Raw genomic sequence first — 56,786 nt, 5'->3', positions numbered from 1 at the left:
CCTTGGCAAAGGCTTCGTCCACCTTGGCAGCGTCGCCATAAGCCATCGCGCCGACGATGTTGTCGGGCGCCTCCGGCCACACCACGGGCGCGCCGGGCTTCACGGCCTCGACCGGATCGACCACCGCGGGCTGCACGTCGTATTCGACAACGATTGCCTCGGCCGCGCTCTGCGCCTCCACGCGCGAGGCAGCCACGACAGCCGCCACGGCCTCGCCAGCATAGCGCACGACCTCATGGGCAAGCAGCCGTCGCGGCGGCACGGTCATCGGCTTGCCGTCGGGGCGCTTGAAGATGCTCAGCGTCGGGATGCTGCCGATGTCGTCCTTGACGAGGTCGGCCCCGGTGTAGATCGCGACGACACCAGGCATCGCAGCCGCGGCGCTGGTGTCGATCGAGCTGATCCTGGCATGCGCATGCGGCGAGCGCAGCACGTGCAACCACAGCGCGCCGTCGGCCGGCTTGTCGTCGATGAATTGCCCCTTCCCGGTCAGCAGCCGCTGGTCTTCCAAACGCTTGACGGGCTGCCCCGCTCCGAAACGCAAATTGCCGGGAAGAATGTTCATTCCGTGGGATCCTCAGGGTCTTTTCGAAACTGCGGGCAGCCTTTTAGCGGATCGACCGGAGGCATGCCAGCTGCGGTTTTGGGCGGGATATGCACGGATTCGTCATGCCATATTGAGGCCGTCATTCCGGGGCGTCCGAAGGACGAACCCGGAATCTCGAGATTCCGGGTTCGATGCTGCGCATCGCCCCGGAATGACGGCTACCGAGAGAGCTCCCTTAGCGCCGCTTCCACGACCTTGCGCGCATCGGCCGTCAGCGAGGCCTGCGGCGGGATGGGGTCGCCGACATCGTAGCCCTGGATCGACAGCCCCGCCTTGATGCAGGCGGCGAGGTTGAAGCGGGCGAAGGCTTCGTTGATGCGCCACAGCCTGCGCTGCAGCGCCATGGCCTCGTCCCAGCGGCCGGCCTTGCAGAGGTCGTAGAGCGCGACGCTCTGGCGCGGGATGATGCAGGCCGGGCCCGCCATCCAGCCGAGGCCGCCGATCAGCATCACCGCGGCCGGGATGTGGGCGGAGGCGGAGAATACGCGCAAGGAATCCCCGCAGCGATTCATGATCGAGAGCAGACGGCCGGTATTGGTCGAGGCGTCCTTGATGTAGCCGATGCGCGGATGCTCGGCGAGGCGCGCGATGACGTCGAGGGTGAGATCGGAGCGCTGGAATTGCGGGTTGGTGTAGATGACGACGGGAATGTCGACGGCATCCGCAATGGCGCGGAAGTAGGATTCGACCTGCGCGTCGGCGAGCGGAAAATACGCTTCAAGGATCGCCAGGATGCCGTTGGCACCGAGCGTCTGATACGCCCTCGCCTGTGCCACCGCATCCGCCGTCGAGGTCGAGGCGACGCCCGCGATCACGGGCACGCGGCCACTTGCGGCCTCGATCGTGGTCTGTACGACAGCTGCCCGTTGCGCAGCATTGAGATAGGCGAATTCGCCGGTCGAGCCGAGCGGCGTCAGCCCATGCACGCCGGCTCCGATCAGATCGTCGCAGAGTTTGCCGAGGATTTTGGTGCGCACGGTGCCGTCGGCATCGACGGGTGACACCAGATAGGGAAACACACCGTGAAATTCGGCCATGTCGGAGTCCAATGAGGAAGGCCGGGAGCACACCGACAAGCCGGCGTCGCCCACCCGGCATTGCTGCTAACACGCAACAAAATTGCCAGCAAGCGCGTGCATTGACCACTTCTTAAGGACGTTGCACGCCGGCCATCATGTCACGCCCCTCTCCTACCCAATCTTAGGGAGTGGCGGCGATGGTGCCGGCATGCCTCTCACATTGCTGTCCAGGTATCTGCATCCCGATCCGCGCATCCGGCGCGAGCTCGTCGATCTCCTGTACACGTCGCTGCCGCAGGTTTCCGCCATCGGCGTCACCTCGGTGACGGGTGCCGTGGCGCTCGCCGTCATGAGCGGCGATATCGGCTATGTCGTGATCTCGGTCCTCATCTTCATCACGGCCGCGGCCCGCATCTATTCCCTGTTCCGCTACCGGTCGCGCGCGGCGCAATTCTCCGATGCTGACGTGATCCGCTGGGAGCGGCTCTACGGGGCCGGCGCATCCGCCTTTGGGCTTGCGCTCGGCATGCTCTCCTATCGCGCGCTCGAGATCGACGACGATCCTGGCGCCTGGATCGCGTTCGGGCTCTCGATGTCGTTCTGCGTCGGCATGGTTTCGCGCGCGGCGATCCGTCCGTGGATCATCCTCAACACGGCCGCCGTGCTGCTGATGCCGACCATCGTCGGCGGCCTGCTGCGGCCGGAATTCGCCTACAAGATCGGCGCGATCATGCTGGTGTTCTTCTGGCTGACCCTGCGCGAGGCCTCTAGGCATCTCAGCGCCGCCTTCGTGGAACGCCTCGAAGCCAAGCACCGGCTGGCGCGGCAGGCCACCCACGACTTCCTCACGGGACTGCCGAATCGCGCCGCGTTCTTCCAGGCGCTGGCGGAGACACAGGACGACTTCGCCATCGTCGCAATCGATCTCGACGGCTTCAAGCCGGTCAACGACCGTCACGGCCATCAAGCCGGCGACGACCTGCTGCGTCAGGTCGCGGAGCGGCTGTCGTTCTGCGTCGGCAGCGCCGGCATCGCCGCACGCTTCGGCGGCGACGAGTTCCTGATGCTCAAGCCGGTTGCGGCAGGTGACGACGGCCGCGAGGAAGCGCTCGCGCTGGCGCGTCGGGCCATTCGCGATCTCTCGATGCCGTTCCTGCTGGCGGACATTCCGGTCCGCATCGCGGCGAGCGCCGGCATTCTCGTCAGCACCGGCCCGGTAACCGCAGCCAAGGCCTCGCAGCTGCTGGATCGCGTCGACCGCGCCCTCTACGTCGCAAAGCGCAGTGGAGGCGGACGCTGGACCTGGTCGGACCAGGACGTCGTCGTCGAACGTGCTGCAGGCTGAAACAGGCCGCTCGTTCAGGCTTTGAGCAGCCGCACCCGCGTCCCCCAGGGATCGATCGCCTCCAGCCCATCCGCCAGCGCCGAGACTTTCGCGCCGCCCTTGCGCAGGCGCTGCTCCTGGGCGGCGAGAATGTCCGGCTTCTCCGTCACCAGCGAGAACCAGGCAAGGCCGGTCGTCTGATCGTCGCGCAGGCCCGCGCCCTCGCTCTGCCAGACGTTCATGCCGAGGTGATGGTGATAGCGGCCCGACGACAGGAACGCCGCGCCGTTACGGCTGCGGGTGGGATCGAGACCGATCGCGCCATGATAGAAATTTCCGGCCTGCGCGAGATCGCCGACCCGCAGATGCATGTGGCCGATGCGCAGGCCCTCCGGCGCCCTGGCATAATCGGGCACGCGCGTATTGGTCAGCGACAGCAGGTCGGGGATGTCGAGCTCGTCGGTCGCCATCTTCACGCTGCCCTCGCTCCATTGCCATTGCGCGGGATCGCGGTCGGCATAGACCTCGATGCCGTTGCCTTCGGGGTCATCGAGATAGACGGACTCGCTGACGAGGTGATCGGCAAAGCCCGACAGCTTGACGCGATGCGAGGCGGCGTGAACCAGCCAGCGCGCCAGATCCTTGCGGGTCGGCATCAGGAAGGCGGTGTGGTAGAGACCGGCGGCGCTGCGCGGCTCGATGGCCGCATCGGGCCGCGCCTCCAGCACCAGCAGCGTGACGCCTGACGTGCCGAGCTTCGCCGCGATGCCCGAGCGTTCCATCACGGTGAGCCCGATCACGTCGCGGTAATAGTCGACGACCCTGTCGAGGTTCTTCACCCGCAGCGTCACCATGCCGATCCGCATCGGGGTACGGCTGGCATAGGTCGGCCCGCTACCCTGCGGCGCACCCTCGGCCCGCGCCGCAGCTGCGGCCGCCATCGCGAGCGAGGTGGCGCCGGCGAGCTGGAGCAGGGTGCGGCGGGTGAGGTCGATGGTCATGAGAACTCGCAATTCTTGGGGCCATGGGGTGGAATTTCGGAACTGCTACACGTTCCCGTGAGGCGCTCCCAATCACATGTTCGTCGGCCGTGGTCTGAACGAGCGGCCTTGTCCTGGCCACCCGGCCAGTTTCGCAATCGCCCGCGACATCCCAGATTGGGGACGATCTACAGGAGCTTGCCATGACCGACCTTACCGCCCTGTCCTCACTCTCGTCCGCCCTCGCGGACCTCGCGGCGCGCGCCGCGCCCTCCGTCGTCTCCGTGCACTCGCACCGCTCCCGCGCGACCGGCTTTGCCTGGAAAAGCGGCCTGATCGTCACCGCCGACGAGGCGCTGGCCGACGAGGGCGAAGTCGAGATCGGCCTCGCCGACGGCAGCAGGGTCGCCGCCACGATCGTGGGCCGCGACCACACCACCGATATCGCGCTGCTGCGCGCCGACGTCGCGACGGCTCCGGTCAAGCTCGCCGCAACCATCCCGCCGCTGGGTGCATTGTCGATCGTGGTCGCCACCAACCGCGAGACGCCGAGCGCGGCGCTGGGAATGGTGTCGGCCTCCGGCAATGGCTGGCGCTCCTTGCGCGGCGGCGAGATCGATGCGCGGATCGAGCTCGACGTGCGCCTGCGTCCCGCCCAGCAGGGCGGCCTCGCGCTCGATGCATCGGGGCAAGCGTTCGGCATGGCCGTGCTCGGCCCGCGGCGCGTGCTGGTGATCCCGACGGCGACGATCGAGCGCGTCACAGCCCAGCTCGAGACGCGCGGCCGCATCGCGCGCGGCTATCTCGGCCTCGGGCTGCAGCCGGTTCGGCTCGACGACGGCATCGGCGCGATGGTGATGAACGTCGACAAGGCCGGCCCCTCGGCCGCGGCCGGCATCCGCCAGGGCGACGTGATCGTCGCGGTCAACGACCAGAAGCTCTCCGGCGTACGCGCGCTGTCGCGAACGCTGGGTCCGACAAGCGTCGGCGCGGTGGTCGATGTCGCGGCGCGACGCGGCGGCGAGCCCGTCAGCTTCAAGGTCACGGTCGGCGAGAGGCCGGAGGCGTGAGCGAGGACAAGACGCACGAGATCGTGCTGGCTCTGGAGATCGACGATCCCGCCCTCGCCGATCGCCTGGCGATGCTGCTCGGCGGTGTCGCCGGGCTTCGCCTGGCCGCGCCCGGCGAGCAGGCTTCGGCGGTGATCGTTGGCCGAGACCCGCGTGTCATGCCCGACGACATCGCGCTGACGCAGCGCGAACTCGACGTGCTGGCGCTGATGGCCGAGGGTGCCTCCAACAAGATGATCGCGCGCCGCCTCGGCATCTCCGTGCACACCGTCAAATTCCATGTCGGCTCGCTGCTCGACAAGCTCGATGCCACCGGCCGCACCGATGCGGTGGCGCATGCGGCGCGGCGCGGCGTGATCGAGCTGTAGGATCAGCGCGCGCTCACATGATCACGGCGCGGTCGGGATGCGCGCTTTCAGGGCTGCGGCGCCGACCGCGCCGGGGATCACGCTGTCGCCGACGACGTAACCGGGCGTGCCGTTGATGCCGAGCGCTGAAGCGAGGCGCATATTCAGCTGCAGGGCCTCGCTCACCTCGGCGCTGGCCGCATCCTTCTCGATCTCGCCGGCGTTGAAGCCGAGATCGGCAGCGACCGCGAGCGCCGCGGCTCGATCGACCCGTCCCTGCGTCGCCAGCAGGCGGCGATGAAACTCGAGCGATTCGGCGGCGCTGGGATGATGCATCTGCAAAGCGATCGCGACTTTCGCGGCTTCGACGGAGTCAGGGCCCAGGATCGGGAGCTCCTTGAGCACGATGCGTACGTTCGGCTCGTCGGCGATCAGCGCCAGCGTGTCGCCCAGGGCCTTGCGGCAGTAGCCGCAGTTGAAGTCGTAGAACTCGACCACCGTGCGGGCGCCGTCGGCGGCGCCGAGGGTCGTCTGCAGCGGCGCGGCGTACAGCGCCTTGGCGTTGTCGCTGATCACCTGCTTGGCGTTGCTCGCTGCAGGCATCGGTGCGGTCTGCGCGGTAGCGTTGCGCTTGGCAATGAGCGCCATCAGCGCAGTGCGGACCGCCTCCGGGTGATCGGCCAGGTATTTTTCGATCGCCGGCCCCAGGGCTTCCGGGTGCGCAGCGAGATATTGCTGGATGGCGTTGTCGACGTCCGCGCGTTGCATCTGCGCGTGCGCGGTGCCCGGCACTGCGATTGCCGCGGCGACGAATATGCCCAGCGCGCCTCCGCGGAGCCTGGCTAACGCAAACCTTGGCCTGTCGATCATTGCAAGCATTGTCGAGTTCCTCCACTTGCCTCTCAAAAAATATCCTAGCGCCCTCGCTCCCGCACAAGCGGCGCCACACGGCCAGGCTGGAGCGGCGCAACCCGGCTAGGTCCGACCGGCAGGCAGCGCCTGCCCAGCGGCCCCGGGACGGTTCCGGGCGGACAGCTGATCATCGGGCGAACCATAGAAGGCACACGTTCTCCAGGAGCCTTCGGCTTCGAAGGACGCGGCACGGGAACGGGAGCGGGCGTGCCCGGTACAGGCGTCGGCTTGCGCGCCACGCAGGTGCCCTTGTCGTCGCGCGTTTCGCCCGCCGCGCAGGGTTGCTGCGGGGTGGATTTCTTCCCGCTCTGAGCGACACATTGCGAGCGATCATTCGGATTGACCGGGGCAGGACAGCACTCGCCGCTCGTCGTCAGGTTTCCGGCCGCGCAGCACTTGCCCGCTGTCGTCGGAACGTAGCCGCCGGCGCAGCAAACCGAGATCTTCGGAATCTTGAACGTCGACTGGCATTGCGTTCCGTCGGCACTCGGGGTCTGGCCGACCGGGCAGCAAACCCCTTTCGAGGTCGCCTGGCTCTTCAAGCAACATTTGCCGGCGATCTTCACATAGCCCGGCGAACAGCAGTCGAGACATATCCCGCCCGGAATCTTGGGAATGAACGGCTGGCACACACCGTTGACCAGGGCGTTCGCACAGCAGAGCTGCTCACCATTCGAACCGGAATAGATCTGGCTGTTCTCGCAGCATTCGTTCTTCGGTCCGATCGCCGTCTGGGTCGTCCCGCACATCGGCTTGCTGATGTCGGTCGAAGGCTTGCCGTTCGAGCAGGCACCGCCGGGCTGCATGTCTTTGGGCGAGCAGCACTTGCCGTTAATCAGGATTTCGAGTGGCGCGCAGCCCGACGCGCAGGCACCATTGCTCCAGACCTCATTGACCGGACAGACCGGTCCGCGCGGCGTTCCGCACACGTGCGTCTGACAGGCGCGAAAACCCGGCGCGGGGAGCGGCGCGCCGATGCGGAGCATGCCCGGCGGGAGCTGCGCGGGCTGCTCCGAGCACGTACGCAGGATGGCGATATCTCCCAGATGTCCGCGCGCGGACGGATCGGGCGGCGCGTCGGCGTAATCGATGAAATAGCTGATCCGCGGCGGCTCGTCGTCGCGGCGGATGCGCCAGGCCGGATTTCCCTGCAGCCCGTCGATCGCAACCATATCGCTCTGACCGAGCTGGGCGGCGAGCTTGGAGTCGGTGGAGTGGCGCAACTGTTCTCCGGTCGTCCAGACGAAGCCTCCGCAGGAGCGGGGATTGATGTCGCCGCGCCCGTCGTAGCCGTAACCGATCGCGACGCCGCCATTGTCGTTGCGAAATTTTTCGGGGAAGCCGACCGCATATTCATCTGGCAAGGTCTGCCAGATCGGCAGCTTCGCCGCCGTGACGCCGATCGTCGCGTAGCGCAGCACGCGTCCGATCGACGGCACGGACAACGCCTCGAAATCCTGGGCGCCGATTGGCGCCGGCCGCTCGGCCAGATACATCCGTCCCGAGTCGTCGAAGGTGATCCGGGAAATCTCGGTGGGGCCGGCCGCAGGCGGCACCGCAACCTCGATCCTGACATCCGCGCCGAACGAGCCATCCGCCTTGAGATCGACCGACCAGACGCGCAATTCCTCGGCGATGGCGTAATAGAGGCGGTGGTCACGCACTGCGAGGCCGAACACCCGGCGCGCCGGCGCCGCGTAGCCCCAGGTCTCGGGCCGTGCGCTGTCGAATTGCGGGCTCGCAAGATCGACGCCGGGCCCGGCTTTCGTCGGCACCGGCGCAAGCCCGACGGCGGCGGTGCCGGCTGTGCCGTGATCGAAGACGCCGAGGTGGATGCCGTTCAGGCTGAAACGATGAATGAGTCCGCTCTCGCGGTCGGCGACGAACAGCGATTTCGTGGCGGGATCGTAGGTCAATCCGCCGAGCGCCGCCCCCGAATTGACCTGCTTGCCGGTCGCAACGTTCGCGAACAGCGTCACTTCGCCAGTGAGGCCATTGATCTTCCAGATCGATCCCGGACCGCCTTTCGGGCCCCATTGCGCCGGCATGAAGGTCGCCCCTTTGGTGCCGGTCCTGACGCGCTTCGGCTTGCCGTCGGGCCCCGGCGCGACGATCGAAAGACCGTAGGCCGACGTCGCGGCGACATAGACGTTGGTCGGCGAATGGTCGTCCAGCGCGACGCCGAACACCTGCCCGATCCACTTCGCGCTCACCGTGAGGGGTTTTGGCGCGCCGACGAGCTGCGCCTCCGGCGGGCCACCCATGCGGCTGAGATCGACGACACGCAGCGAAGGGCCTTCCGGATCGATGAAGGACAGGGCGTCAGCGTCCTGGCCGGGCTCCATCTCGAACGGGCGGACGGCGCCGGAAAATCCGGTGACTGCCGCCTCGCCAGGCGCGTACACCCCGCGGGGCGCCTGAGCCGACGCTGGATCGCCAAGTGCGAGAGCCAGGCTCAGTGCGACGGCGATGTGCCGCATCGCGCGGGCGGCGGCTGCGAATGACTGGTTTCGACAAGGATCCATGATGTTGAGCCGCCTCATTTCGGTTGCTGAGGTCGCGGCACACAGCTGCCGCTCTTCGGGTCCGGCACGGTGCTCGGCGGGCAACATTGCCCACAGGAGCTCATCTGGGCGGGACTGCAGCAGCTGCCGTCGAACGCCATGCCCTGACTAGGATCGGAGCACGGGGTCACGCAGGCGCCGTTCAGGCCGAGACGCGTCTGTCCGGCGGGACACGCAGCTGGCGGACACATGCCAAACGGCGCAAAGCCGAAATTTGCGGGCTGGTTCGTGTTGTTGCACAGGCACGACGAGATCCCGTTCGCCATCAGGGCGCCGGGATGCGTTTGATGATCAGGGTCGTTCGGATCGTACGGGCAGTCGCACGTGAACATGAACCGGGGAAGATCGCCACCCGGATTTGGCACTTGGTGCCAGGTAGGGTTCATCGGCACCGGACAGAAGCAATAGGAGGCCCCGTAGCAACCAGTGCCCTCGGCGGTTGCGGGCAATGCCTCGGCAAGAGTTCCCTCGGGGGTCTGCAGCTTAGCAACCGACGGGCTGTATCCCTCGTATCCGCATTGCTGCCAGTTCGGGTTGCAGTTGACGATCCCGGCGGAGGGAATGCATGCCGGGTTCCAGACTCCCGAGTAGTCGTGGTCTTCCAGGCACTTCTTGACGTCGATCGACGGGCAACTGACGATGGCAGGCGGCGGCCGCTCGCAGTCACAGGAATCACCGAGTACGCCCTGAAGCCAGCACAGCACATCCTCCATGCATTGCCCGAGATCGGAGCCCAACGAGCCGACTCCCTGCTCGGTCTGGCAGGCGCATTGCACGACCGTCGCGGGCGAACCGACAGCCGTCAGCGCATCGGCAAATTTGTCGAGCAAGTTCTGTCCGATCGACGACCCGCCCGCCGACTGCAACGAACCGAGGATCTGGGTAGCGTTGCCCTGCACCTGGCTGCAGAACGAATTGACCACGCCTTGTCCTGCCGAGGCGGCGATCTCGGTGAGGATGCCGGTCGCCGCGGCCGCCGCGGCGCAACCGGCGCCCGTCGCGCAGGCCGAGGCGCAATCCGACAGTCCGCTCACCGACTGTTTGGTGGCATTGAATATGTCGCTGGGGTTACACCCCGCCCGCGCCGGCGACGCCAGCAGGATCATTGCGGCGATAGCGAACACCACAGACGAGGCTCTCAAGCCGACTTTGCGAAACGCGGGCGCGGACGCCCGCCGCATCGCGCGGACAACGGTTGAGATCGACTTGTGTCGGCGAGACGGCATGATTGCAACCTCACTTCACGATTTGCTTCGGCACGCAGGTGCCGCTGTTCGGATCGGGTATCGTCCCCACCAGGCAGCATTGCCCGCAGGTCGTCATCTGCGCCGGATTGCAGCAGCTGCCGTCGAACGCCATGCCCTGCTTCGGGTCGGAGCACGGCGTCACGCAGTCGCCGGTCAGGCCCATGCGGGTCTGTCCTGCGGGACATGCCGGCGGCGGGCACATGCCGAACGGCGCGAAGCCGAGATTTGCCGGTTGGTTGGTGTTGTCGCAGATGCACTGCGAGATGCCGCTCGGCAGCAAGGCTCCGGGATGGGTCTGATGATCGGGATTGTCCGCTTCGTACGGACAATCGCAGGCGAACAGCCAGCGATGCACATCGGTCCCTGGATTTGCCACCTCATGCCAGGCCGGGACCATCGGCTTGGGGCAGAAGCAGGATTGGACCGGATCGCAGCCGGTGTCCTCCTGCGTCGGCGGCAGCCAGATCGCCAGTGTTCCCTCCGGCGTGTCCACTTTCGCGACCGTCGGGATGTTGTCCCCGTATCCGCACTTCTGCCAGTTCGCGTTACAATTGGCGATCGAGCTGTACGGGGTGCAGGCCGGATCCTTCATCTGGTCGAAGTGACCCATGGGTTGGCAATGCTTGACGTCGACCGACCCGCAATAAGCCATCTGCGGCGGCGGCCGCGTGCAGTTGCAGCCAATTCCCAGCCCGCCGCACAGCGCATCCTGAATGCACTCGCCGAGGTCGAAACCGATGGAATTGGTGCTCTGCTCCGTCTCGCAGGAGCATTTCGCGATCTTCTGAGCCGAGCTGTTGTCTTTCAGCTTCTTGTAGATGTCCGCCGGAATCGAGCTGCCGAACAGCGCCTGCAGCTTGTCCGCAATCACGTCGCCGGAGCCCGTCGCCTGTGCGCAAAACTGATTGACCAGGTCTTGTCCCTTGCCCGTGTCCGAGCTCTGAATGGCCACCCCGGCAAGGGCCAGATCCAGCGCGATCGCGATGTCGCAGTTGGTCTCGCTGTCTTTGCAGAGCGACTCGCAATCGTAGGTCGCCTTCAACGTGCCGTAGAAAGAGCCGGCAACATCTCCGAGGTCGCACCCCGCCCGCGCCGGCGATGCGAGCAGCAGCATCGCGGCGATGATGGACACGGCTCGAGCTCGCCAGCTCGCAAATTGCATGATCGTCGTCCCGACCGCGGCCTGACGGATGAGGATAGCGGTCGAAGCTTAGGCGAGCCGGCAATCGCCCAACTTGAGGTGGCTCAATAGTCGCGCGATATGGGGACGCGGATCGGCATCTGCGCACCTCTAGATGGCGGGCGGCGGAAATCGCAGTTGCACCGTCAGTCCCGGCGCGTTGTCGCCGAACGCGATCTCCGCGCCATGGAGCTGCGCGACCGCTGCAACAAGGCTGAGGCCGAGGCCATTGCCCGGCGTGTAGCGGCTCTGCTGAGAAGCCTGTTGTTCATCGAAGCATCCTCCTCGCGCGGCAGTCGTCCCGCCGCGCGATGCGGATCGGATGAGAGGACCGCCCCTTCAACTGACAAACGCGCCAGATTCTGACGCCGGTGTCAGGGAGGCGGGAGCCCGCATTCTCTCCCCGTCATTGCGGAGCTCGCGACAAAATTGCGAAGCAATTTTGAGCCGATGCGACGAAGCAATCCAGACTGTCTCCGCGGAAGCATCTCTGGATGGCTTCGCTACGCTCGCAATGACGTGGAGTTTGATCAGGCCCCCCGCTCTTCTGCTGGAAGAGGTGAAGGACTACACCCGCTTGCCGCCGCTCTTCTCGGCCGCGCGGCGCAGGGCTTCGGCGAGCGCGCCGCCGCCACCGGACGACGAGTCCTGCTTGCGCGGCGCCGACGAGGTCATGCGTGACGGGTTGCGCTGGTTGTTGTCGCGCTGCATGCCGGGGGCGTCCTTCTTAGGCCCGACCTCGTCATCGAGGCGCAGGGTCAGCGAGATGCGCTTGCGGGCAACCTCGAAGTCCAGCACCTTCACCTTGACGATGTCGCCGGGCTTCACCACCTCGCGCGGGTCCTTGATGTAGTTCCTGGACATCGCCGAGATGTGCACGAGGCCGTCCTGGTGCACGCCGATGTCGACGAAGGCACCGAAGGCGGCGACGTTGGTCACGGTGCCCTCGAGGATCATGCCCTTCTGGAGATGCTTGATCTCCTCGACGCCTTCCTTGAACACCGCGGCCTTGAACGCCGGACGCGGGTCGCGGCCGGGCTTTTCCAATTCCTTCAGGATGTCGGTGACGGTCGGCAGACCGAAGGTCTCGTCGACGAAATCCTTCGGCTTCAAGGTGCGCACGATCTCGCTGGAGCCGATCAGCGCCTTGATGTCGCTCTTGGTCGCCGCGAGGATGCGGCGCACCACCGGATAGGCTTCCGGATGCACGCCGGAGGCGTCGAGCGGATCCTCGCCGCCGAGAATGCGCAGGAAGCCCGCGCACTGCTCGAACGCCTTCGGCCCCAAGCGCGGCACATCCTTCAGCGCCTTGCGCGACTTGAACGGGCCGTTGGCGTCGCGATGCGCCACGATGCTCTGCGCCAGACCCGAGCCGACGCCCGACACGCGCGCCAGCAGCGGCGCGGAGGCGGTGTTGACGTCGACGCCGACCGCGTTCACGCAGTCTTCGACCACGGCATCCAGCGATTTGGCGAGCTTGGCCTGGCCGAGATCGTGCTGATACTGGCCGACGCCGATCGCCTTGGGCTCGATCTTGACGAGCTCGGCAAGCGGATCCTGCAGCCGCCGCGCGATCGAGACCGCGCCGCGCAGGGTGACGTCGAGGCCCGGCAATTCTTCCGAGGCGAAGGCGGAGGCCGAATAAACCGACGCGCCGGCTTCGGACACCACGATCTTCGACATCTTCAGGTCAGGCAGGCCCTTGACCAGCTCGGTCGCGAGCTTGTCGGTCTCGCGCGATGCGGTGCCGTTGCCGATCGCGATCAGCTCGACCTTGTGCTTCATCGCGAGCCGGCCGAGCGTTGCGAGCGACTCGTTCCACTGCCGCTGCGGCTCGTGCGGATAGATCGCGGTGGTGTCGACCACCTTGCCGGTGGCGTCGATCACCGCGACCTTGACGCCGGTGCGGTAGCCGGGATCGAGCCCCATGGTGACGCGGGTGCCGGCCGGCGCCGCCAGCAGGAGGTCGCGCAAATTGGAGGCGAACACGCGCACGGCCTCGGTCTCGGCCGCATTCCACAGCCGCATGCGCAGATCGATGTTGAGATGCACCTGGATCTTGGTGCGCCAGGCCCAGCGCACGGTGTCGACCAGCCAGCGGTCGCCGGGACGCTTGAGGTCGGCGATGCCGAAGCGCTTCATGATCTTCAATTCATAAGCGCCGGGCACGCCGGCGGGCGGCGCTTCCTCCGCCTGGATCTGGAGATCGAGGATTTCCTCCTTCTCGCCGCGGAACATCGCGAGGATGCGGTGCGAGGGCAGCTTGGTCAGCGGCTCGGAGAAGTCGAAATAGTCGGCGAATTTTTCGCCCTCGGTCTTCTTGCCGTCGCGCACCTTGGAGGCCATGCGCGCATTGGTCCACACGTCCTCACGCAGCGCGCCGATCAAATCGGCGTCCTCGTCGAAGCGCTCGACCAGGATGGCGCGGGCGCCGTCGAGCGCAGCAGCGGCATCGGCGACGCCCTTCTCGGCGTTGATGAAGCTTTCCGCCACCACTTTCGGATCGTTGCCGGGCTCGGCCAACAGCTGGTTGGCGAGCGGCTCGAGGCCGGCTTCCTTGGCGACCTCCGCCTTGGTGCGGCGTTTCGGCTTGAACGGCAGATAGATGTCTTCCAGGCGCGCCTTGCTGTCGGCGGCCATGATCGAGGCCTCGAGCGCGGCATCGAGCTTGCCCTGCTCGCGGACTGATTCGAGGATGGCCTTGCGGCGGTCCTCGAGCTCGCGCAGATAGACCAGGCGCTCCTCCAGGGTGCGCAATTGCGCGTCGTCGAGCGCACCGGTCGCTTCCTTGCGGTAGCGGGCGATGAAGGGAACCGTGGCGCCGCCGTCGAGCAGCGTCACCGCCGCCTCGACCTGCTCCGCCCGAACCCCAAGCTCCTGCGCAATTTTCTGGTTGATATTTGCCACGCGAGAATCCCTCTATCCAAGCACGCAATACGGGGGCGAACCACCGACCACGGGACGCCGCTTATGGACCAACCCGGGTTGATTCATCAAGGTACGAAGCAGCATCGTCGACAGGGGATTTTTTGTCGAACCGATGCGATCTCGCCACATTCGTGGGGGACGTCGCTGCTCTCGTGTCCCGGACGCGCTGCAGCGTTCTTACGCTGCTGCGCAGAGCCGGGACCCAAAAGCGGCGCGGCATGCGGCGACATGGGCCCCGGCTCTGCAGCGCACCAGCCCGAACGATGCTTCGCATCGCCGGGGCCGCTGCGCTGCGTCCGGGGCACGAGAGCGTGGGCACGCTGCGCTTTGCCCACTCTACGAAGTCGGAGGTTGTGACTCGCAGACATGCGTTCTCCTCCTCGCGGCGCCTTTCGCCCGAGTTTTGCTCTCTTCGTCACGCCCTCTTCAAAAAAGGGCGCAGGGAAGGCCGGGCGCCGGCTGGCACCCGCAATCCGCCGTGCGATGAAAAATGCACACGCCAGCACAACGGATCAACAGGTACAGCCGAAACGTCCGGCCTTCCCTGCGCGATGTTTGACGGCGTATGGCGCGCTCTCCCCGGAGACGAGTTCCTGCTTGCCTCCGTCACCCCGCGAATTGACGGCGCGCTCTGCCCGGTCGGGCTCGGCGTACCTCCGCAGGGCTTGGCTGTAGCAACGACAGCCAGGACCACGCGATTTGGCCGTACGCTTCAAGCGCCGCTCGTCCGCACGCCGCCGGGACCTCACGGGGTTCATCCCGCCCTGCTCCCGCCTCTCGTGCACGACGCCGTCTGCGTCCACCGCTCCCCGATCCGCGGCTCGTTGCGACGTACGACCGCCCCTTTCGCCGGATCAGGATGGCCGACACATACGCCGAAACCGAATTTCGGTAAAGCGGAATATTTTTGCGCGTATGGATTGACACAGGCGCGACACAGGCCGCGATCGCGTAGCCCGGATGGAGCGCCAGCGTAATCCGGGACGGTACGAGTTGCCGGGCGAGCGGCCCCGGATTGCGCTGCGCTCCATCGGGGCTACGCAGGCATAATTGGTGAAGCCGGACCGCGCGCCAGCTCGCCTCCGTCAAGCGATGGCTACCGGGCCGCGGCGTTTTCGTCTACGGTCGGGCCGGACTCAACGAGGACATTGGAATGCAGACCATCGGCCTGATCGGGGGCATGAGCTGGGAGAGCACCGCGCTGTACTACAAGCTCATCAATGAGCGGGTCCGCGATCGCATGGGCGAGCTGCATTCGGCGCCTCTGCTGCTGTATTCCTACGATTTCGAGCAGATCAAGCAGATGCAGTATGCGGGCCGCTGGGCAGAGGCGGCGGCCAGCCTGACGGAGGTCGCGCGACGTCTCGAAAGCGGCGGCGCGCGGGCGATCGTGCTGTGCACGAATACGATGCACAAATTGGCGCCCGACATCATCTCCGGCGTGAGCGTTCCGTTCATCCACATCGGCGATGCGACGGCGCAGCGGATCGGGGCGAAGGGATACCGGCGGGTCGGGCTGCTCGGCACCAAATTCACGATGGAGGAGGATTTTTACATCGACCGGCTGCGCGCGCATGATCTCGACGTGCTGGTACCTCCCACCGGGGCGCGCGCCGATGTGAACCGCATCATTTACGAGGAGCTGTGCCTTGGCATCGTCACCGATCCCTCGCGCCGCTGCTATCAGGACGTGATGGCCGCGCTGGTCGCCGCCGGCGCGGAGTGCATCATCCTCGGCTGCACCGAGATCACGATGCTGGTCGGCCCTGACGACACCTCGGTCGAGACGTTCGACACCACGGCCATTCACGCGGAGACGGCGGCCGACTTCGCGATCGGGTGAGCTCGAGGCGCACCGGATTGCGCCAGCAGCTCCGTCCACAACAGCGGCCGCGCGCCGTCTCTGAGAGAGACGACGTGAAACGGCTGACCGAATATCCCGAGCGGCTCCCTGTCGGTCGTGAACCGCGGCCAGGCGTCCGCGACATCAGGCCTGCCGGTCGTGACGAAGCGCAGCACGTCGGCCTGAAAACGCGCAGCGACCTCGACGTCGCCTGAAGTCATCGGACCGCCCTTGCGCTTCAGGATCGGGCGATCGATGAAATCAGGCAGGTGGGCCCAGAGACAGGCGTTGTCGGCGCCGTGGGTCGGGCCTTGCGACAGGAACGGCTCGAGCGAGGGGCGGTGATCGAACCGGCTCAGCCACGCCGAGCCGCCCGCCGCAGCATGCAGACGCGCGAGATCAGCCATCGGGCGATGCCAGAACGCATCCGACAGCAGCGCCTCGTACGGATCCTCGTCGGGACGCGCGCTGGCGCGATAACAGGACAACAGGCGCTCCCAGCCGGCATCGCCGAACGAGGCGCGCAGCTGCCGCTCGGTGGTGCGGATCATCGCGGCCGGCGGCGTGCTCTTCAGGAACATCACCATCTCGTCGCGACAGGAGCCGAGCCAGAGCGGAATGTCACGCAGCGTTCCGTCGGCGAAGACGTCGCGGGGCTCGCGCGGGATCACCGTGCCGTCGAGCACGGGGCCGAACACGGTGCCCTGCTCCGTCTCGTCCGCGAGCCTGCGGCCGACGCGCTCCACCGCCGCGAACAGGTCTTGCAGCGGCACGGAAGCAATCATGCCTGGATCACGCGACAGTCCGAGCTCGTCGATCACGCGCCGCGCGACGTCGTCGGCATGATCGGCGCTCATGATGGTCCGCCCGGGTGCGCTGAGCGCGAGAGCACGGATGAACTTGCCTTTGGCCTGCGGCAGGGTCGTCAGCGCAATCACCATGGAGGCGCCGGCAGATTGGCCTGCGAGCGTGATCGCGTCCGGGTCGCCGCCGAACTTCGCAATGTTGGCGCGCACCCAATCGAGGGCGGCGAGCGTATCCTGGAGCGCGAGGTTGCTCGCCTCCGCGAAGCCACGACGATGCAGCTGGAGGAAGCCGAGCGGGCCGAGCCGGTAGTTGATGGTGACGATCACGGCCGGCCCATGCGCGGCCAGGAAAGCGCCGTCATAATCGGCGCCGCCACCGGTGACGAAGGCGCCGCCATGGACGAAGAACAGCACCGGCAGCGGGCGATCGGCCGCCGGCGCCCAGATGTTCAGGCTGAGGCAGGCGGCCTCAGCCGCATGATCGAGATGACCGGGCTGCGGCGCGTAAGCGCCGTACTCCGTGCAGCTCCGCGGCTCCGTCCATTCGAGTGGCGGCACGGCCTTCGCAAAGCGCCGCGCGGTTGCATAGGGCACGCCCCGAAAGACGTGCATGCCATTCTGCTCTGCGCCGGTGACCGGCCCGCTTGTGGTCGAAACCGCTTTCGCTCGCATCTGCAACTTGCCCTGCTCTTACGCGCGCCGCTTGCCGAGATCGGCGATATCGACGGTGTGGGTTTCGCGCGCGGTTGCCGCCGATGCCGCCGAGATCACGCAGCAGCAGGCAACGAAGATCGCCACGGGGATCCAGCCGTTCGGTCCCTCGCCGACCAGGCTTGCGCTGACCAGCGGCGTGAAGCCGGCGGCGAGGAAGCCGAGCTGGGTGCCGATCGCCGTGCCGGAATAGCGCACGCGCGCCTCGAACATCTCGGCATAGAACGAAGGCCAGATCGCGTTCGGTGCGGCGTAGATGATGCCGGAGAGGATCATTGCCGCGGCGAAGATCGCCGGCGTATTCCCTGACGTCACCAGCATGAAATAGGGGAACACGAGCACCGCGCAGCCGAGCACGCCGCCGATGAACACCGGCTTGCGGCCGATCCTGTCGGCCAGCAGCGCCCACAGCGGCTGGGTGATCAGCGCGGTGACGTTGCCGAGCACGCCGGCCCACAGCATGGTCGGACGCGCGACGCCGAACTTCGAGGTGGCATAGCCGAGCGCGAACACGGCCGTCATGGTGCTGACGGTCGCGATCAACGCGCAGACGATCACGCGCAGCACATCGGACCAATAGTCGCGCAGCAGCGCCACGACCGGAAAGCGCGCCACCTTCGCCTTGTCCTTGATGTCCTCGAACACGGGCGTTTCCGGCATGGTCCGCCGCACCAGATAGGCGACAATCAACACGAAGAAGGACAGCAGGAACGGAATGCGCCAGCCCCAGCTCAAGAGCTGCTCTTCGGGCAGGCTCGACACGGGGATGAACACCAGCGTCGCCAGGATCGCGCCGGCCTGGGTGCCGCTCAGAGTCCAGCTGGTGAAGAAGGCGCGGTTGGAATTGGCGGAGTGCTCCAGCGTCAGCGAGTTCGCCCCGCTCTGCTCGCCGGCGGCCGACAGGCCCTGCAACAGGCGCAGCAGCGTCAAAATGATCGGCGCGGCGTTGCCGATGGCCTTGGCATCCGGCAACAGGCCGATCGCGAGCGTCGAGCCGCCCATCAGGACCAGCGTGAACAACAGCACCGTCTTGCGGCCGATGCGATCGCCGAAATGGCCGAGGATGACGGCGCCCACGGGCCGCGCGATATAGCCGATGCCGAAGGACAATAGCGCCAGCAGCGTCGCCGTCGACGGATCGACGTTGGCGAAGAAGACTTTTGGAAAGATCAGCGCAGCCGCGGTGCCGTAGATGAAGAAGTCGTAGTATTCGAGCATGCTGCCGACGAAGCTGACCAGCGCGGCGCGCTTGGGCAGCTTGTCTTGTGCAGCTTCCGCGCCGGATGATGCATGCAGCGATGCGGTGGACGTCAACGTCATCAGAATCTCCTCCCCATGTGTCCGAGCGGTTCGCGTCAGGCGGGCCGCCGCCTTGCGCGCGTTCTTCTGGTTTTGATTGCCGCAAGCTCGGTTTGAGGTCATAATGTACGAACTAGTACGTTTATGCAATACGCGTTGGATCGAGGCCCGAAAGCGCCAAATTTGCCTTCACCTTCAAGGCGATCCATGGAAACTGGGGGGAGAAACAGCAATGCTCGAGCGCATGCCGCCCCCATCGAAGCGCACCAACGATCCCGAGCGCACCAAGCGCGACATCCTCGAAGTGGCGATGGCCGAATTCGCCTCGGAGGGCTATTCGGGCGCCCGCGTCGATGCGATCGCGGCGCGGACGCGCACCTCGAAGCGCATGATCTACTACTATTTCGGCGGCAAAGAGCAGCTCTACCTCGCGGTGCTGGAGGAGGCCTATCGCAGCATCCGCGCGCTGGAGGACCAGCTCGACATTGAAAGCTGCGACACGCGCGAAGGATTACGGCGGCTGATCGAGGCGACCTTCGACCACGACGAGCGCAATCCGAACTTCATCCGCCTCGTCTCGATCGAGAACATCCACCACGGCAAGCACTTGAAGCAGAATCCGCAACTGCGCCAGCTCAACGCCAGCGTGATCGCGACCCTCGACGGCATTTTGAAGCGCGGCCGCGCCGAAGGCGTCTTCCGCGACGACGTCGACGCCATCGATCTGCACCTCGCCATCTCCTCCTACTGCTTCTTCCGCGTCGCCAACCGCCACACCTTTGGCGCGCTGTTCGACCGGGACTTGAGCGAGCCGAAGGTACTGGCGCGGAGCCGCACGCAGATCGTGAAGATGATCCTGGCGTGGCTGGGGGCGAAGTGAGGGCCTTCGCCGGGCGACGATGATAATTCCGTCATCCTGAGGAGCGAGTGGCGCGATGCGCACAGCATCGCGCCGGGAGCCTCGAAGGATGCACGGCCGAACTCTTGCAGTGGGGCCGTCGCCCTTCGAGGCTTGCCCTGCGGCGCGTTGCGCCCCAGGGCGCGCACCTCAGGGTGACGGTGATGGAGGCTCGATTGCCGCGCTACGCACGATCAGAACTCCCCTCACCCGCTCCTCTTCTGCCGCGTGCTCGCCAGCAGCACCAGCATGAAGGACGCCGCGGTCATCAGCGTCGAGATCGCGGCGATGGTCGGGTCGATCTCGTCGCGGAGCGCCGTGAACATGCGCTTGGTCAGCGGCTGATACTGGCCGCCGGAGATGAACAGCGCCACGATGGTCTCGTCCATTGCCGAGATGAAGGCGAAGATGCCGCCGGCGATCACGCTGGACTTGATCTGCGGCAGCGTCACCGCGAAGAAGCTGCGCAGGCGGTTCATGCCGAGGCTGCGCGCCACCATCTCCTGCGCGGGGTCGAAGCTCTGGAGCCCTGCGAGCACGGAGATGACGACATAGGGCAATCCCAGCATCACGTTCGCCAGCACGAGGCCGGACATGGTCGCGACCAGGCCGACCCTGGCATAGACGAAGAAGATGCCGACCGCGGTGATGATGATGGGCACCACCAGCGGCAGCAACAGCGCCATGTGGATGACGCGCATGATGCGCAGCTTCGACTGGCTGATGGCGTAGGCGGCGGCAACCCCGAACGGCGTCGCGATCACCACCGTCAGCAGCGCGACCGTCAGCGTCACCCGTGTCGCCTGCATCCAGGCCGGGTTGGCGAAATATTGCTGATACCAGCGCGTCGAGAACGACGGCGGCGGGAAGGTCAGGAAGCGCGCGCTGGAGAACGAGATCGGCGCGATGATCAGCACGGGCAGGATCAGATAGACCAGCACCAGCGCGCTGATCACGTAGAGGGCGATGCGTGCGGGCGAGGTGCGCATCATTTCTGCCCCAGCACGCGATCGAGCGAGATGAAGCGGCTGACGGCGAAGAAGATCGCAAGCACGCTCACCAGCAGCACGACCGCGACCGCACTCGCGGCCCCGAACTGGTTGTAGAGCTCGACATTGCGGCTCACCAGCATCGACACCATCACGGTGCGTCCGCCGCCGAGCAGTTCCGGCGTGATGTAGAAGCCGAGGCAGAGCACGAACACCATGGTGCAGCCGGCGAGCACGCCCGGCAGCGACAGCGGGAGGAAGACGCGCATGAAGGTCAGCGTCGGGCTCGCGCCCAGGCTGGCGCCGGCCTGCATCAGGTCGTTCGGGATCTTCTGCATGGTGGCGTAGAGCGGCAGCACCATGAACGGCAGCAGGATGTGCACGGTGGCGACCACCGTGCCGAAAGTGTTGTGGACGAGGGCGAGCGGCTCGGAGATCAATTCGAGGTAACGCAAGAACTGGTTGATCACGCCGGTGCGCTGAAGCAACGCCAGCCAGGCATAGGCGCGCACCAGCACCGATGTCCAGAACGGCAGCACGACCAGCGACAGGATCAGGATGCTCCAGCCTTTCGGCACGGAGTTGGCGAGATAGGCGACGGGATAGCCGAGCAGCAACGCGATCACCGTCACCGCGAGGCTGATCTCGAAGGTCAGTGCGAAGCTGCGCCAGTAGATGTCCTCTGTGAAGATGCGGCGGTAGTTCTCCAGCGTGAAGCCGTCATGGTAGACCGACTGCCAGGCCAGCCAGCCGACCGGCAGCACGATCAGCGCCAGGATCACCAGCAGCGCCGGCGACACCAATGCCAGCATCAGGCCGTGCTCGCGGCGCTGATGCTTCTCGGAGGGATCCGGCACGGATGTCGTCGGCATTGGCGCGCTTTACTTCTGCATGAACGAGGCCCAGCGCTTCTCGGCGGCTTCGCCTGCGGGCGAAGACCACCAGGCGTAGGACATCAGCGCCTGCTTGGCGGCGTTGGCCGGCTCGCTCGGCAGCTGCGCGGCGCGCTCGGGCTTGATCACGCCGGTCTCGAACGCCTTGGGATTGCCGGGGCCGTAGTCGATGTGGAGCGGCAGATTGGCCTGGTGCACGGGATCGACCGCCTCGTTGAGGAATTTCACGGCCGTGGCGAGATTCGGCGCGCCCTTGAGGATGCAGAGCGAGGTGCTCTGCAGGATGCCCTGGTTGTAGGTGAAGGCAACCTTGGCGCCCTCCTTGGCGACGGCGGTGACGCGGCCGTTCCAGGCCATCTCCATGTCGACCTCGCCGTCGTTGAGCAGCTGCGCCGACTGCGCGCCCGAGGTCCACCACACCGTGATGTGCGGCTTGATCTCCTCCAGCTTCTTGAAGGCGCGGTCGACGTCGAGCGGATAGAGCTTGTCCGGCGCGACGCCGTCAGCCATCAGCGCCGCCTCCAGCGTTGCGAACGGATGGTTGCGCAGCGCGCGGCGGCCGGGAAATTTCTTCACGTCCCAGAAATCGGCCCAGCTGTTCGGCGCATCCTTCGGGAACGTCTTCTGGCTGTAGGACAGCACGCTGGAATAGAATTCATAGGATACCGAATAGGGACTGCGATAGGCCTCCGGCATCGCCGCGCCGTTTGGAATCTTCGAAAAGTCGAGCTTCTCGATCAGCCCCTGCTCGCCGCCGCGCAGGCAGTTGCCGGTCGGGGTATCGACGACATCCCAGATCGGCTTGCCGCTGCCGACCTGCGTCTTGATCGCGGGCCAGGCGTCGGGAATGGAATCCTGGTTGATGGTGATGCCGAGCTTCTTGGCGGAGGGATCGAGGATCGCCACCGTCTGCGCCTGCTGATAGGCACCGCCTTGCGAGACGAAGGTGATCTGCTCGGCGGCATCGGCCGCAGCAGCATATCCGATTGCGCCCAGCAGCGCGCAGCCCAATCCAAACTTCTGCGTCATCGTCATCCTCGCCTCCTCCAAATGATCTCACTGACCGATCGCATCGAGAAACTGGTACCAGCCGGCGACCATGCGCACGGCGGGCTCGCGCAGCGGATAGAACGGTATGGTCTTCATGCGCCTGACATCGAGCAGGCCGACGTCCGGCGTCTCGCCGCGCACGAAGGCGGCGAGATAGCGGCCCATCAGGCTCGACATCGCGACGCCGGCGCCGTTGTAGCCCAGCGAGACCAGCGTGCGGTCGTCGAGCCGGCCGATATGCGGCACCGAGTCCAGCGTCATCGCGACCAGGCCCGACCATTTGTAGGCGAGCGGGATGTCGGCGAGATCGGGGAAGATGCCGACCATGGCCTTGCGCAGGGCGTCGAATGCGGCCTGGGAGTCCTGCTTGCCGAACGCACCGCGGCCGCCGAAGATGACGCGGTTGTCGACCATGCGGAACCAGCGCATCATGCGCTTTGTCTCGGTGTAGGTCCGCCCCGACGGCATCAGCTTTCCCGCAAGATTGCGCGGCAGCTTTTCGGTCGCGACCATGGCACTGCGGAACGGGACCAGCGTGCGCTGCAGATGCGCGGTCGCATCGGTCAGATCGGAATAGCTGTTGGTGGCGATGATCGCCTGCTTGGCGCGCACGGTGCCGCGCGGCGTCTCGGTGACGATGCCGTCCCGCTCGTGCCGCAGCTTGACGACTGGGGACTCCTGGAAGATCGGCACGCCCCGGCTCGCCACACCGTTTGCGAGCCCACGCAGATAATTCAGCGGATGGATGCCGCCCGAACCGGGATTGAGCACGCCGCCGACGAAGATGTCCGAGCCGGTCTCCTCGCGCACGCCATCCCTGTCGAGGATGCGGACCTCGGCCGAGCCCATCTCGCGCGTCATCCAGTTGGCTTCGTCGATCGCGGCCCGGAGCGTCGTCTCGTTGTGCGCCGCCTTGACCTGGCCGGTACGCACGAGGTTCGCGCTGGCGATGTCATATTCGGAGACCAGTTCCTCGACCATGTTGGTCGATTCATGCGCGATCTCGTACATGCGCTTCGCCATGGCGCGGCCGTGCGCGGCATCGACCTCGCGGAACGACAGGCGGAATTTCGCGGTGATGACGCCGCCGTTGCGGCCGCTTGCGCCCCAGCCGGGGCGGTTGGCTTCCAGCACGACCGGGCTGAGGCCGCTCCTGGCGACGTGGTGCGCCGCGGACAGGCCGGTATAGCCCGCCCCAATGATCACCACATCCGCCTGCTGCTCGCCCGACAGCACGGGAAATTCGCGCGCCGGCTCGGCTGTGGCTTCCCACAGCGAGTTGACCGATGGCAGGGCGCTCCAGTCCCGTGTCATGCCCGCGCTCACGATGCTACGCTGCCGGCCCGATCGCCGCGTCGGCCAGCGCCTTCAACGTCGGATAATGAAAGTCCGGCTTGGTCAGCGTCTCCACCGCCGGCGTGCCGCCGAAGCCGGCGATACCCTGGCGGCGCTCGATCCAGCACACCTTGTAGCCGAGCTTCCGCGCGATCCCGATGTCGTGGTACTGGCTCTGCGCGACGTGCAGAATGTCGGACTGCTTGTAGCCGAAGGCGGATTGACGTCCCTTGTTGTAGGCAAAGAACTCGGGATTGGGTTTTGCAACGCCGGTTTCGTCGGCACACACGGTGTCGTCGAAGGGATCACCGAGTGCGTGGGCATAGCAGGACAGCGCGACGCGGTCCGCATTGGTCATCGCCACCAGCCGAAACTTCGTGCGCAGACGCTTGAGCGCTTCGACCGAGTCCGCGAACGGCCCCCAGCGCAACACCGAGAGCTGGAACACGTCGCACGCCGCATCGTCGGCGGGCAGCCCGAGCTCCGTGGCGAGATGGCGATAGACGTGGAACATCGCCTCGCTGGACCGGCCGTAGAACTTGTCGCGGCCGCGCTTGTAGGGCTCGAAGATCTGGTCGTCGCTGAGCTCGGCGGGCGTCTTGCCGGAGATCTTGCGCACCGCCTCGATCACGCCGGTCTCGAAATCGATCAGGGTGCCGACGACGTCGAAGGTGAGAACCTTGAAATTGCTGAACGCGGCTTGGGTCGACATGTCGTTTCTTCTCTCGGTTGGACAGGGCTTGAATCAGTCCACCCTGGGCACGACGATGGTGTCCTCGGGGTGAAGGGTGACGGTGAGGCGGCCGCCGAGCGGCGGGATGCGGCTATAGGCCTGGTGATAGCTCGGCTGGCGCAGGCTGAGCGCGATGCCGTCGGCAAGCGAAAGGAAGATGCGCAGGCTCTCGCCCTGATAGACGATGTCGGTGACCGTTCCGGTCAGCCGGTTGCAGGCGCCGTCCTGCGCACCGTCGTCGATCAGGAGCTTCTCGCTGTGCACGGCGAGCATCAGGGCGTCGCCGTCCGGGATGAGGCGGGCGCTGCGCAGCAGCGCATTGCCGAGCGCCACGCTGGAGGCATCGACGCGGCGGACGGGAAGCATCGTCGCCTCGCCGATGAAGCTCGCGACGAAGGAATCGGCGGGATGGTCGTGCAGCCGCTCGGGCACGTCGATCTGGATCAGCCGGCCGTCCTTCATGACGGCGACGCGATCGCTCATGGTCAGCGCCTCGCGCTGGTCATGGGTGACATAGATGATGGTGGCCTGGATGCGGCGGTGCAGCGCGCGCAGCTCGATCTGCATGGATTCGCGCAGCTGCTTGTCGAGCGCGGAGAGCGGCTCGTCCATCAGGATCAGGCGCGGCTCGAAGATCATGGCGCGCGCCAGCGCCACGCGCTGGCGCTGGCCGCCGGAGAGCTGCGCGATGCCGCGCTCCTCGTAGCCGGAAAGCCCGACCATGCCGAGTGCAGCGCGCACCTTGTCGGGCCAGCTGGCTTTCGGCAGGCGGCGCGCACGCAGGGGAAAGGCGACGTTCTCGCCGACGCTCATATGCGGGAACAGCGCGTAGTTCTGGAACACCACACCGATGTCCCGCTTGTGCGGCGGCATGTAGGTGACGTCTCGGCCGCCGAACAGGATCGTGCCTGACGTTGGCAGGATGAAGCCGCCCAAAATGCCGAGCAGCGTGGTCTTGCCCGAGCCGGAGGGGCCGAGCAGCGAGACGAACTCGCCGGCGCCGACATTGAGCGAGACGTCGTCGAGAGCGCGAACGGCGCCATACGCCTTGCTCGCGGACCTGATCTCGACGCTTTCCGCTCGTTTGTCCAACGATCGACCTCGCCCGTCCCTGCAATGGCGTGCCTCACTGCGCGCCATAAGCCTGCTTTATAGACAGCATTCCGGAGCATTCAGTGGCGCAGCGTGCGCTGCACCAAATCCTTGCCCGAACACCCTGTCTTTAGGCTGTGATGCCGATGACACCAGACTTGGCAAAATCCGGCAATTGCCAAATTCTCACCGCGCCCATAACATGACGTTATGCCTGAGCTCCGCCGCATGCTGCCGTCGAGCAACGCCCTGTTCGTCTTCGACGCGGCGGCGCGCAATGGCAGCTTCACGGCCGCCGCCGCGGAATTGAACGTGACGCAGCCTGCGGTGAGCCGGATGCTCGGCCAGCTCGAGGAGCATCTCGGCGTCCGCCTGTTCGACCGCACAGCGGGCCGCGCCGTGCTCACCGAGGAAGGCGAGCTGTTGTACCGCCGCGTGCTCGACGGCTTTCGCAGCATCGAGAGCGGCCTCGTCGAGATCGAGCGGCGCCGCAAGGGTACCGAGACGGTGACGCTGTCGGTCTCCTCCGCCTTCACCACGCATTGGCTGATGCCGCGCATCGACAAGCTGCAGAAGCAGTTTCCGCAAGTCGACCTGCGCTTCCAGCTGATCTCCGGCGCACTGCGCGGGCCGGTGGAGAATGTCGACCTCGGCATGCGCTTTCGCGATCGCGAGGAGCCGCCCTCCGGCGGCACGCTCGTGATGAAGGAAGTGATGCTGCCGATGTGCAGCCCCTCCTATCTCGGCGCAACCGATCCCGCCGAGGGCAACACCATCATCCGCCTCGCCGAGACGCCGGGCGACTGGGCCGCGGATTATGCATCGCTGCTCACCGGACGCCGCGGCGCGGCCAAGGGGCTGAGCTTTACGGATTATGCCGTCGTGGTGCAGGCCGCCCTGCTCGGCCAGGGCATCGCGCTCGGCTGGCTGACCGTCACCTCGCACTGGCTGCTCACCGGCGCGCTGGTGCCGGCCTCCGACCGGCTGACCACCACGCGCCGCATCTGCGAATTCCTGCCGCCCCGCAACCGGCCGATGCGCCCGATCGCCGCCGAGATCCGCGACTGGATCATCACGCAGATGCACAGCGAGATCGCCGCGATCCACAAGCTCTATCCGAAGCTCGGCGCGATGGACGCGTGTTATTAGGTGGCGGAGCCGCAATCGAACGTCCGCAACAGGTCGTCATGCCCGGGCTTGTCCCGGCCATCCACGTTCTCGGTGCGGCGTGGCTAGACGTGGATGGCCGGGACAAGCCCGGCCATGACGTTGTGGAGGCGTCGGACCCCCTCCTTCCACGTCATGACGAGAGAGCTTTTCCCTACCGATGCTCGATCGCGCGGATCGCGCCGCGCAGTTCGGCGAGGCCGCGGAGGCGGCCGATCGCGGTGTAGCCGGGGTTGGTGCGCTTGGTGGCGGCGAGATCGTCGAGCATGCGGTGGCCGTGGTCGGGCCGGAACACGATTTGCTTGTCGGGCGAACGCTTCGCGTTCTCCTTCAGCAGCGCCTTGAGCACGGCGACCATGTCGACGTCGCCGTCGAGATGATCGGACTCGTAGAACGACAGCCCGTCCGCCTCGCGCTTGGTTGCACGCAGATGCGCAAAGGCGATGCGGGGGCCGAAGCGCTCGGCCATTTCAGGCAGATTGTTCTCCGCGCGCACGCCGAGCGAACCGGTGCACAGGCAGATGCCGTTCGCCTTGGACGGCACCGCGTCGAACAGCGCCTGATAGTCGGCGGCTGACGAGGCAATGCGCGGCAGACCGAACAGCGGGCGCGGCGGATCGTCGGGATGCAGGGTCAGGGACACTCCGAGCTGCTCGGCCACCGGCGTCACCCGCGCCAGGAACTCGGCGAGATGCTGCCTCAGGATCTCAGGCGTGATGTCGCGATAGGTCTCCAGCCGGTCGCGGAATTGCGGAATGGTCATCGGCTCGGTGGTCGAGCCCGGCAGCGCGCTTGCGATGACCATGACGAGATAGTCGATATCCGCCTGGCTCATCTTCTCGAACAGCGCCTTCGCGCGGGCCTGCTGCTCGGGTGAGTACTCCTGCACCGCGGCGGGCCGCTTCAGGATATGCAGCTCGAAGGCGGCAAAGCGGTCCTGGTCGAAGCGCATGGCGCGGGCGCCATTTGGCAGCTCCCACTCCAGGTCAGTGCGGCACCAGTCGACGACAGGCATGAAATTGTAGCAGATGATCTTGATGCCGGAGGCGGCGACCGCTTCCATGCTCGCGATCCACGCCTCGATCGACTTCGTCGCCTTACCGCCGAGACGCTTGACGTCATCGGGGATCGGAATCGATTCCACCACCGACCATGTCAGCTTTGAGCGGCCGGGCTGGCCGTTCTCGATGAAGTTCTTGCGCTCCTCGACCGCCTTGCGCGTCCAGGCTTCCCCGATCGGCACCTGATGCAGCGCCGAGACGATATCGCTCGCACCGGCCTGCCTGACATCGTCGAGCGAGACCGGATCATCAGGCCCGTACCAGCGCCAACCTTCGAGCATCATCTGGTCTCTCCACTCAGTTCGCGGTCAATACGACCTTGACGCTCTGCGAGCGGTCGAGCGCCAGCCGCAGCGCGTCGGGCGCGGTCGACAGCGGACGCTCGGCGGTGACCAGCGACAGCACGTCGACACTGCCGGCCGAAATCAGCTCCACCGCGGTCATGAATTCGAAGCCGAAGCGGAACGAGCCGCGCAGGTCGATCTCCTTCGCCATCACCGCGTTCGACGGCGTCGGGATCTGGCCGCCCGGCAGATTGCCGATCTGCACCACCACGCCGCCGCGCCTGACGATGCCGATGGCACTGGCAAGGCCCGCGGCGGTGCCCGAAACTTCAAAGGCGACATCGTAAGGACGTGCCGCGGCCTGCGCCTTCAGGCCTTCCTCGCCAGCCGAGACGTTCTCGACATGCGAGGCGCCGAGCCTGGTCGCGAAGGCCAGCGGCGCCGGCGCGATGTCGGCGACCGTGATATCGGCCATGCCGGCGCGGTGCGCGGCGAGCATGGTCAGAAGCCCGATCGGGCCGGCACCGAAGATGATGCCGCGCTTGCCCTCGATATTGCCGGCGCGCGCGACTGCGTGCAGGCAGACCGCGAGCGGCTCGGCGAGCGCCGCGGCCTGGTACGACACGTGGTCCGGGATCTTCACGCATTGCGCGGGGACCGCATCGAAATAATTGGCGAAGCCGCCCTGCATGTGCGGCGTCTTCGAGGCCGAGCCCATGAAGTAGATGTTCTCGCACAAATTCGGCCGGCCCTCGCGGCAGGCGACGCAATGGCCGCACCAGCGCGACGGATTGACGGCGACGCGGTCACCGACCTTCAGGTTCGCTGCGGTGCCGGAGATCTCCACGACCTCGCCCGAGATCTCGTGGCCGAGCACCAGCGGCGACTTCACCACGAAGTCGCCGGTCCGGGCATGGCGGAAGTAATGCATGTCAGAGCCGCAGATGCCGCCGGCACCGAAGCGGATACGCACCATGCCAGATGCCAGCTTGCCGAGCGGATGCTCGACCATGCGCAGATCTTCGGGGCCGAACAAGGTTGCGGCGAGAGCAGTCGAGGTCATTTGGAGAGTCCCATGTATTTCGGCAGCCAGAGGGTCAGGTCGGGGATGTAAGTGATCGCCATCAGCGCAAGCATCAGCGGCACCAGCCAGGGCAAGATCGCCACCGTCGTGCGCTCGACCGAGAGTTTTGCCACGCGGGCGAGCACGAACAGCACCATCCCGAGCGGCGGATGCAACAGGCCGATCATCAGGTTGAGCGTCATGATCAGGCCGAAGTGGATCGGGTCGATGCCGAGCTTGAGCACGATCGGCAGCAGGATCGGCACCAGGATGGTGATCGCCGCCGTGGTGTCGATGAAGCAGCCGACGAACAGGATCAGGACGTTGGCGAGCGCCAGGAACACCCATTTGTTGTGGGTGATGCTGAGCATCCAGTCCGACAGCATCTGTGCAGCCTGCGACACCGTCAGCAGCCAGGCGAAGATCGAGGCTGCGGTGACGATGAACAGCACCGAGGCCGTGGTCTCGATGGTGTCGAAAGTCGCCTTGGCAACGGTCTGAAACGTCATGGTGCGGTAGCGAACGAGACCGAGGAACAGCGACCAGATCACCGCGGCAACAGCGGCTTCCGTCGGCGTGAACCAGCCCAGCGTCATGCCGCCGATCAGGATCACCGGCGCCATCAGCGCCATCACCGCCGAGAAGTCGAAGTACCAGTCGATGATCAGCAGCGTGCCGAGGCCGATCGCAACCGCCATGTTGACCGATAGGCCGGCGAGCACCATCAGCCAGATCGCCATCGGGAACGACAGCACGATGAGGATCTCGAGACCGGCCGAGCCGAGCTGCGGCCAGGAGAACGGCGTGTCGCTGCCCCATTTGTTCTTGTGCGCGAAATAGGTGACGGTCGCCATCATGAACAGCGTCAGGACGACGCCGGGGATGACGCCGCCCAAAAACAGCGCGCCGATCGAGACGTTGGCCATCATGCCGTAGATCACGAAGGGCAGCGATGGCGGAATGATCGGCCCGAGCGTGGCGGACGCCGCGGTGACACCGACCGAGAATTCGGTGGAGTAGCCGTGGTCCTTCATCGCCTTGATCTCGATGGTGCCGAGACCGGCGGCGTCCGCGATGGCGGTGCCGGACATGCCGGAGAAGATCACCGAGCCGATGATGTTGACGTGGCCGAGGCCGCCGCGCATCCAGCCCACCAGCGCGACCGCGAATTTGTAGATGCGCCCGGTGACGCCGGCGATGTTCATGAGATTGCCGGCCAGGATGAAGAACGGCACGGCGAGTAGCGGAAAGCTCTCGACGCCGGCGATCATGCGCTGCGCCAGCGTGACGTCGGGCGTCACGCCGCTGACCAGGATGTAGAGCAGCGACGACGCGGCCATGGCAATCGCCACGGGAACGCCGAGCAGCATCAGGATGAGAAAGCCTCCGAGCAACAGCAGCATGGTCTTATCCTTCCGATCCGTCGTAGGCACCGGGTCGTTCGAGGACCGAATAGCCCTGCCGCCAGTTCTGTATTGCCACCTGCACGGAGCGCGCGAACATCAGCACGAAGCCGAGCAGCACGGCGTAATAGACGTAGTCCTTGCGAAAATTGATCGTGGTCATCTGCTCGTCGCCGATGATCTGGATGTAGACCCAGACCAGCTTGATGGCGTAGCCGAAGAAGGCGAGCCGGATCAGGTCGATCACGGTCGACAGCGCGCGCCCCACGGGTTGCGGCAGATAGCGGTAGAGGAGGTCGACCTGGATGTGCCGCGACAGCCGCACGCACATCGAGGCGCCGATGAAGACCACGCCGATCAGGCAATAGGTCGCGATCTCCTCGGTCCAGGCGTAGCTGTCGTTGAGCACGTAGCGGGTGAAGAACTGCAGGAAGACGGCAAGCGCCATCGCCCAGAAGATGGCGAGCGCCACCCAGTCCTCGAACGCGTAGACGCCGAGATCGACCTTCGGCGTCGCCTCCTCCTCGAAGGTATGGGCGATCTCGTCCGCGGTGATCTGCCGGTGGATTTCGGCGATGGACATGGGGTTGCTCCTGAAAACCTGAACGTCGTTCCGGGGCTCGCGAAGCGAGAACCCGGAACCTCGAGATTCCGGGTTCGGTGCTCGGACCGGGCTGTGCCCGGTCCTGCGCGCCGCCCCGGAATGACAGTCAGTGCTATTTCACCGCCTGGATCTTTTCCCAGTCGGCCTTGCGGTAGCCAAAGGTCTCGAACGCGACGTTCTTCAGCACGGTGTCGCGGAACTCGTTCTTGTCGACCTCGGTCACGGTCAGGCCCTTCTCCTTGAAGAAGGCGACCAGCTTGGCTTCGTTCTGCTTGATCTCGCCGGTGGCCTTGGCGGCGGCTTCCTGCGCCACTTCGGTGAAGATCTTCTTGTCCTCGTCGGACAGCTTCTTCCACAGCGCGCCGGCGATCACGGTGTTGAGGTGATCGACGATATGGCCGGTCAGCACGATGTGCTTCTGCACCTCGTAGAACTTCTTGGCCTCGATCGTGGTCAACGGGTTCTCCTGCGCCTCGACGGTGCCGTTCTGGAGCGCCAGATAGACTTCGGCGAAGGCGATCGGCGCGGTGTTGGCGCCGCAGGCGCGCGGCATCGCGAGATAGGCCGGCACGTCAGGCACGCGCATCTTCAGGCCCTTCATGTCGGCGCAGGTCTTGATCGGCTTGTTCGACGAGGTCTGGCGCACGCCGTAATAGGTCACCGCGACGATGTGGTGGCCGCTCTTGTCCTCATAGCCCTTGGCGAGCTCCTTGAAGATGTCGCTCTTGGTGTAGGCGAGCAGATGGTCGGCATCGCGGAAGGTGTAGGGATAATAGGTCACGCCGATCGGCGGGAAGCTCTTGGCCGCGAAGCTCGAGCCGGAGATGATGATGTCGACCGAGCCGAGCGACAGGCCCTGGTTGATGTCGGCCTCCTTGCCGAGCTGCGAGGCCGGATAGACGTCGATCGCATAGCGCCCGTTGGTGCGCTTGTTGATCTCCTGTGCGGCCCACACGGACGCGGTGTGGAACGGCTCCGAGGTCTCGTAGACATGGGCCCATTTGAGCTTGGTCTGCGCCATGCCGGCCTGGGTGGCAGCCAATAGCGCGGCAGCCGAAATTACTGCTGCAATCGTCATTTTCTTCAACACTGACTTTTCCTCCATTGTTCAAGTCTGCTTCTTGTTCGCCCGCGTCCGAGGCGGATGCGGGCCGCCCAATCTCATCGCCGGGTGCCGCCGCCCCTAGTGCGCTTCTTCTTCGGCGCAGGTTTAGGTCTTGCCGGCGACCGCGCCGCCCGGCTTCGCCCCGAAGCCGGTCCTGCCGCGGTCTCGGCACCGAAATTCTGCGCGAAGCGCTCCTGCGACCGCGCCAGATGGGTGCGCATCGCCTCGCGCGCGGCGTCGTGATCATGCGCCGCGATCGCCTCGCGTACGGCGCGGTGCTCGTCGAGCGCGGTGCGCCAGGTGCCGGGGCTCTCGAAATAATGCGCAAGCTGCGCGAAATAGGGATTGAGGCGCTGGTCGAACAGTTCGCCGACCACGCGCACCAGAACGGCATTGCCGAGACTGCCGGCGATCGCGACGTGGAAGGCGCGGTCGTGCACCATCGAGGCTTCGCCGGGATGCTCGACCTTCTCCATCGCGAGCAGCGACGCGTCGATGCGGGCGATGTCGTCTTTGGTCGCGACGCGCGCGGCCTGTTCGGCGATGGCACTTTCGAGGAATTCGCGGGCGCGCAGCAGCTCGAACGGCCCCTCGATGACGGCGGCGGCTGCGGGCGCGGCGATTGCGGCGGGCTCGATCACATAGATGCCGGAGCCGACCCGGATGCGCAGGCGCCCTTCGACCTCGAGCGCGATCAAGGCTTCGCGCACCGTCGGCCTGGACACCTTGAGCTGCTCGGCGAGTTCGCGCTCGGTCGGCAAGCGGCTGCCGACCGCGTACTCGCCGCTGTCGATCAGGCTTCGCAATTGATCGGCGACCTGGCGATAAAGCCGTCTCGCCTCCACAGCTTCCAGCGGCACGCTGGTCCTCCCGAAAGGGTCGCGCGGGGCCTTGTCGGCCCGCGGCCCGCCAATTTTGGAAAATTGGTCTTACCAATTGACCGAAGCATTGACCTGATCCAGGCGCCATGTCAAGCAGCGGCAAAGCAAAGGGGAGACGTCCATGCGCCCAGGTTCCGTGCGTCTTGGCAGCGCCAATCTCGACCGGTTGCCGCCGGCCGTCCGCCGCCCGGCCTACGACCGCTCGCGCATTTCACCCGGCATCGTGCATCTCGGCCTCGGCGCCTTTCATCGCGCACATCAGGCCGTCGTCATCGACGATTGCCTTGCTGGCGGCAGCTCGTCCTGGGGCATCATCGGCGCCAGCTTGCGCAGCCCGGACACGCGCGATGCCCTCGCCCCGCAGGATCATCTCTACACGGTTGCCGTACGCGCCACTGAGGGCACCGAGCATCGCGTGATCGGCGCGCTGCTCGACAGCGTCGTCGCGCGCGAGAACCCGGCAGCGCTGGTCGAGCGGATGGCCGATCCCGCCACCCGCATCGTCTCGCTGACGGTCACAGAGAAGGGCTATTGCCACACGCCGCAGACCGGCGATCTCGACGAGCGGCATCCCGACGTCGTGCACGATTTGAACAATTTCGACGCGCCGCGCTCGGCGCCCGGCTTCATCGTCGCTGCGCTGGCACGGCGGCGCGCGCTGGGCGCCTTGCCCTTCACCGTGCTGTGCTGCGACAACCTCGCTGCCAACGGCCACACCGTGCAGCGCATCGTGACGCAGTTCGCCGCGCTCCGCTCCAGGGAACTCGGCAAGTGGATCGCGGACAATGCCGCCTTCCCCTCGACCATGGTCGACCGCATCGTTCCTGAAACGACGGATGCCGACCGCGATGCCGTCTCGAACGCGCTGGGCTTTCGCGACGCCTGGCCTGTGATGACCGAGCCTTTCACGCAATGGGTGGTCGAGGACCGCTTCACCGCCGGCCGGCCCGACCTTGCCGCCGCCGGCGTCGAGCTCGTCACCGACGTCAAGCCGTTCGAGCTGATGAAGCTGCGGCTGCTCAATGCCAGCCATTCGGCGCTGGCCTATCTCGGCTATCTCGCGGGCTATGAGACCATCGCGGACACCATGCAGGATCCGCATTTCGCGCGCCTCGCCGCGCGCGTGATGGAGAACGCGGCGCTGACGCTGACGATGCCTGCCGGCACCGACCTTGCCGCCTATCGCGCCTCGCTGCTCGAGCGCTTCTCCAACCCGGCGCTGCATCACCGCACCTGGCAGATCGCGATGGACGGCTCGCAAAAGCTGCCGCAGCGGCTGCTCGGCGCGATGCAGGACCGCCTCGCCAAGAACCTGCCGATCGCAACGCATGCGCTCGCGGTTGCCGGCTGGATGCGCTACGTCACCGCAACGGACGAACAGGGCCGCGCCATCGACGTGCGCGATCCCCTTGCCGGCGAGCTCGCCGCGCTGGCGCGCGAGGCAGGGCCGGTTGCCGAGCGGCTCGCGCCCGCATTGCTTGGGGTGGAAAAAGTGTTCGGGCCGCTGGGTGCCGAGCCGCGGCTGCGCGAGGCCGTGACGACGGCGCTCGGCGGTCTATACAAGCACGGTGCGCGGCGGGCGGTGGAGATGCTGGTCTCGGCCTGAGCGGGACAATGCTGCACTGCGGTCCAAATCGGACACCAGGCCGAACGGAAGTCGCGCTTGCTTTTTGTCTGTCCTTGCCGCACCGGGGAAGCATGACAAAGGACACCAAGGTCATCGCCGCCAACGCGGCCTTCTACGCCGCCTTTTCGGCCGGCGATTTCGACGGCATGGAACGGATGTGGGCGGACGACGACGCCATTTCCTGCATCCATCCCGGCTGGCCGGCGATCATCGGCCGCGCCACCGTGATCGGGAGCTGGCGCGACATCCTGCAAAATCCTGAAAGACCGCAGATCGTCTGCGCCGAGCCGCAGGCGATCGTCGACGGCGACAGCGCCCGCGTGCTCTGCATCGAGATCGTCGACGGCACCGCTCTGGCCGCCGCCAACCATTTCCGCCGCGTCGGCGACGATTGGCTTCTGGTGCATCACCAATCGAGCCCGATTGCGCAGATTGTCGAGCAGGCTGAAGACGATAGAACGAGCCACAGGGTGCACTGACCGCGATGGTCACGCTGCCGTGATCTACTGTGCATGGGGTTGTTTTCCGAATTTTTGGTTGGCGGCCAGTTCCGACAGGTCGTCCAGCACGCACCGCGCCGCGCTGAAATCCTCGTCCCGGAAAAACATGCTGCGGGTGATCAGGACCGGAATGCCGGCGCGTGAAGCCGAGATCAGCCCATTGGCGGAATCCTCGATGGCAACGCACGCGGCCGCGCCCAGCTTCAGCCGCGCCAGCGTTTCGAGATAGACGTCCGGCGCCGGCTTCTTGTGGCTGACATCGTCGCCGGCGACGATGGTATCGAACGCCGCGGCCCAGCTCGCGCCCAGCGCCTGCGACAGCAGCGCATCGATGTTGCCGTGCGAGGTCGTGGTCGCGATCGCAAGCCGCTGACCGCGCGCCTTTGCCGCGGCGAGCAGCTCGATCACGCCCGGCCGCAGCGGACAGCAGCCGGTTTCGATCAGCTCGGCATAATGCGCGGTCTTGATGCGGTGAAGCTCGGCAATGTCCGCATCCGTCAGGGGTGAGGCCGTGTCCAGCCTTCCGTGATAGGCGCGCATGCGCTCCTTGCCGCCGGTCACCCGCAGCAGGTCCTTGTAGACCGTGCGGTCCCACTGCCAGTCGAGACCGTGGCGGGCGAAGGCGTGGTTGAAGGCCTGCCGATGCAGCTCCTCGGTCTCGGCCAGGGTGCCGTCGACATCGAAAATGAGCGCGGCCGCGCGCCGGATCAGCTCATCCGCCGGCACTGAGACGAGCGCTTCTGCCTGCATGATCGGTGCCTCCCTTTGACAGCCGACCATCGCCCGGCGCATGAGGCGAGACAAATCGCAATATCTTTTGCCGGACCCAAAAATCTCTTATGAGCGAAGGGCGCGCGATGGCGCGGAGGGGAACTTCGACCACTCACGGGAGACGCATGCGGCTCTTCATCCTTGGCCTCGGCTACAGCGTCCAGCACTTCGTCCACCGGTTCGGCGGCGGCTTCTCCCATGTCGCCGGCACCGTGCGCGATCCCGCAAAGCGGGACGACCTTGCCGGCATTGAGGTGCACGGCTTTTCCGGTGAGCGCCCCGCACGCGCGACGGTCGAGCAGGTTCGCGACGCCGATGTGCTTCTGGTGTCGATCCCGCCCGGCCCCGCCGGCGACCCCGCCATCGCAGCGTTCGGCGACGTGCTGGCGGCCGGCCGCCGCAAGATCGTCTATCTCTCCACCATCGGCGTTTACGGTGATCACGGCGGCGGCTGGGTCGACGAGACTACGCCGCCGCAGTCGACACTCGACCGCGCCCGCATGCGGGTCGCCGCCGAGCAGGCCTGGATGGACATTGCGCATGGCGATGCGGCGATCCTGCGGCTTGCCGGAATCTATGGTCCCGGCCGCAATGCGCTGGCGACATTGCGCGCGGGAACGGCCCGCCGCATCGTCAAGCCCGGACAGATCTTCAACCGCATCCATGTCGACGACATCGCGAGCGCGATCATGGCGGCGATCCCGCACCAGGGTGGCGGCACCTGGAACGTCTGCGATGACGAGCCGACGCCGCCGCAGGACGTGATCGCCTATGCCGCACAGCTGATGGGCGTTGCGCCGCCGCCCGAAGAGGATTTCGCCACCGCCGAGATGTCGGCGATGGCGCGGAGCTTCTATGCCAGCAGCGCCCGCGTCTCCAATGCGAAACTGAAGCACGAGCTCGGCATCGCGCTGGTCCACCCGACCTATCGGCACGGCCTCGACGCGCTGTGGCGCGCGGGCGAAGGACAATAGGGATTCCGACGCGGCCGCGCCTCCCAGACATGCCGGCCGCGCGCTTGACTTCGTCGCAGCGCGGTCGTGATCTAGGCGTCGAGCGAGCCAGCACCTCAAGAGCTCGCCTCCTGGGAGGACGCAATGAACAAGACGATCGCCATGGTCGCGGCGGCTGCCGTCATCACGCTCGGTGCAGCGCGCGCCGCACCGCTGCCCGAAGCCAACCCCGACGATGTCGGCTTTTCCAGGCAGGGGCTCACCCGTCTCGACGATTTCTTCGCACGCGAGATCGCCGCCAAGCGCGTCCCCGGCGCGGTCGTCGCCATCGCGCGTGACGGCAAGCTGGTGCACTACAAGGCCTATGGCATGCTCGACCCGGACAAGGGCACGCCGATGCCCATCGACGCGATCTTCGCGCTGGCCTCGATGACCAAGCCGATGGCGGCGGTCGCGGGCTTGACGCTGATGGAGCAGGGCCGGCTGCCGTTGCAGGCCAAGCTGTCGAACTACTATCCCGCTTTTGCCGACATGAAGGTCGGCGTGACCGAGGCCAACGGCGCGCTCAAGCTCGAGCCGCAGGCCTCGCCGATCTTCATCCACGATCTCTACCGGCATACGTCGGGATTGATGTATGGCGGCAGGCCGGACTCATCGAGCCCGGTGGCGCGGCAATATCCTGACGGCACAGCGCCCGCGATCGAAGGCGACACCCAGGCCTTCATCGATCGCATCACAAAGCTGCCGCTGGCGCATCAGCCCTCGACCGAGTTCGAATACGGCTTCTCGATCGACGTCCTCGGCGCGGTCGTCGAGAAGGTGAGCGAGCAGAAGCTCGGCGACTATCTCGCCGCCAATGTCTGGCAGCCGCTCGGCATGAAGGACGCAACCTTCCATCCGACCGACGCGCAGCGCCCTCGCCTCGCCCGCCCCTTTGCCAACGATCCGCTGACCGGCAAGCCGCAATCCATCAAGCTGCTGGACACGCCGACCAAGTTCGACTGCGGCGGCGCCTGCTCGTTTGCGACGATCGGCGACTACATCCGCTTCGGCCAGATGCTGCTCAACGGCGGCGAGCTCGACGGCCAGCGCATCCTCTCGCCCAAGACCGTGCACCACATGACGACCAATCATCTCGGTCCCGAGATCAAGAACAACGTGGCGAACATCGAGCCGCATCGCGCCGGCTTCGGCTTCGGCCTTTCGGTTGCCGTCCGCACCGGCGAGGGCCTGTCGTCGGTGCCCGGCAATCCCGGCGAATTCACCTGGAACGGTGCCTACGGAACGCAGTTCTTCTGCGACCCCAAGGAGCGTCTCGTCGTCGTGGTGGGGACGGCCGCGCCCGGCGAGCTCAGGAAATATTATCGCGAGCAGGTCCAGGACATCGTCTATGGCGCGATGACGAAGTGAGACCTCGCTGAAGGAGAAAGGGCGGCCGCCAGGACCGCCCTTTTGCCTTGACCAGGCGTCAGCTCAGGACGCCGTATTTCTTGAACCAGGCCTCCGCCTGCTTCCAGGCATCCTCCGCCGCATCCTTGCGATAGCTGCCGCGGTAATCGGCATGGAAGCCGTGCGGCGCGTCGGGATAGATCTTGAATTCGGCGGTCTTCTTGTTCTCGGCCAGCGCGGCCTTCATCTGCTCGACCTGCGCGACGGGAATGCCGGTATCGGCACCGCCGTAGAGGCCGAGCACCGGCGCCTTCATCTCGGGCGCGAGCTGCATCGGGCTCTTCGGCCACAGCGGATTGGCGGGATCGACCACCGTGCCGTAGAAGGCAACGCCGGCCTTGAGCGCGCCGCTGTGGGCGGCGTATTCCCAGACCGTGCGGCCGCCGCGGCAGAAACCGATGACGCCGAGCTTGGCAGTGTCGCCGCCCTGCGATCCCGCCCACGCCGCCGTCGCGTCGAGATCGGACAGCAGCTCGGCGTCCGGCTTGGCGTTGACGATCGGCAGCAGGTCCTTGATGTCGGTGATCTTGGTGAGGTCGACGCCCTTGCGGAAATAGTAGTCAGGCGCGACTGCGAACGCGCCGAGCTTGGCGAGGCGCCGCGTCACGTCCTTGACGTATTCGTGGAGGCCGAAAATCTCCATCGCCACGATGATCACCGGCGCCTTGGTGTTGCCGGCGGGGCGGGCGAAATAGGCGGGCATCTCTTCGGAACCGACCTTGATCTTGGCCTCGCCGACCTGGAGACCATTGCTGTCGGTCGTGATCGGCTCGGCGCGCACGGGGCCGGCCGCAAGCGTGTAACCGGCAGCGACCGCCGCAGTGGCGCTCATGAATCCGCGGCGCGAGACCGGGGCGACCTTCGTCAGCCCGACGACGTCGGACGTCATGGTGGTTTCCAAGCTCATCGGCCTATCCCTTCCTGCTCGCATGGTGGCTTCTCCCTTCGGCGAGGCATTCGCCGATACTTGCCGGCGAAACGCAAATCACCAGCCTGCGAGCCCGCGCGCTGTCAGGCCGGCCCCTGCCGCCGTTCCGCCTGCGCTGTTTCCAACGTTGGACGGCGCCGCTGCTCGCGTGCCGAAGGCGCTCTGACATTTCCAGGACCGCCGATGTGCCGGACTTAACCATCTAGCCGCATTGCATCGCAACATCCATTAACCGAAAAGGAGGGTTCTCGCCTCGGCGGCCGTCGCACCGAACGCTGCAGGTGATGTGCGTGTTCGCGCATTCGGCACCCCTCATCCGCAACAAATGGGCGGCCGGGTGGCCCCAATGACACATCATGTTGCTCGCCCCTCGCACATCGCTGTCAAACACGCGGCGAGCCGTCGTGATTTGACTGAAATTTTCAGATGACTTGAGTCGCGCGGTTTACTCGAACTTTCTTTGTGACGCCCTAGTTCCACGGCCGGAAGTTCCATCTCCCGCTACCGGCCGAAGGGCCACCCCTTGGGACTTCCTTCTCGTCCGCCCAGATTGCGCTACCCAAGGCTCAATTGAATAAAGCTTTATCCGACCCGGAATTAAGATGAATTTGGCTCGTGAATCGATTGAACTGTTGGAGCAGGTCGCACGCATCCTGTGGTTCGAAGGCACCAAGCATGGCTTGCGCGACCGCGAGTGGATGGCGCTGAGATTCCTCTCCCGTGCCAACCGCTTTTCCCGAACGCCTTCGGCGCTCGCGAGTTACGTCGGAACCACGCGCGGCACCGCCTCGTTCATCATCGGGGAGCTCGAGCGGCTCGGTTATCTCGAGCGGAAGCGCTCGGCGACGGACAAGCGCTCGGTGATGTTGAGCGTGACGCAGCAGGGCAAGAAGTTCCTGGTGCGCGACCCCGTCAACGTTCTCGTCGAGGCGATTGCCGGGCTCGACGACGAGGTCAAGATCCGCTTCCGCGATACGTTCCGGCATGTGCTGGATCAGTCGGACGCAGCCGAGCAGCGCCACCACACCGACGTTTGCAAACGATGCATCTTTCTCCGGGAAGAGCGCACCGGCACGGACAGCAAGGCAACGGCCGAATTCAGCTGTCGCCTGTTTCGCTCGCCGATCGCGGAGGCGGAGGTCGATCTGCTGTGCACCAGCTTCGAGCATCATCGCCAATAGAAGACGGGGTGCGCTTCAGGGCGTCGCCTTGCGTGACGAATAGACGACGCCGCCGCTGGTCTCGACAACCAGACGCCCGTTCTCGCTCCTGATCTCCTCGATGCGGCCGAGGCCGGGCACCTGCTGTCCCAGCACCGCCTCGATGACGCCGTTCGGGCTCTGCAGGATCGCGATTCCTTCATAGGCCTGGCGGACCGACCAGCCCTTGATCACCTTCCGCGGTGCCGATGCACGCTCGGACGGCGCGACCGAGCCCGTGAACTCGGGCGCCGCGACCGAGGCCATCATCGCCCCCTGCTGCGACGACGGCTGCGATTGCACTGCCGCGGGCGCGGGCACCGGCGCCTGGACCTGCACCTGGGCGAGCTTGTCGAGCTTCGCCGTCGAGGACGAGCTGACCCGCTCGATGCGGTCCAAATTCTCGGCAAACCTGCCGAAGCGGTCGTTGGTTGCCTTGCTCGACTGATCGACCGCGGTGCGCAGGCCGTCGAGATTTTCCGACACGCCCAACACCTGCTTGCGAAGCTGCGCGACGGTCTCGCGCAGAATCCTGATCTCGGTATTGGCCGCAACGTTGTTCTGGGCGGGCTGCGTGGTGAGATAGGCGATCACGCCGGTGCAGGCGCAGACCACGAGGATGGCGGCGCCCGCCAATGTTGCGAGCGGCACAACCCAGGTCGGACGCGGCGGCGGCGGCTTGGCCACGATCACGGCCGGCTTCATCACGGTTTGCGGGGGCTTGGGTATCGCCATCTTGTCGAGACGCGCCTTGGCGCGAATACGCTTCAGTCCCTCGAGCGCTTCCTTCGCGAGAGCTTCGTCGCTCGCCGCGGCCGAGACACGCTTTGCGCTCGCCGCAGGCTTGGTCGCGTGCGCCGTATTGTCCTTCATATCGCGCGGCTCGGCAGCCGGCTTCGCCGTCGCGGAAACATCAGCGGTCGCGTTGGGACGAGCTTGTCCATCGGACAACATGTGAGAATGCTCCGTTCGGTTCGATCTGTCGAACGGTGACGTTATTTGTCGAAGCTTGCCTGAAACGTGCGCATCCGAAGATCTTCATCGCGCGCGATGCGACGTCGCACGCGTCAATCGCGTCACGCACGTGGCGAGAGTGCGACTCGAAAGACACACCCTCGCCAAGATTTCGCCAAGCTGGAGTCTCGCCGCCGTACATGAGTCGAATTGTCGCATGTGGAAAAGCAAGTCTCGGAGTCAATCCCGGGTTGAAAAACCCTCAATTTACATGACTCGCGGCACCCCTCGAAATAGCTGTAATTGTACGGGGATACGGAACTATAGAACCATCACCGTGCAAAACTAGTTCAATTTCCAAATCAACTGATGCGATCGAATATATCAAGAAACAACCTGAAACGAATCAACAGCATCAAACACACATAGCAATCGCTTTCTTTCGCACGCTTGATCGGAAATCGGCAATCGTTACGGTCCTATCAAGTGATTCTCGCCAGTTGGCGAGGAGATCGGCAGAGTTCAGTAGCGTTCGAACGCGATGAGCAACGTGGCGCAACCGTTCTAGGTCGTTTCTCAATTCGCTCCGCGAGGTGATCCGCAAGACACCCGCCGAGCCTCACACAGTAAGCGTTCAGTATCGAGTCGAAGTAGCAGGCCTGCGAGACGCAGGCACTGAATGCGTAGGGCTGCCCGCGAATATCGAAACCATAACAACGGTTCGCGGGAAGGAATGTCGTCAAACAGCACGTTGCCGAGCCGGCGCATCACAGTAACCAACCGGCCGCAACAAGTGCGAAACAGGGGCGAAAGACTGATGTATATTATCGTTGATGATCGCGAGAGCGTCGCGAACAGCTACGTCGGAGGGCTCGTTCGCGAAGGCGTATCCTCGATCGGATTCTCCTCCGGGGAATTCTGGGACTGGCTGCAATCCGCCAGCGAGTCGGATCTGGCGGCGGTCGACGCCTTCCTCCTCGGGGATTGCGATGCCCGCGGAAGCCTGCCGCGGGCCATGCGCAAGCGCTCCTCGGCTCCCATCATCGCCATGAGCGGCCAGAAGATGCTCAAGAACACGCTCGAGCTGTTCGAGTCGGGCGTCGACGACGTCGTGTACGTGCCGATCCACCTCCGCGAAATCCTCGCCCGAACGGCCGCGATCGCGCGCCGCCGGGTGGGCGAGCTGCCGAGGCCTTGCGAGAACAGGATCCAGGTCTTCTTCAACGGCCGGGACCCCGAGATCGCGGGTCATGCCCTCACCCTGCCCCGCCGCGAACTGCGCATTCTCGAATATATGGTCAGCAATCACGGCAAGTGGATCACCAAGACGCAGATCTTCAACGCAGTCTACGGCATCTTCGAGTCCACGTTCGACGAAAGCGTGATCGAGAGCCACGTCAGCAAGCTGCGCAAGAAGCTCCGCGACCGCCTCGGCTTCGACGCGATCGTGGCCCGGCGCTATGTCGGGTACCGCCTCGACATCCCCGCCGGGGACACAATCGACGAGCCGATGCAGGAGCTCGACGAGGTCGGCATTCTCCTGAACAGGACGCACGCCGTCCCGGCCGCTTACCCGGCCGGAAACTGAGACGGGTGAAGGCCCGGCGCAAATAGACAACGGCCTCCGCGGAGCACTTCGCGGAGGCCGTTGCACGTTTGGCGGCAGCGACGTGGGATGCGCCTGCTCGAGCCGCGGTGGAGGTGCGTTTTCCTCCTCAAGAGGGCTGGAGATCGCATGACGGCGAGCCGAGCGCACGCCTCGTCCTTCGAGACGGCGCTACGTGGCTCCTCATCCTGAGGAGCCGCGTAGCGGCGTCTCGAAGGATGGCCGCAGAATAGAGCTACGGCTTCTGCTGGAATTCTTCCTTGGAAACGTAATTGAAGTCCTCGACCAGGACGTCCTGGACGATGTCAGCCTGCATCCGCTCGTTGACGCGCTGCTTGATGGCCGTCGTCAGGATGGAGAGGTCGTAACGGGCGAGCTTGCGGAAGTCGAGGCGGTCGTCGGCATAGATCCTGCGGAAGGCCTCGTCGACGACGAACGGCTCCGGTGGGACGTTGAGCTGGTGCATGGTCCGCGCCTCCACGGTGTAGACGAATCGCGCCACGATATAGCCCTGCACGTTGCCGTTCTCGACCATGGGCACGCTCAGCGCCCGCGTCTTCTGGTATTGCAGCCCGTCGAGATATTCGTCTTTTGCCGGCAGAAGGCTGCCATTCTCCTTCCAATAGGCCACCCCATAGCTCGTGCCCGCGGTGAGGATGCATACCCAGAGCCCGGCCAGCACCAGTCTGATCATTTTCCGTCCTGCGCTGCGCGACCGGTATAGGTGCCGTCCGACTCGGCCTCCTTGATCGCCTTGACGATGATGCCGGCGACCTCGCGCACCGCGTCATAGTGCATTTCGAGGACCGAGCGATTGCGCTCGAGCTTCTCGCGCAGCCGCTGAATCTGCTCGGTGACCTCGACTTCGCCACCGAGATGCATCCGTGCCCGCATCAGGCGGACGAATTCGAGCATGCTCCGGCTCTTGCGCGCGCTGAAATCGTCGAAGTCGATCTTCTGCCCCGTGGTGAGCGCGACCGTCTCCTCCTCGACGATGCTCTCGAGGCGGCGGATTGCGGCCAGGAGGCCGCGCACCTCGTCCGATCTCGCCGCGTCCGCGCCGTCGACCACGGCCCCGGTGCCCACGATCGGCAGCAGCACGGGCAACAGCGCATCGTCTGCCGCCGCTTCCGTCATCATCGATTCGGTGTCCGTGACCGGCTGCTCGATCACGATGGCCGCTGCGCCTTCTTGTACCTGCATAGGAAATTCACCCCTCAACGTCTGTCACCCATTCCTCGGATCGTCATCCGGCCTTGCCTGCAGCGTTCGGTGCCGGCGGATGCGCGGCGGCGAGCCGCTCCGCGATGCCGATGCCCTTGCCCTTTGCCAGCTGGCTGCCAAGCTGCTCCGCCAGCATCGACTTCCAGACGCCGCCCGCCGTGCCCTTGCCGAACACTTCCTCGGAATCCTTCGGCAGCATGGTCTCGACGAAGGTCTGGAGGATGAACGCCTCGAACTTCCGGTACACCTCGCCGGATGCCGGCGCCTTGATCACCCTCACCGGCGCTCCGTTCACCGCATCCGATTGCGCCTCGGGCAGCTTCGTCGCCGATGGCTCGGCGGCCGCCGCGGCCTTGCCGACCTCCGCCTCCATCGTGGCGGCGAAATCGGCGCCCGCGGATTTCAGCGCATCGAGCTTCGCGGTCGCCGCGCGCTGCGTCACGGGATCGGCGGCCTCGAGGACGTCGAGAACGAGGTCGGGTGTGGCTGTCACGATCATGGCTTGTTCCGGTTGGCTGGCCGCGGCGTCCACGCGCGCACGGCGGGACTTTGTCCCGTCATCTCCTCGAGGGAGCGCTTCTCGGCGTCGCGAAGCTTCTCGGCCAGCGCCGCCTTCGCGACCTCCTCGAGCTGCTTCACGCGGCGGTTCTCCGCGCGAACCTGGTCGAGCTGCTGCGCGGCCTGCGCCTGAACCGCGCGCGCGTCGACGCTCGTCCTGTTCAAGCGCCGCGCGATCGATTCGCTCGACGAGCCGGCCGGCGGCGTGCCGTCGTTCAAGGCGCCTACCAGCCATTCCTGCTCGTCCTGCAGGCCTCTCTCCTGCTGCCGCAGCTGCGCGAGCCGCCATTCGGACAGCCGGAGCTGGAGCTTCACGAGCGAGACCATCCGGCCGAGCTTGTCCGCGCGCGAGGTCATGCCGGTCACTCCGCCAGCCAGGACGAGACGCCGAGCATGAATTGCGTCAGCAGCTCGTCGCTGGTGAGGTAGAGCAGCAGGAAGCCGCCGAACAGCACGAACGGCACGGAGATGAAATAAACCGGAATGGCCGGCGTCAGCTTGTTGATCAGGCCGACCGCCAGATTGACGATCACCGAATAGACGATGAAGGGGCTGGTGATCCTCAGCGTCAGCACGAACGCCTCCGACAGGCGGCCGACGAGCTGGTCGAGCGCCATGCCGCCGCCGATCCTGCTGCCGGGCTGCCAGACGTCGTAGGAGTTCATCAGGCCGCGCAGCACCTGCCAATGCTGGTCGGTCATGAAGAACAGCGTGGTGACGGATACCATGATCAACGGCACCAGGGCCGGCGCCGGATCGCTGTCGGCGACCGGCGTGCCCGGGATGTTGCTGAGGCCGATCGCGCTCGCCATCACGGTCGCCATGGTCTGGAGCGCGAGGAAGAACACGCGGCCGCCGAGCCCGATGACGCTGCCGACCAGAAGCTCGGAGCAGATCAGGAGCGCCAGCGTCAGCGGGGCTGCGTTGTCCGTGAGAGGTTTCAGGACCGCGATCAGGATCGGCGCCAGCGCGAACGTCGTGACCAGCGCCACGAACAGGCGGACCTGCGCCGGAACGTTGACGCTGGAATAGCCGGGCACCAGCATCAGGCAGGCGCCGATGCGGCAGAACACGATGAACGTCACCAGCACGCTGTCGGCAAGGCCGCTGATCACGAGATGGCTCCGAGTGCCCTGATCTCGGCGCTGCGCGCGACCTCGACATGCGACAGGACCGGCAATGTCGGGAACACCCGTTCCAGGATCATCCGGACATAGGGACGCGCTTCCGGCGTCACCGCCAGCACCACGCTGGTGCCGTTCTCCGTGAACTTGCGGATCGCGGCGGAGGCTTCGGTGGCGAACTGCTCGATCAGGCGCGGATCGGCGTCGAACTCGACGACGTCGCCCTTGGCGTCGCGCTTCAGGCTCTGGTGGAACGCGAGGTCCCAGCGGTTGCCGAGCCTGATGACGTTGAGCACGCCGTTGTCGGAAAGGTCGCCGCAGATCTGCTGGGCAAGCCGCGTCCGCACGTGCTCTGCGACCTGCTCGGAGCGCCGCACATGGGGCGCGATCTCGGCGATCGCCTCCAGGATGAGGTGAAGGTTGCGAATGGAGACCCGCTCGGCCAGCAGGATCTTCAGGATCGCCAGCAGGCCCGAATAGGAAATCTGTGACGGGCAGAGATCCTCGACCAGGCGCTTGTACTCGGGATCTAGCCGGTCGAGCAGCGCGCGCATGTCCTTGTAGGACAGCAGCTGGGAGAGGTTCGCCCTGATCACTTCGCTCAGATGCGTGAGCAGCACCGACAGATTGTCGACCGGCTTGCAACCCTGCCGCTTGACCTCGTCGGTGAAGGCTTCCGTCACCCACAGCGCCTTCATGCCGAAAGCGGGCTCGATCACCTCCTCGCCGGGCACGTCGGGCTTGCCGTCCTTGTCGACCAGCACGAGCACCTCGCCGAGCCTGAGCTCGCCATGGGCGACGCGGGTGTCGTGGATCCGGATCTGGTAGCCCTTGGGGTCGATCGACAGATTGTCGGAGAGCTTGATCTCGGGAATGACGAAGCCGTACTGCTTGGCGAACTTCTTGCGGATCTTGGCGACGCGGTGGGCGAGCTCGGTGCGCGAGCCCAGCAGATGAACCGACAGGTGGCCGCCGAGCGCCAGCTCGATCTCCGCGGTCTTGAGCTGCTCCTTGACGGATTCCTTGGCCTCGGCCTGGGCGCGTTCGTCGGCCTTGAGGGCCGCCTCTTTGCGGTCCTGCGCCGCCTGCCGCCTCGGCAGCGAGTAGCCGACGAAGGCCATGACGCCACCCAGCGCGAAGAACGGCGCCAACGGCAGCCCCGGCATCAAGGCGAGCACGAACATCATCAGCGCGGCGGCCGACACCGCGCGCGGATAACCGCTGAGCTGGCGCAGCACGGCCTGCTCTGCCGACCCCCTGGTGCCGCCCTTGGAGACCAGCAGGCCCGCCGACAGCGACACGATCAGCGCCGGCATCTGCGACACCAGACCGTCGCCGACGGAGAGCTTTGTGTAGACGTCGGCGGCGCGCGACAGTGTCAGCCCGTGATGGGTGACGCCGATGATGATGCCGCCGAAAATGTTGATCGCGGTGATGATGAGGCCGGCGATGGCGTCGCCGCGGACGAATTTCGAGGCACCGTCCATGGCACCGAAGAACGCGCTCTCCTCTTCGAGCTCGCGGCGCCGGCGCTGGGCTTCCTTGTCGTCGATCAGGCCCGCCGACAGATCGGCGTCGATCGCCATCTGCTTGCCGGGAATGGCGTCGAGGGTGAATCGGGCGCCGACTTCGGCGATACGCGTCGCACCCTTGGTGATCACGACGAAGTTCACCGTGACCAGGATGGCGAAGATGATCAGGCCGATGACGAAGTCGCCGCCCATGACGAACTTGGAGAAGCCGGCGACGACGTGGCCGGCAGCCTGCTCGCCCTCGCCACCGCGCGACAGGATCAGACGGGTGGTCGCGACGTTCAGCGCCAGGCGCAGGATCGTCGCGATCAGCAGCACGGTCGGGAAGGCAGAGAAGTCGAGCGGCCGCTGGATCCACAGCGCGACCATCAGGATCAGCGCCGACAGCGCGATCGAGAACGCGAGGCCAAGGTCGATCAGGATCGGCGGGATCGGCAGGAACAGGATCGTGAGCATGGCCACGATGCCGCCGGCAAAGAAGGCGTCGGCCCCCAATCGTCGGGGAGTCGGCAGGCTAGCAGCTAACGTATCGGCCATGGGTCACCGGCAGAGGGGTCCGCCCCCAATCTGCCGTGCAAAGCTTACGCGGGGATGGTGGCGGATCGCCGTCCGGATCAGAAGCCGTGCTCGATCCGCGAATAGACCATCTCGGTGAAGGTGGAGAGATGCGCGCCGATGAAGGAGCCGGAGACGGCAACGACGAGCAGGATGACGATGATCTTCGGAACGAAGGTCAGCGTCACCTCCTGGATCTGGGTCAGGGCCTGGATCAGCGCGATCAGGGTGCCGACCAGCATCGCGGCGCAGACCGCAGGCCCGGAGGCGACGATGATGGTCCAGATCGCCGCCTGGACGATGTCGAGAGCGTCCCGCTCGTTCATGACTGGCTGATCGTGAGGCCGGGTCCGACGGCAACCTTGGTGCCGTCCTGGAGGGTCGCGATGGAGCCGTCGCTGTTGATGGCGACCGAGACGACCTTGCCGCTGAAGCTGGCGCCGGTGGAATCGGTGAAGCTGACGGTCTTGCCAATCAGGCTGTTGGCCTGGGACAAGGACTGCGACGACAGCAGCGCGTCGAGCTTCGAATTGGTCTGCATCGCCTGCTCGACCGTCGAGAGCTGGGCGAACTGGCTCATATATTGCGAGGTGTCCATCGGATTGGTCGGATCCTGGTTCTTCATCTCGGCGATGAGGAGCTGAAGAAACGTATTGTAGTCGACGCCGCTGCCCGACGTCGTCGTGGTCGTGTTGGTCGTATTGGACTTGCCGGTCGTATCGGTCGCGCTGGTGACGTTCATGTGTCTCTCCGCTGTCAGGCAGCCTCGACGGGGGAAATGGGGGTCGCGCCGGCCAGGATGGCCTGCTCCACCGGGAACAGGGCTCGGATCCGCTTGAGCGCCTCGAAGTAACGTGTCGCCTGGACCAGCTCGTCGACCGCGCCGAGCCCCTCCAGCATCTCGCGGCTCTCGCACACGGCACACAGGGCCGCGTAATGCTGCGTGTAGAGCGCCGCGGCGTCGCGGATGTCGGTCGGGTTCATCAGCATGAGCTGGACGATGAAATAGAGCTGCCGCAGCGCCGTGGTGGCGTCGGAGGCCTGCATGACCTGCCCTTCCAGCAGGAACATCACGTCGTTGACGAGCTCGACGGAGACCTTGCGGTCCACGCGCAGCACCGCGCCGTTGATGTAGATCCGTTCGCCGGCCCGCAAGGAGACTTTCATCAAAGAGCGTCTCGGATCAGGCGGTTGATTTCGATGAGCTGCATCACGTCGTTCGATCTCTCCTCGCGAAGGCGATCGGCTTCCTTGACGACCCACAGGCCGATCGAGATGATGTCGGCGCGCAGCTTTTCCGGCAGCCCGTTTTCAGGATGCGAGAGATCCTCGATGAAGATCGTCCACAGCCGCCGCACATAGAGCAGGCTCTCGACCAGATCCTCGAGGCTGAAGCGCCCTCTCTGGAGGCGCTCGAGCCGGTCGATGCCGAGACTGAGCGCCTGCCGCTCGCGCCCCCGCGCCTCGTAGCCACTCTCGTCGACGACCGCTTCATAGGCTTCAAACGTCATCAGAACCACTCTGCGCAGGAGACTGAATAACAGGACAAAATTTACGAGCCCCGACTCTAGAGATAGTTGATGAGGCTGATCTGCTGGAGCTGCGAGGTCAGCGCGAGCGCCGTCTTGATCTGGGTCTGCAAGGTGTTGACCCGGACCGAGGCCTCGGTCGGGTCGACCGCCTCCAGTTTGACGATCTGGTTGTTGAGAATGTCCTTCTGGATCTTCAGCTTCTCGGATGCGCCGGTGAGCCGTTGCTGGATCGAGCCGACGGTACCGCCGAGCACGGCGAGATCGTTGATCGCGCCGCTGACGAGACCGATGGCCTTGTCGACGACGACCTGGAACGTGTCCTTGCTCAGGCTGGTGTTGCCGAGGTCGGTGAGCATGGTGTAGGCCTCGGCCAGCTTACGGAAGCCGGGCTGGTTGGCGCTGACGGAGCTGTCGACGACCTCGGTCGTGGAGATGCGGCTCGACAGCGTCTGATCCGTTGCCGTCGACCAGTTGGTGTTCCAGGCGGGGCTTGCGAACTCCGGATCGAGATTGTTGTCGAGGAAGTTCTGCATCTGCGCCGGCGTGATCGTGCTCACGCCCGCCGCGGACTGCGAGAAGCCGAACGTCGCCAGGAAGTCTGCGTCGACCTGGTTCTTGCTGGTCGATCCGGCGGTGTAGTTCGCGACCGGCACGGTCTGCGTATTGATGCCGCCGAACAGATACGAGCCGTTGTAGGAGACGTTGAGCGCACCGATCAGGTCCTGAAGGTTCGCGGACGCGCTCGGCAGGATGATCTTCGCGCCGCTGTCGGCGTCGCGGGCCGCGATCAGGTTCTTGAGGAATTCCGAGGCGGTCGTGCCGAGCTGAGTGATCCGGTTCTGCGTCACGTCGAGGCGCCCCGACACCAGCTCGTTGGTGTCGACGAGCTGGTCGGCGAAGTTGAAATCGGCCCGCAGCGCCACGTCGCGGCCCGTTCCCGTGCCAAGCTCCAGGCCGACATCGGCGAAGCGGCCGGTGGTCGCCTCCTTCGAGGCCTTGGTCAGCGCGCTCTGGTTGTTCGTGATCGACGACCTCAACGACGACGACAGCATCAAGGTCGAGATGTAGTTCGCGCTCATCATGACTTAATTCCCCACGGCAGCCAGCAGGCTCTGCAACATCTGGTCGACGGTCGAAATGATCTTCGACGAGGCCGAATAGGTGCGCTCGACCTGGAGCATCAACGACATCTCGTCGTCCATGTTGACGCCGGCGACGTTGGACAGCGCCGCGGTGCTGCGGTCGAGCAGCGTGTTCTGGTACTGCACGTTGGCGTCCGCGGTCTTGCGATGGCTTTCGATCCAGCTCGCCGATGACGAGGCGAACTCGATCACGCTGCCGCTCGGCTTGCCTTGCGCCGTGACGTCGAACGGCTGCGGCGCGTTCATGTTGTCGATCAGCTGCTGGAGACGCGTCGAGAAGCCGGCGTTGCCGGTCGTGTTGTAATTGTAGGCGGAGTTGCCGCTGATGGCACCGTCGCGCAGCAGATTGGGATTGCCGCCCGCGGCCGGATCGACCGACGCGGCGACCGAGATCGTACCGGCGAGGCCGACCGAGATCGTGGCGCTCGCGGGCATCGCGGGCGCTCCGGGATAGGTGAAGAGGCCGGGCACGTCGGGCAGCGCGGCGCCGGACTGATCGACTTCCTTGAAGGCGTCGATCAGGCCGCGCGCGACTTCGTCGAGCTGGCTCTGATACGTCACCGTGTCCTGGTCGCGCAGCTGGGCAAGGCCGGCGAGTTTGCCGGATTTGAGCGGCATGACGGAATTGGCACCGGTCACGGGCACGCCGTCGATGAAGACGGCATTGCCGGTGGTGCCGGCCGTGTAGGCGTTGGTCGGCGCGAAGCTCACCGTCCGCGCCGTCTTGTCGAACAGCACGACACCGCTGTCGGTATAGAGCGCCGCATCCCCATTGGGACGCAGCGACATGGTGACGCCGAGCTCCTGCGACAGCTTCGAGACGATGCTGTCGCGCTGGTCGAGATAGTCGGTGACGTCGTCGCCGGTGATCGTGCCCTTCACGATCGCGGTGTTGACGGTCTGGAACTGGGTGAGCAGCTGGTTGATGTTGCTGACCGACGTCGCCATGTCGGCGTCCGCCTGCTCGCGGACCGACTGCACGGTCTTGGTGGCCTGGTTGAGCGCGGTCACCATGTCCTTGGCGGACGTCACGGCGGATTGTGCCAAGGTCGCATTGTCGGTGGAGTTGGCGTATTGCTGCAGCGCCTGCTTCAGCTTGTTGAGCTGGGCGGTGGGCGATTGCTCGAGCTCGGGATCATCCACCGTCGATGCCGCGATCTTCTGCAGACCGTCATAGATCACGCTCTGCTTGGCGGACGAGGACGTCGCGATCAGGACGTTGGTATAGAGGCCGGACGAGGCGGCGCGCTGGATCGCGGCGACATAGACGCCTGCGCCGGGAAAATTGTCCAGCATGGTGAGCTTGCGCGAATAGCCGGGGGCACTTGCCCCGGCGATGTTGCGCGAGATCGTCGCCGACTGGATGCCCGACGCCATGAGCGAGGAGCGGGCGGAGTTGAGGGCGCCGGTGATGGACATGAAGTGCTCTTACCCGAGACGAGCGCTGAGGAATTCAGCGCTTCAGGTTGACGACGACGTCCAGCAGGTCGGCACCGGTCTGGAACGATTTCGAGTTGGCGGTGAAGCCGCGCTGGGCCTCGATCATCGAGGTCAGCTCGTCCGCGAGATCGACGTTGGAATCTTCCAATGCACCGGATTTCACGGTGCCGAGACCGCCCTGGCCGGCGAGGCCGACCTGGACGTTTCCCGACTCCAGATTGGGCGAATAGACGTTTCCGACCTCGGGCGTCAGGTGGTCCGGGCTCGGCACGGTGGCGAGCGCGATCTGGAAGCTCGGCAGCGTGGTGCCGTTCTTGAGCACGGCGGTGACGATGCCCTTGTCGTCGATGTTCACCTTCTCGACCGCGGACGGAGCGTTGCCGTCGACGGTCGCCTTGAAGTCGAAGGCGGCAGCGACCTGGGTCATGGCCGACATATCGATGTTGAAGGCGGCCGAGCCGCCGGGGATCGCGACCGAGAGCGACGTCGGGCTCGCCGCGGCGAGCTTACCCTTGCCGGTCGCGGTGACGTCGAAGGTAAACGTGGTTGCGGGGCCGGCCGTCGTCAGCGCGGTTGCGCCGTTATAGACCTGGATGTCCCAGGTGTTGGCGCCCGTCTTGGCGGCGTAGACGTCGAGCGTCACGGCATTGCCGATATTGTCGTAGGTCACCATCGACGTCTTCGAGGTGTAGTTGGCGGGCCCCGCCGGGGCTGCGATCGCGGTTGCGCTCGGATCGAGGTTGGCGGCGACGGTCGCCTTGGTGGACGGCGCAGCCTGCAGCGCCATCTGGTTGACGTTGATGACCTGCAGGCCGCCGAAGCCGTTGGCGGCGACGGTGGGGACGGCGCCGTTCGCGATGTTGTAGCCCATCAGCTGGAAGCCGGCGGTGTTGACGAGGTTGCCGGTATTGTCGGGCACGAACGCGCCAGCGCGGGTCAGGAAGTTGTTTCCGTTCGCGTCCTGCACCACGAAGAAGCCATTGCCCTGGACCGCGAGATCCGTCGTCGACGTCGTGAAGTGATAGTTGCCGGGATCGGAGATGGCGTAGCGGACCGTGGTCTCGACCGCGCCGGAATCGTAATTGCCGGAGCCGCTCTTCAGGATCAGCGAGGAGAATTCGGTGGAAGCCCGCTTGTAGCCGGTCGTGTTGACGTTGGCGATGTTGTCCGAGACCGTCGACAGCTTGTTGGACTGCGCGTTCATCCCGGAAACGCCGGTGCGCATAACACCATACAGGCTCATGAAGGGGGCTCCTTTGGTAGGTTGCAGCTACAATGCGGGTTCTTGCTTGCGCGGGGCTGATGATTGGGGACGATGCACAACTTGTCGTCGCGCCATCGGTCGTTGCTTCAGTTCGTCACGTCACGTCGCCTTCGGCTGACAGAACGAGCGCGCCTTGTCGGTCCACGCGCCGAAGCCGCTGGAGACGAGATGCGCGACGATGTGGCAGACGTAGCGCTTCTGCGCCGGCTGGTTGTTGGGGCCGGCATTGTAGCGCGCGACCGCCATGGTCCAGCTGCCCTCGCGCTGCTTCAGCTCCTTCAGGAACCGCGCGGCATAGTCGACGTTCCTGGCGGGATCGAACATCGCCCGCACCGAATTGAACTTGTCGCCGTGGAAATAGTGGTTGATCTGCATGCAGCCGAGATCGATCAGCTTGATCCCCTTGCCGCGTATCGCCTCGAAATTCGCCATCGCGTCGTCGAGGTCCTTGGCGAACACGGTCTGGCCGTCGGCCCCGAGCGCGTAAGGATGCAGCGCGCCGCGCCGGCCGGTCTCGGTGAGGCCGACCGCGTAGAGAATGCCGAGCGGAATCCCGTGCTGCTGGGCCGCGCGCGCCATCTCGCGCTCGCAGGGGCGCGCGCCGTCGGTCGCCGCCGCCGCGGTGCCGGCATTACAGATAAACAGGGCCGCGGCGATTCTGCTGGCCCAATTCCTGGTCATGACGCGTCTCCTGGTTGGACTGGCGCTCCGGCCGGGCTTGCCTTGCGTTACCGTCGGATTGTCCCGACGAATTGCCGGCGCCGCTGAACGCTCCCTGCGACTGCGATGACGGCTGTTGCTGGCCCGAGAACTGCGGCTGCGACTGGCCCGAGCCGCTCTGGAATCCGTCCAGCGAGCCGTGCTGCACGGGCGCGACGTCGGCCACGTAGCCTGCCGATTGCATCAGATCGCGGATCGAATCGCGCTGCTGGTCCAGCATCTGGCTGGTGTCCTTGCGCTCGGCCGCTAGATGGATGGACACTTCGGTGCCGACGAGACGAAGGCGCACGGTGACGTTGCCGAGCGCGGGCGGCTCCAGATTGAGTGTCAGGATCTTCAGCGGCTGATCCGGCGCATTGGTCTGGGACGCCGTGAGATCCGGCGCGGCGGACGCCGCAGGGCTTGCGGACTCCTTCAGCTCGGCGACGACGGCGCTCGCGACCTGCTGCGGGGCGCTGAACTGCGCCGGAGGCAGATGGGTCTCCTGCTGGACCACCGTGACTTTGATCGGTTCTGGCAACGCCTCGCGCCCCGCGGCCCTGGCGGCGCGCTCGACATTGGCCGTGACCGCTTCGAAGCCTGCTGTCGCGGGCATCGCGCCCGACGGCTCACTGTCCTGTGCAGGCAGGGGTTGGGGCGCGGCCGCCACTTGCGAGGCCGCGCCCCGCGGCCGCGCGGCGGCCGGAGCATCATCGGGTGAAGCGGTCTCGGTCGTCGCCGCCGCCTTCGCACCCTGAACCTCGCGCTTCGTGGACGGCCCCTCCTCGCGCGCGGGCGCGTCCTTGTCGGCCGACTGCAACTGCATCTGCGGCTTCACGGCAGGGGCGGCGGCGATCTCCTGTCCGATCACCACGGCAGTATTCGACGGGGCCTGGACGTCCGGCTTGGCGGCATGATCGACGCGGCGTTGCTTCTCCGAGGGCTTGTCGGTCGTCTTGTCGGACGGCTCTTCGCTGGACTTTGCGTGCTCCGACGCTGCGACGCGCTCCGGCACCACCGCGGTTTTCGGCTTCTCCGCCTCGCCCGGGTGAGCCAGACGCGTACGCAACGTTCCGGGCTTTGCCGTCGTCTCGCTGCCGCCGTCGTTCAGAGCCTGCTTGGCAAGGTGCGAGACGGTATGGAGCAGGTCGTTGAACGAGGAGCTGGACTGAGACTTACCCCCGGCGCTCTTGGCCGAGCGCGACGTTCCCCGCATGTTGAGGCTCTCGGCAAGACCCGAGAAGAGCTGTCCGGAGGTTCCCGTGAGCTTGGTCATGGACGGCGATCCCTGGTGAAGAGTTCGAGCTCGCGGAGCTGCTTCTGCGCGCGCGCGAGCGTCGCGGTTGATGACGCCAGATCGAGGCGCGCCGGCGTTACCGGAGGCTTGTCGGTTGCAGTGGCGGATTCGCCCGGAAGCGGCTTGCGAACATCGAGCGCGAGCTGCACCGTGGCGTTGAACAGGGGCAGGTCGCGCTCTGGCAGCTTCGACCGGTCGACCGCCTTCAACTCGGCGAGGCCGCCGTCATATTCGTCGGCGAGTGCCCGCGCCGCGCCGCGGAAGAAATGCGCCCGTTCGCGGTCCGCCGAGGCATCAGCGCTGAGCGTGAGCACCCGTTCGCCGGCGAGCCGCGTCACGGCCAGGTGTCCGCGCACCATCGCGGCGCGCGCGATCACCAGATAGAGCTTGAGGCGGCTTCCCCGATCGATCTGCTCCAGCAGGGCCGCGATCCGCGCGAAGCGGCGTTCGTCGAGCGCCAGGCTTGATTGCGTCAGACCGGTGGAGAAGCGCTGCCAGAAATCGCCGGCATAGATCGAGTTGCGGTAGTGGCGGAGATAGGCCAGCGTCAGAAACTCGAACTTCTCGAAATCCTCCGCCTGCCCCACCAGCAGGATCTCGCGCCGCAGCGCCGCCTCCTCCACCAGCGTGCCGGGCAGCAGCAGGCGCGCGTCGTCCAGGCGCTCGATCGCGAGCGAGGCCTCGACACGCGCGAACAACGCACCCTGGACCAGCGCGACCTGTCCGCCGAGGCCCGAGGACAGCGTCCGCGGCTTGACGTCCTTGAGCTGCTCGCGCGCTTCCTCCTGACGGCCCTCGACATAAGCGAGCGCGCCGTTGAACAGCCGCTCGTCCACGTTCATCTTGTCGCGCGGCAGCTTGCGGACGATTTGCGGCGCCCCGCCGCTGAGCAGGTAGATGACGACGGCCTGGCTGTTCTGCGGATTGCTCCACACGGCGGGATCGGCGGCGAGAAACTTCTCGCCGATCTGCCGGATCAGCGCGATGTGGCTGCCATGCGCGGCGGTGTCGCCGCTGGCGATGCCGTCCTGCACCGC

Annotated in this window: 53 protein-coding genes and 1 pseudogene (1 of these 54 cut by a window edge); 12 read left to right on the top strand and 42 right to left on the bottom strand. The window is 65.7% G+C overall.

What is annotated here, in order from left to right; all coding sequences use genetic code 11:
- On the bottom strand, window positions 1-565 hold the beginning of the coding sequence (locus TSA1_RS21430) for a xanthine dehydrogenase family protein molybdopterin-binding subunit (protein WP_100178064.1). It extends 1,757 nt beyond the left edge of the window; only the first 565 of its 2,322 coding nucleotides appear in the window; it begins with the start codon at window positions 563-565; its stop codon lies beyond the left edge, outside the window.
- Between the two features lie 200 nt (window positions 566-765).
- A complete protein-coding gene (locus tag TSA1_RS21425; protein WP_100178063.1) occupies window positions 766-1,644 on the bottom strand; it encodes a dihydrodipicolinate synthase family protein in 879 nt (292 codons plus the stop codon).
- Window positions 1,645-1,834: 190 nt separating this feature from the next.
- Between TSA1_RS21425 and TSA1_RS21420 the strand changes: the two genes are divergently transcribed.
- Window positions 1,835-2,971, top strand: coding sequence for a GGDEF domain-containing protein (locus tag TSA1_RS21420; protein ID WP_100178062.1), 1,137 nt, complete (start codon window positions 1,835-1,837; stop codon window positions 2,969-2,971).
- Window positions 2,972-2,985: 14 nt separating this feature from the next.
- On the opposite strand, the gene TSA1_RS21415 is transcribed toward TSA1_RS21420, so the two are convergent.
- The gene (locus TSA1_RS21415) at window positions 2,986-3,951 is read right to left on the bottom strand and encodes a VOC family protein (protein ID WP_100178061.1); all 966 of its coding nucleotides are present in this window, start codon (window positions 3,949-3,951) and stop codon (window positions 2,986-2,988) included.
- Window positions 3,952-4,133: 182 nt separating this feature from the next.
- Here TSA1_RS21415 and TSA1_RS21410 point away from each other — a divergent pair, with 182 nt between their 5' ends.
- The gene (locus tag TSA1_RS21410; RefSeq protein WP_100178060.1) at window positions 4,134-5,000 is read left to right on the top strand and encodes a S1C family serine protease; all 867 of its coding nucleotides are present in this window, start codon (window positions 4,134-4,136) and stop codon (window positions 4,998-5,000) included.
- A complete protein-coding gene (locus TSA1_RS21405; RefSeq protein WP_100178059.1) occupies window positions 4,997-5,368 on the top strand; it encodes a response regulator transcription factor in 372 nt (123 codons plus the stop codon). The genes TSA1_RS21410 and TSA1_RS21405 overlap by 4 nt, the downstream gene beginning before the upstream one ends.
- A 21-nt stretch (window positions 5,369-5,389) precedes the next feature.
- Here the strand turns inward: TSA1_RS21405 and TSA1_RS21400 are convergent, their stop codons facing one another.
- The 6 genes and pseudogenes from TSA1_RS21400 to TSA1_RS21375 all read right to left on the bottom strand — a co-directional run bounded on the left by TSA1_RS21400 (window position 5,390) and on the right by TSA1_RS21375 (window position 14,157).
- Complete coding sequence (locus TSA1_RS21400; RefSeq protein ID WP_161497256.1) at window positions 5,390-6,139, bottom strand: DsbA family protein; 750 nt, start codon at window positions 6,137-6,139, stop codon at window positions 5,390-5,392.
- 122 nt (window positions 6,140-6,261) lie between these two features.
- Window positions 6,262-8,784 carry a hypothetical protein gene (locus tag TSA1_RS21395; protein WP_145984354.1) on the bottom strand — a complete coding sequence of 841 codons (2,523 nt, stop codon included), beginning with the start codon at window positions 8,782-8,784 and terminating at the stop codon, window positions 6,262-6,264.
- A gap of 14 nt (window positions 8,785-8,798) precedes the next feature.
- On the bottom strand, window positions 8,799-9,950 hold the full coding sequence (locus TSA1_RS21390) for a hypothetical protein (protein ID WP_145984353.1): 1,152 nt from the start codon (window positions 9,948-9,950) through the stop codon (window positions 8,799-8,801).
- Window positions 9,951-10,059: 109 nt separating this feature from the next.
- Window positions 10,060-11,202: a hypothetical protein gene (locus TSA1_RS21385; RefSeq protein WP_100178055.1), complete on the bottom strand. Its 1,143-nt coding sequence runs from the start codon at window positions 11,200-11,202 to the stop codon at window positions 10,060-10,062.
- A 159-nt stretch (window positions 11,203-11,361) separates the two neighbouring features.
- A pseudogene (locus TSA1_RS40690) lies at window positions 11,362-11,505 on the bottom strand (ATP-binding protein); the annotation flags it as partial.
- Between the two features lie 312 nt (window positions 11,506-11,817).
- Complete coding sequence (locus TSA1_RS21375; RefSeq protein ID WP_100178054.1) at window positions 11,818-14,157, bottom strand: Tex family protein; 2,340 nt, start codon at window positions 14,155-14,157, stop codon at window positions 11,818-11,820.
- Window positions 14,158-15,331: 1,174 nt separating this feature from the next.
- Between TSA1_RS21375 and TSA1_RS21365 the strand changes: the two genes are divergently transcribed.
- Window positions 15,332-16,021, top strand: a complete 690-nt coding sequence (locus TSA1_RS21365) for an aspartate/glutamate racemase family protein (protein WP_100178053.1) — start codon at window positions 15,332-15,334, stop codon at window positions 16,019-16,021.
- Here TSA1_RS21365 and TSA1_RS21360 read toward each other — a convergent pair.
- Window positions 15,985-17,499: a carboxylesterase/lipase family protein gene (locus TSA1_RS21360; RefSeq protein WP_100181267.1), complete on the bottom strand. Its 1,515-nt coding sequence runs from the start codon at window positions 17,497-17,499 to the stop codon at window positions 15,985-15,987. The genes TSA1_RS21365 and TSA1_RS21360 overlap by 37 nt on opposite strands.
- An 18-nt stretch (window positions 17,500-17,517) precedes the next feature.
- A complete protein-coding gene (locus tag TSA1_RS21355; RefSeq protein ID WP_100178052.1) occupies window positions 17,518-18,858 on the bottom strand; it encodes an MFS transporter in 1,341 nt (446 codons plus the stop codon).
- Between the two features lie 211 nt (window positions 18,859-19,069).
- Between TSA1_RS21355 and TSA1_RS21350 the strand changes: the two genes are divergently transcribed.
- Entirely contained in the window at window positions 19,070-19,717 is a 648-nt protein-coding gene (locus tag TSA1_RS21350; RefSeq protein ID WP_174719003.1) for a TetR/AcrR family transcriptional regulator, read from the top strand.
- Window positions 19,718-19,941: 224 nt separating this feature from the next.
- Here TSA1_RS21350 and TSA1_RS21345 read toward each other — a convergent pair whose 3' ends face one another.
- The 6 genes from TSA1_RS21345 to TSA1_RS21320 are packed head-to-tail and all read right to left on the bottom strand — an operon-like array spanning window position 19,942 to window position 25,827.
- A complete protein-coding gene (locus TSA1_RS21345; RefSeq protein ID WP_100178050.1) occupies window positions 19,942-20,727 on the bottom strand; it encodes an ABC transporter permease in 786 nt (261 codons plus the stop codon).
- Entirely contained in the window at window positions 20,724-21,596 is an 873-nt protein-coding gene (locus tag TSA1_RS21340; protein WP_174719002.1) for an ABC transporter permease, read from the bottom strand. The genes TSA1_RS21345 and TSA1_RS21340 overlap by 4 nt, the downstream gene beginning before the upstream one ends.
- A gap of 9 nt (window positions 21,597-21,605) precedes the next feature.
- Window positions 21,606-22,652 carry an ABC transporter substrate-binding protein gene (locus tag TSA1_RS21335; protein ID WP_100178049.1) on the bottom strand — a complete coding sequence of 349 codons (1,047 nt, stop codon included), beginning with the start codon at window positions 22,650-22,652 and terminating at the stop codon, window positions 21,606-21,608.
- Window positions 22,653-22,673: 21 nt separating this feature from the next.
- Window positions 22,674-23,981: an NAD(P)/FAD-dependent oxidoreductase gene (locus TSA1_RS21330; RefSeq protein WP_174719001.1), complete on the bottom strand. Its 1,308-nt coding sequence runs from the start codon at window positions 23,979-23,981 to the stop codon at window positions 22,674-22,676.
- 16 nt (window positions 23,982-23,997) lie between these two features.
- Entirely contained in the window at window positions 23,998-24,714 is a 717-nt protein-coding gene (locus TSA1_RS21325) for an HAD family hydrolase (protein ID WP_100178047.1), read from the bottom strand.
- 33 nt (window positions 24,715-24,747) lie between these two features.
- Window positions 24,748-25,827, bottom strand: coding sequence for an ABC transporter ATP-binding protein (locus TSA1_RS21320; protein ID WP_174719000.1), 1,080 nt, complete (start codon window positions 25,825-25,827; stop codon window positions 24,748-24,750).
- A gap of 210 nt (window positions 25,828-26,037) precedes the next feature.
- On the opposite strand from TSA1_RS21320, the gene TSA1_RS21315 reads away from it, so the two are divergent.
- Window positions 26,038-26,976, top strand: a complete 939-nt coding sequence (locus tag TSA1_RS21315; protein WP_100178045.1) for a LysR family transcriptional regulator — start codon at window positions 26,038-26,040, stop codon at window positions 26,974-26,976.
- 172 nt (window positions 26,977-27,148) lie between these two features.
- Here TSA1_RS21315 and uxuA read toward each other — a convergent pair whose 3' ends face one another.
- The 6 genes from uxuA to TSA1_RS21280 all read right to left on the bottom strand — a co-directional run bounded on the left by uxuA (window position 27,149) and on the right by TSA1_RS21280 (window position 33,374).
- Window positions 27,149-28,339 carry a mannonate dehydratase gene (gene uxuA / locus TSA1_RS21305; RefSeq protein ID WP_100178043.1) on the bottom strand — a complete coding sequence of 397 codons (1,191 nt, stop codon included), beginning with the start codon at window positions 28,337-28,339 and terminating at the stop codon, window positions 27,149-27,151.
- 13 nt (window positions 28,340-28,352) lie between these two features.
- Window positions 28,353-29,402 (bottom strand): L-idonate 5-dehydrogenase, encoded by a 1,050-nt coding sequence (locus TSA1_RS21300; RefSeq protein WP_100178042.1) that lies wholly within the window; start codon window positions 29,400-29,402, stop codon window positions 28,353-28,355.
- Window positions 29,399-30,805: a TRAP transporter large permease gene (locus TSA1_RS21295; protein ID WP_100178041.1), complete on the bottom strand. Its 1,407-nt coding sequence runs from the start codon at window positions 30,803-30,805 to the stop codon at window positions 29,399-29,401. The genes TSA1_RS21300 and TSA1_RS21295 overlap by 4 nt, the downstream gene beginning before the upstream one ends.
- Before the next feature lie 4 nt (window positions 30,806-30,809).
- Entirely contained in the window at window positions 30,810-31,388 is a 579-nt protein-coding gene (locus TSA1_RS21290) for a TRAP transporter small permease (protein ID WP_100178040.1), read from the bottom strand.
- Between the two features lie 133 nt (window positions 31,389-31,521).
- Entirely contained in the window at window positions 31,522-32,514 is a 993-nt protein-coding gene (locus tag TSA1_RS21285) for a sialic acid TRAP transporter substrate-binding protein SiaP (RefSeq protein WP_100178039.1), read from the bottom strand.
- A gap of 56 nt (window positions 32,515-32,570) precedes the next feature.
- Complete coding sequence (locus tag TSA1_RS21280; RefSeq protein WP_100178038.1) at window positions 32,571-33,374, bottom strand: FadR/GntR family transcriptional regulator; 804 nt, start codon at window positions 33,372-33,374, stop codon at window positions 32,571-32,573.
- Between the two features lie 142 nt (window positions 33,375-33,516).
- Here TSA1_RS21280 and TSA1_RS21275 point away from each other — a divergent pair, with 142 nt between their 5' ends.
- A complete protein-coding gene (locus TSA1_RS21275) occupies window positions 33,517-35,001 on the top strand; it encodes a mannitol dehydrogenase family protein (protein ID WP_100178037.1) in 1,485 nt (494 codons plus the stop codon).
- Between the two features lie 92 nt (window positions 35,002-35,093).
- Window positions 35,094-35,501 carry a nuclear transport factor 2 family protein gene (locus tag TSA1_RS21270; protein WP_100178036.1) on the top strand — a complete coding sequence of 136 codons (408 nt, stop codon included), beginning with the start codon at window positions 35,094-35,096 and terminating at the stop codon, window positions 35,499-35,501.
- Window positions 35,502-35,525: 24 nt separating this feature from the next.
- Here the strand turns inward: TSA1_RS21270 and TSA1_RS21265 are convergent, their stop codons facing one another.
- On the bottom strand, window positions 35,526-36,272 hold the full coding sequence (locus TSA1_RS21265; RefSeq protein WP_100181265.1) for an HAD family hydrolase: 747 nt from the start codon (window positions 36,270-36,272) through the stop codon (window positions 35,526-35,528).
- Between the two features lie 146 nt (window positions 36,273-36,418).
- Here TSA1_RS21265 and TSA1_RS21260 point away from each other — a divergent pair, with 146 nt between their 5' ends.
- Both TSA1_RS21260 and TSA1_RS21255 read left to right on the top strand, forming a co-directional pair.
- Window positions 36,419-37,267 carry an SDR family oxidoreductase gene (locus tag TSA1_RS21260; RefSeq protein WP_100178035.1) on the top strand — a complete coding sequence of 283 codons (849 nt, stop codon included), beginning with the start codon at window positions 36,419-36,421 and terminating at the stop codon, window positions 37,265-37,267.
- Window positions 37,268-37,390: 123 nt separating this feature from the next.
- Entirely contained in the window at window positions 37,391-38,656 is a 1,266-nt protein-coding gene (locus TSA1_RS21255) for a serine hydrolase domain-containing protein (protein ID WP_100178034.1), read from the top strand.
- A 58-nt stretch (window positions 38,657-38,714) separates the two neighbouring features.
- On the opposite strand, the gene TSA1_RS21250 is transcribed toward TSA1_RS21255, so the two are convergent.
- Entirely contained in the window at window positions 38,715-39,602 is an 888-nt protein-coding gene (locus TSA1_RS21250) for a dienelactone hydrolase family protein (RefSeq protein ID WP_100178033.1), read from the bottom strand.
- Between the two features lie 623 nt (window positions 39,603-40,225).
- Here TSA1_RS21250 and TSA1_RS21240 point away from each other — a divergent pair.
- Window positions 40,226-40,804, top strand: a complete 579-nt coding sequence (locus TSA1_RS21240; RefSeq protein WP_100178032.1) for a MarR family winged helix-turn-helix transcriptional regulator — start codon at window positions 40,226-40,228, stop codon at window positions 40,802-40,804.
- Between the two features lie 15 nt (window positions 40,805-40,819).
- On the opposite strand, the gene TSA1_RS21235 is transcribed toward TSA1_RS21240, so the two are convergent.
- A complete protein-coding gene (locus TSA1_RS21235; protein WP_100178031.1) occupies window positions 40,820-41,776 on the bottom strand; it encodes a hypothetical protein in 957 nt (318 codons plus the stop codon).
- An 817-nt stretch (window positions 41,777-42,593) separates the two neighbouring features.
- On the opposite strand from TSA1_RS21235, the gene TSA1_RS21225 reads away from it, so the two are divergent.
- Complete coding sequence (locus TSA1_RS21225) at window positions 42,594-43,364, top strand: response regulator transcription factor (RefSeq protein WP_174719323.1); 771 nt, start codon at window positions 42,594-42,596, stop codon at window positions 43,362-43,364.
- 253 nt (window positions 43,365-43,617) lie between these two features.
- On the opposite strand, the gene TSA1_RS21220 is transcribed toward TSA1_RS21225, so the two are convergent.
- The 16 genes from TSA1_RS21220 to TSA1_RS21145 all read right to left on the bottom strand — a co-directional run.
- Window positions 43,618-44,076: a hypothetical protein gene (locus TSA1_RS21220; RefSeq protein ID WP_100178029.1), complete on the bottom strand. Its 459-nt coding sequence runs from the start codon at window positions 44,074-44,076 to the stop codon at window positions 43,618-43,620.
- A complete protein-coding gene (locus TSA1_RS21215; RefSeq protein ID WP_100178028.1) occupies window positions 44,073-44,585 on the bottom strand; it encodes a flagellar biosynthesis protein FlgN in 513 nt (170 codons plus the stop codon). Before TSA1_RS21215 ends, TSA1_RS21220 begins: the two co-directional genes overlap by 4 nt.
- Window positions 44,586-44,628: 43 nt before the next feature.
- Window positions 44,629-45,105 carry a rod-binding protein gene (locus TSA1_RS21210; protein WP_174718999.1) on the bottom strand — a complete coding sequence of 159 codons (477 nt, stop codon included), beginning with the start codon at window positions 45,103-45,105 and terminating at the stop codon, window positions 44,629-44,631.
- Window positions 45,102-45,521 carry a hypothetical protein gene (locus tag TSA1_RS21205; protein ID WP_100181264.1) on the bottom strand — a complete coding sequence of 140 codons (420 nt, stop codon included), beginning with the start codon at window positions 45,519-45,521 and terminating at the stop codon, window positions 45,102-45,104. Before TSA1_RS21205 ends, TSA1_RS21210 begins: the two co-directional genes overlap by 4 nt.
- 5 nt (window positions 45,522-45,526) lie before the next feature.
- Window positions 45,527-46,279 (bottom strand): flagellar biosynthesis protein FliR, encoded by a 753-nt coding sequence (gene fliR, locus TSA1_RS21200; RefSeq protein WP_100178026.1) that lies wholly within the window; start codon window positions 46,277-46,279, stop codon window positions 45,527-45,529.
- Entirely contained in the window at window positions 46,276-48,357 is a 2,082-nt protein-coding gene (gene flhA, locus TSA1_RS21195) for a flagellar biosynthesis protein FlhA (RefSeq protein WP_100178025.1), read from the bottom strand. Before flhA ends, fliR begins: the two co-directional genes overlap by 4 nt.
- Window positions 48,358-48,434: 77 nt before the next feature.
- Window positions 48,435-48,701 (bottom strand): flagellar biosynthesis protein FliQ, encoded by a 267-nt coding sequence (gene fliQ, locus TSA1_RS21190; RefSeq protein WP_100178024.1) that lies wholly within the window; start codon window positions 48,699-48,701, stop codon window positions 48,435-48,437.
- Window positions 48,698-49,117, bottom strand: a complete 420-nt coding sequence (gene flgD / locus TSA1_RS21185) for a flagellar hook assembly protein FlgD (protein ID WP_100178023.1) — start codon at window positions 49,115-49,117, stop codon at window positions 48,698-48,700. Before flgD ends, fliQ begins: the two co-directional genes overlap by 4 nt.
- Before the next feature lie 14 nt (window positions 49,118-49,131).
- Window positions 49,132-49,542 (bottom strand): flagellar biosynthesis repressor FlbT, encoded by a 411-nt coding sequence (gene flbT, locus TSA1_RS21180; protein WP_100178022.1) that lies wholly within the window; start codon window positions 49,540-49,542, stop codon window positions 49,132-49,134.
- The gene (gene flaF, locus TSA1_RS21175; protein ID WP_063201526.1) at window positions 49,542-49,886 is read right to left on the bottom strand and encodes a flagellar biosynthesis regulator FlaF; all 345 of its coding nucleotides are present in this window, start codon (window positions 49,884-49,886) and stop codon (window positions 49,542-49,544) included. The genes flbT and flaF overlap by 1 nt, the downstream gene beginning before the upstream one ends.
- A 56-nt stretch (window positions 49,887-49,942) precedes the next feature.
- Window positions 49,943-50,989, bottom strand: coding sequence for a flagellar hook-associated family protein (locus tag TSA1_RS21170; protein WP_100178020.1), 1,047 nt, complete (start codon window positions 50,987-50,989; stop codon window positions 49,943-49,945).
- 3 nt (window positions 50,990-50,992) lie between these two features.
- Entirely contained in the window at window positions 50,993-52,468 is a 1,476-nt protein-coding gene (gene flgK, locus TSA1_RS21165) for a flagellar hook-associated protein FlgK (RefSeq protein WP_100178019.1), read from the bottom strand.
- A 34-nt stretch (window positions 52,469-52,502) separates the two neighbouring features.
- On the bottom strand, window positions 52,503-53,732 hold the full coding sequence (locus tag TSA1_RS21160) for a flagellar hook protein FlgE (protein WP_100178018.1): 1,230 nt from the start codon (window positions 53,730-53,732) through the stop codon (window positions 52,503-52,505).
- Between the two features lie 120 nt (window positions 53,733-53,852).
- Window positions 53,853-54,434 carry a transglycosylase SLT domain-containing protein gene (locus TSA1_RS21155; RefSeq protein ID WP_100178017.1) on the bottom strand — a complete coding sequence of 194 codons (582 nt, stop codon included), beginning with the start codon at window positions 54,432-54,434 and terminating at the stop codon, window positions 53,853-53,855.
- Window positions 54,385-55,728: a flagellar hook-length control protein FliK gene (gene fliK / locus TSA1_RS21150; RefSeq protein ID WP_100178016.1), complete on the bottom strand. Its 1,344-nt coding sequence runs from the start codon at window positions 55,726-55,728 to the stop codon at window positions 54,385-54,387. Before fliK ends, TSA1_RS21155 begins: the two co-directional genes overlap by 50 nt.
- Window positions 55,725-56,786: chemotaxis protein (locus TSA1_RS21145; protein WP_100181263.1), on the bottom strand; the 1,062-nt coding region annotated here is incomplete at its 5' end. The genes TSA1_RS21145 and fliK, both read right to left, overlap by 4 nt.

Origin of the sequence: Bradyrhizobium nitroreducens (assembly GCF_002776695.1) — a bacterium.
In the GTDB taxonomy this organism is placed as follows: domain Bacteria; phylum Pseudomonadota; class Alphaproteobacteria; order Rhizobiales; family Xanthobacteraceae; genus Bradyrhizobium; species Bradyrhizobium nitroreducens.
This window is presented reverse-complemented; position numbering and strand designations above follow the sequence as displayed.

Coding starts and splice junctions, on each gene's coding strand:
- TSA1_RS21425 (WP_100178063.1), bottom strand. CDS start 1,644: ATGGCCGAATTTCACGGTGTGTTTCCCTATCTGGTGTCACCCGTCGAT.
- TSA1_RS21420 (WP_100178062.1), top strand. CDS start 1,835: ATGCCTCTCACATTGCTGTCCAGGTATCTGCATCCCGATCCGCGCATC.
- TSA1_RS21415 (WP_100178061.1), bottom strand. CDS start 3,951: ATGACCATCGACCTCACCCGCCGCACCCTGCTCCAGCTCGCCGGCGCC.
- TSA1_RS21410 (WP_100178060.1), top strand. CDS start 4,134: ATGACCGACCTTACCGCCCTGTCCTCACTCTCGTCCGCCCTCGCGGAC.
- TSA1_RS21395 (WP_145984354.1), bottom strand. CDS start 8,784: ATGGATCCTTGTCGAAACCAGTCATTCGCAGCCGCCGCCCGCGCGATG.
- TSA1_RS21365 (WP_100178053.1), top strand. CDS start 15,332: ATGCAGACCATCGGCCTGATCGGGGGCATGAGCTGGGAGAGCACCGCG.
- TSA1_RS21360 (WP_100181267.1), bottom strand. CDS start 17,499: ATGCGAGCGAAAGCGGTTTCGACCACAAGCGGGCCGGTCACCGGCGCA.
- TSA1_RS21355 (WP_100178052.1), bottom strand. CDS start 18,858: ATGACGTTGACGTCCACCGCATCGCTGCATGCATCATCCGGCGCGGAA.
- TSA1_RS21350 (WP_174719003.1), top strand. CDS start 19,070: ATGCTCGAGCGCATGCCGCCCCCATCGAAGCGCACCAACGATCCCGAG.
- TSA1_RS21345 (WP_100178050.1), bottom strand. CDS start 20,727: ATGATGCGCACCTCGCCCGCACGCATCGCCCTCTACGTGATCAGCGCG.
- TSA1_RS21340 (WP_174719002.1), bottom strand. CDS start 21,596: ATGCCGACGACATCCGTGCCGGATCCCTCCGAGAAGCATCAGCGCCGC.
- TSA1_RS21335 (WP_100178049.1), bottom strand. CDS start 22,652: ATGACGATGACGCAGAAGTTTGGATTGGGCTGCGCGCTGCTGGGCGCA.
- TSA1_RS21330 (WP_174719001.1), bottom strand. CDS start 23,981: ATGACACGGGACTGGAGCGCCCTGCCATCGGTCAACTCGCTGTGGGAA.
- TSA1_RS21325 (WP_100178047.1), bottom strand. CDS start 24,714: ATGTCGACCCAAGCCGCGTTCAGCAATTTCAAGGTTCTCACCTTCGAC.
- TSA1_RS21315 (WP_100178045.1), top strand. CDS start 26,038: ATGCCTGAGCTCCGCCGCATGCTGCCGTCGAGCAACGCCCTGTTCGTC.
- uxuA (WP_100178043.1), bottom strand. CDS start 28,339: ATGATGCTCGAAGGTTGGCGCTGGTACGGGCCTGATGATCCGGTCTCG.
- TSA1_RS21300 (WP_100178042.1), bottom strand. CDS start 29,402: ATGACCTCGACTGCTCTCGCCGCAACCTTGTTCGGCCCCGAAGATCTG.
- TSA1_RS21295 (WP_100178041.1), bottom strand. CDS start 30,805: ATGCTGCTGTTGCTCGGAGGCTTTCTCATCCTGATGCTGCTCGGCGTT.
- TSA1_RS21290 (WP_100178040.1), bottom strand. CDS start 31,388: ATGTCCATCGCCGAAATCCACCGGCAGATCACCGCGGACGAGATCGCC.
- TSA1_RS21285 (WP_100178039.1), bottom strand. CDS start 32,514: ATGGAGGAAAAGTCAGTGTTGAAGAAAATGACGATTGCAGCAGTAATT.
- TSA1_RS21275 (WP_100178037.1), top strand. CDS start 33,517: ATGCGCCCAGGTTCCGTGCGTCTTGGCAGCGCCAATCTCGACCGGTTG.
- TSA1_RS21270 (WP_100178036.1), top strand. CDS start 35,094: ATGACAAAGGACACCAAGGTCATCGCCGCCAACGCGGCCTTCTACGCC.
- TSA1_RS21265 (WP_100181265.1), bottom strand. CDS start 36,272: ATGCAGGCAGAAGCGCTCGTCTCAGTGCCGGCGGATGAGCTGATCCGG.
- TSA1_RS21260 (WP_100178035.1), top strand. CDS start 36,419: ATGCGGCTCTTCATCCTTGGCCTCGGCTACAGCGTCCAGCACTTCGTC.
- TSA1_RS21255 (WP_100178034.1), top strand. CDS start 37,391: ATGAACAAGACGATCGCCATGGTCGCGGCGGCTGCCGTCATCACGCTC.
- TSA1_RS21250 (WP_100178033.1), bottom strand. CDS start 39,602: ATGAGCTTGGAAACCACCATGACGTCCGACGTCGTCGGGCTGACGAAG.
- TSA1_RS21240 (WP_100178032.1), top strand. CDS start 40,226: ATGAATTTGGCTCGTGAATCGATTGAACTGTTGGAGCAGGTCGCACGC.
- TSA1_RS21235 (WP_100178031.1), bottom strand. CDS start 41,776: ATGTTGTCCGATGGACAAGCTCGTCCCAACGCGACCGCTGATGTTTCC.
- TSA1_RS21225 (WP_174719323.1), top strand. CDS start 42,594: ATGTATATTATCGTTGATGATCGCGAGAGCGTCGCGAACAGCTACGTC.
- TSA1_RS21220 (WP_100178029.1), bottom strand. CDS start 44,076: ATGATCAGACTGGTGCTGGCCGGGCTCTGGGTATGCATCCTCACCGCG.
- TSA1_RS21215 (WP_100178028.1), bottom strand. CDS start 44,585: ATGCAGGTACAAGAAGGCGCAGCGGCCATCGTGATCGAGCAGCCGGTC.
- TSA1_RS21210 (WP_174718999.1), bottom strand. CDS start 45,105: ATGATCGTGACAGCCACACCCGACCTCGTTCTCGACGTCCTCGAGGCC.
- TSA1_RS21205 (WP_100181264.1), bottom strand. CDS start 45,521: ATGACCTCGCGCGCGGACAAGCTCGGCCGGATGGTCTCGCTCGTGAAG.
- flhA (WP_100178025.1), bottom strand. CDS start 48,357: ATGGCCGATACGTTAGCTGCTAGCCTGCCGACTCCCCGACGATTGGGG.
- fliQ (WP_100178024.1), bottom strand. CDS start 48,701: ATGAACGAGCGGGACGCTCTCGACATCGTCCAGGCGGCGATCTGGACC.
- flgD (WP_100178023.1), bottom strand. CDS start 49,117: ATGAACGTCACCAGCGCGACCGATACGACCGGCAAGTCCAATACGACC.
- flbT (WP_100178022.1), bottom strand. CDS start 49,542: ATGAAAGTCTCCTTGCGGGCCGGCGAACGGATCTACATCAACGGCGCG.
- flaF (WP_063201526.1), bottom strand. CDS start 49,886: ATGACGTTTGAAGCCTATGAAGCGGTCGTCGACGAGAGTGGCTACGAG.
- TSA1_RS21170 (WP_100178020.1), bottom strand. CDS start 50,989: ATGATGAGCGCGAACTACATCTCGACCTTGATGCTGTCGTCGTCGTTG.
- flgK (WP_100178019.1), bottom strand. CDS start 52,468: ATGTCCATCACCGGCGCCCTCAACTCCGCCCGCTCCTCGCTCATGGCG.
- TSA1_RS21160 (WP_100178018.1), bottom strand. CDS start 53,732: ATGAGCCTGTATGGTGTTATGCGCACCGGCGTTTCCGGGATGAACGCG.
- TSA1_RS21155 (WP_100178017.1), bottom strand. CDS start 54,434: ATGACCAGGAATTGGGCCAGCAGAATCGCCGCGGCCCTGTTTATCTGT.
- fliK (WP_100178016.1), bottom strand. CDS start 55,728: ATGACCAAGCTCACGGGAACCTCCGGACAGCTCTTCTCGGGTCTTGCC.